Below are 53,149 nucleotides of genomic sequence, written 5' to 3' on the forward strand. Positions count from 1 at the left end.
CTGAGCAAGGCAGAGGCCGCCCTGGGCATGGGCTTCCAGGTGCCCACGGAGCAGCAACGCACTTCGCCCGCGCTGGACTTCGCCGGCATCGGGAGTGCCGTCATCATCCAGGGCGACGAAACCAGCTACCTGGGTACGCCCATCTTCCAGCCCATCCGCTTCCTGGCCGGTAATTATCAGCTGCTGGGCACCGGGGCGCGGCAGGGGCAGGTGGTGCTGGCCGACTACGATGAGTGGCGGCTGCCGGCCACGGCCACGGCCGAATTCCGTCGGGCGAAGATTCTGACCAAGAGCAGCCCCAACGCGGCCTTCGGCTCTGCCAAGGAGCTATGGGCCTTCGAGGACTGGGACATCACCATTCGCGGCATCATCCTGCACGAGAAGCCTAACGTGTTTCCCGCCGGTGAGCTGCGGGAGATGCTGCGCTGGGAACAGCTGGTGGATAGCATCGCCGTGGGCGGGCAGATGTTCGAGCTGCTGGGCATCAAGCGCCTGGTAGTGGAAAGCCTGAACATCGGCAAGGTGGCCGGAATGCCCAACGTGGTGCCCTTTCAAATGCAGTGCTGCTCCGATGAGCCGCTGGAAGTATCCATCCTGACTAATCAATCCTAACGTGCCGACTACAACGGAAGAGGCCATCGACCAGGGCATCAGCAAATACATGGTCAAGTATCAGGGACTCATCATTGCTGTGCTGCTCAGCGTCATCGGCTTCTTCCTGGTGCGTGTGCTCAGCACGGTAGAAGGTATCGCCGCCGACAATGTGCGCTTCAGCACCTACGTCATCACGAACGACCGCCGCATGAACGGGCTGGAAGAGCGGGTGTCGAAGGTGGAAGATGACCAGGCCAAAAGTGCCAAGGCCAACACGGAGCTGGAGAAGAAACAGGCCAACGACTGGGCCGAATTCTGGAAGGACTACGGCTTTCTCTTTACGGCCACGGGCCGCACCCGCTATGCAAAACCTCATTAAGCGCTTCCTGCTCATGGTCTTGGTTCTCGTGGCGCATGTTCTGTTTCCGGAAGCTGCCCGCCCCACCGGCAAGCCCCGGCCGGCCTTCGCCGTGCGCAAGGTGGTATCGGTGAAGGTGGAAGACTCCTGGCGCAACCTGACGGGCACGGCCACGGTGCAACTGCCCGGCCGCTGGCTGTTCAAGGAGCGCGACCTGGCCATTAAGGAATGGCTGCGGCGCGGCGACCCCATCGAAATCTGGCTGGGCTACAACCGGCAGCTGGAGCGCGAGTTCACGGGCTACGTGACGGACGTGAAGCCCGGCATCCCGGTCACCATCAGCTGCGAGGATGAGATGTACCGGCTGAAGCGCCACCCGGTGAAGTTCAGCTCGGGCGGGGTGCGGCTACCGGCCCTGCTCCGGGCCATCTGCCCGGCCGGCACCCGCATCGACGCTCTGGATACGGACCTGGGGCACTTCAAAGCCAGCAACGTAACGGTGGCCAAGGTGCTGGAGAAGCTGAAGGAGCAATACGGCTTCGTGAGCTACTTCCGCGACGGCGTGCTGTATTGCGGCAAAGTGTACCGCCAGGGCACGGCTGCCCCGAAAACCAACTTCAGCTTCCAGCGCACGGGCCTCACGGCCGTGCTCGATGACCGGCTGGAGTACCGCACCAACGACGACCTGCATGTAATCGTGAAGGCCACCAGCCACCAGCTGCACGGCCGCAACCTGGTGGTGAGTGTCGGCGACACCACGGCACTGGATGCGGAAGAGCGCACGCTGAACTATTTCAATCTGAAATCGGAAGCCGACCTGCGGGCTACCGCTACCCGCGACGTGCAGAAGTTGAAGGTGGAGGGCTACAAAGGCAGCTTCACCACCTACGGCCTGCCCTCGGTGCGGCACGGGGAGCTGGTCGCGCTCCGCTCCAATGAATATCCGGAGCGCGACGGCGACTTCTTCATCGACGCTACTTCCAAAACCTTCGAGGCGGGTGGCTACCGCCAGGAAATCACGCTGGGCTCGGCCTCTACGCTCTATGGACTACAAAGCTGAAATTCGTGCTGCCCTGCGCGACATGGTGCGCGACATGCTGACCGACCAATCGGTGCAGGCCACGGTCAAAAGCGTGGACAAGGCGGCGGGCACCCTCGTGGCCACGGGCGTGAAGGAAGGGGTTGACTACTTCGACGTGCGCCTGACGGCCGTGCTGGCCGATCAGGTCGGGGCCGGTGTTCTGGCCTACCCGGTGGTCGGCAGCCAGGTATCGGTCACCATCCTGGACGGCATCGACACGATGGCCTTCGTCAGCCAATACAGCGACATCGAGGAATTTGTGGTGAAGACGGCCGGGGGGGTGACGCTGGCGCTGAAGCAAAACGGCGAGCTGCACTTGAACGGCGAACAGTTCGAGGGGCTGGTGAAAGCGCCGGAACTGCAGAAGCAGCTGGAGAAGACCAACGCAGTAGTGGCGGCCATCCAGCGTGTGCTTACTGCCAGCCCCGGCTGGATGCCCGTGCAGGTAGATGGCATCGGGTTGAAGGCGGCCATGAACGTCGCGCTGGCCGGCAAGATGGTCGGCACCTTTTCAAATCTTCAAAACCCCAACGTGAAGCATGGCTAAGGATATTTTACTCGATGAGGAAGATGACCTGCTCATCGTCAACGGCGACCTGGTTATCGGCGATTCGGAAGAGCAGGAAGTGGGGCTCATCCTGCGCACCAACCAAGGCGACTGGCGGCAAAGCCCGCTCACGGGGTTCGGCGTAGCCCGCCGCACCCGCACCGAAATCAGCCGCACGCAGTTCGAGCGCGACCTGAGCACGCAGCTGCTCATGGATGGCTTCGATGACTGCGACGTGACACTGACGGAAGAGGGGCAGCTGTCTATCAAAGCCAAGCGACATGGATAGCAGCACGGTAGTAACCGAAGGCCAGACGCTGCTGGACATCGCGCTTCGCGAATACGGCGACGTGGCGGCGGTCTTCCGCCTGGCGGAAGACAACGGGCTGGCCATCACCGACGCGCTGCAGCCGGGCCAGGTGCTGGGGCTGAGCCTCACGCGCATAGCCCGGCCAGAGCTGGTGCAATACTTCGCCCAGCGCCAGCAGATGATCAATACAGGCAGCCTGCCCCCGACCGGCCCTGAGCCCACCACCGGCCTGATTGACCACGACGACAACGACCACGATCCAACAGATTTCCACTAAATGGGCATTCTCGCAAACGCGCTTCGGCAGTTTATCACCGACAACATCATTTCTGGCCGCAAGAACACGGCGGCCAACTACCGCACTGTGTTTGGCAACGCGGCCGATGCCATTGCCATCCTCGAAGGCCGGGCCAGGGGCTCCAAAATCCTGCACGGCTACGGCCCGCCGGACGTGGAAACCGGCGAAAACGACGACGCTTACTTCGACCTGGCCAGCAAGACGCTGGAGTTGAAGGTGGACGGCGAGTGGACGCTGATGCTCTCCTTGCTGGGCTCGCAGGGCAAAAGCGCCTACGAATCGTGGAAGAGCGCCGGCAACACGGGCTCGGAGGCCGACTTCGTGCGCAGCCTGCGGGGCCAGAGCGGCAGCAGCGCCTACGAGCTGTGGCGGGCGGCCGGTAACCAGGGCAGCGTAGCCGACTACTTGCTCAGTCTGAAGGGCCAGAACGGCACCAGCGCCTACCAGCAGTGGAAGGATGCCGGCAATGAGGGCTCCACGAAGGATTTTCTGGCCACGATGGAGGGCCAGAATGGCAAGGACGGCAATACGATGCGGTGGGAGTCCTACGTGCCCGAAAACGAGCCGGGCCAGGACGGGGATGCCTGGTTCCATACCATCAGCGCCACCAAAATCGCCATCTACCGCTACCGGGCCGGCGAGGAAGTGACTTCGGGGGGCATCGTGAGCAATAGCAGCCCCTGGCAGCTGCGCTTCACTTCGCCCGATGCCGGAGTGAGCAGCGGCGGGCCGGTGCCGGCGGCCGGCGTGAGCAGCTTCAACAGCCGCTCGGGCGTAGTGCTGCTGGAGGCGGAGGACCTGCTGGCCCATTTAGAGGCGGGGGCCAACGTCACCATCACCAAAAACCTAAGCAGCGGGAAGCTGACGGTTGCCTGCACGGCTGCTGGTGGCAATGGCGCTGGCACGGGCGATATGACCAAGGCGCAGTACGACCCCAACAACGATGGCAAGTTCGGGGCCGATATCATTGCCCAGGATGCTACGCATCGGTTTGTTACCGATAGCCAGATGCAGGGATGGGACACGAAAATAGATGCCGCCGGGCTGGAAGTAGTCCGCACCACGCTGGCCAGCAGTACGGAGAAATCCGGCAACTATTCCCTGGGCCTGAGTGATGCGGGCAACGTGGTGCCGGTGAATTCGGCCACGGCCGTGTCGGTGGTTGTGCCCCTGAATAGCAGCGTGCCCTTCCCCCTGGGCACGCTGATTACGATTCTGCAAACCGGAAACGCCCAGGTAACTATTGCCCCGGCCAATGGCACAGTGCTGATCCGGCAGGCGGATAACCAGTACAAAACAGCCAAGAAGTACGCCAGCGTCACCCTGTTTAAGATCGGGATGAATGAGTGGGTATTGAACGGCTACACCTTCGTGTAAGATGGCAGTACATCACCACTATCGGCGCAACCAGGAGGCCCCGCGGGCTACTGCCCCCCAGCCCCTGATCCGCTTCAATCTGGCCGGGCCGGGCCAGAGCACCATCACCAAAACTGGCCAGGCCGTCACGGGCATGGTTACGGCGCAGGGCCAGAGCTTCCTGGGCGAGTATGACGTAACCACGGTGCTGGCTCCCGAGTTGGGCAACGTGCCCGTGCTGCGGTGCGGCTACGGGGCTTCGCTCTTCCAGCCCGCTGGCGAGTACCTGCCCGACACGCTCTACGGGGACCATGCCCGTCACGTGATTTGCTACGCCAAGGTGCCGCTGGGCTTCAACCGGGAAGTGCTGGGCTGGGGTGATACCGGCACGCGCCAGGCATTTGATCTGGTATCGCTGCTGGCGGATGCGGCCAGCAGCAACTACGGCATCGGCATTCACCAGATTGCCAATGACGGCATTAAGCCCCAAGTGCCCCCACGGGCCACGGAGCGCTACGTCAAATACCATATCAAGTACCTGCCCCAAAGCAGCGGCACCCAGCCCCAGACCGGAATCCTGTCCACGCTCGATGGCCTGAACAGTGACAGCATTCCACTCAACCTGACAACTGGTGGTGGCCTAGAAAACCCCAATCGAAAAGGGCTGCGCATTGGCCTGGGTGTCAATACGGGCGGCCTGGGCGGGGCGGCCCCCATCTACATCGCGCATGTAGAAATCCATGACCGCATCCTGACTGCTGCGGAAGAACTCCTCCACGACAATGAATGGGACCCCGTTTATGGATACGCCAACTAATCTGATGCCGGATGCGTCGACGCCCGCGCCGGCCCTTGCCTCGGCGGCGGGCTGGTGGCAGATAGCGGGCCACGTCCACGCGCATTATTTCATGGCTCCGCACCCGGATGCCCTGTGTGGTGCCACTTCATTTCTGGCCATTGCCACGCACGGGGCCTACGTGCTAACGGTCGCTCACGTCCGTCCCTGCCCGGCTTGCCAAGCCCTTGTTCCTTCTTTCCAAAATTAGCCCTCTTCTAGTGGCCCGCTCCATCCCAGAAATTTCCCAGTCCATCCGCGCCGCCCTGGCCGCCCAGCCCGTGCTGGCGGGCCTGAACTCGCCCTCCGCCACGGCCATCTACAAGCTGCTGGCCGATGTCTTCGCCACCGCCGCCTGGGCGATAGAAAACCTGTTTGACCGGCTCACCGCCAGCGTGGATGCCAAGCTGGCTCAGGCCCGGCCCGGTACGCCGAAGTGGTACGCCAACCAGCTGAAGAAATTCCAGCTCGGTGACTTGCTCCGAGACGATGAGACGGGGATCCACTACGCACCTGGTTCGACCGGCCAGCGGCTGATCAGCCAGGCCACGGCCAAAGAAAACGAACTGGCCGGCAAGCTCTACCTGAAGGTAGCGGCCACCGATGCCGCCGCGCCCGGCGGGCTACGCTCGCTCACGGAGGCGGAGATGGTGCAGGCCCGCGCCTACCTGAAGGCCATCCAGTTTCCGGGGATGCGCATTGAAATGAGCAGCCTGGGCGCGGATCTGCTGCGGGTGGAGGGGGTAATCTACTACGATGCCCTGCTGGACCTACCCACGCTGAAGGCGGCCGTGCGGGCCGCCATGCGCGGCTACCTGGCTACGCTGGATTTCGACGGCCAGGTGTACGTGGCCCGGCTGGAGGATGCCATTCAGGCGGTGCCCGGCGTGACGGACCTGGCCCTGACGCGGGTAGCGGCCCGCAGCGGCCAGCTGGCGGCCACGGTGTTCACCCGCGTGTACGAGACGGCCGCCGGCTATATCACGGAAGATACGGCCCCCGGCGCGGGCTTTCTGGACACGCTAACCTTCATTCCGAATGGCACAGTCTAACCAACCCCAGCCGCTGTTCCGACTGCCGCCGGTGGGCTACCAGCTGCAGCTGCCCGTGCTGGTGCGGAACCTGCTGCCCACCCTGCTGCGCCGGCCCCGGCTGCTGGCCCTGCTGGCGGCGCTGACCACACCCCTGGAAGAAGTGTACCGCGCCTTTATCGTCTATTTCTTCCGCGTGCAGACGGAGCTGAGCTACTCGGGCCAGACGCTCTCGTTTGAGCGGGCGCTGAACGACCGGTTTGATGCGGCCTTCCGCCGCATCCGGATTGTGAACTCCGACGCGCAGACCGAGCCGCTGTACCTGTATTTCAGCGCCGAAAGCCGCCCGCCGGTGTATTTTACCTTCGAGCGCGAGGGGCCGCCTTGGCGCTACGCCTACACGGCGCAGGAGCTGGCCAGCCAGGTAGGCTTCGTGGTGCGGGTGCCCGCCACGCTACGCCCCCAGCAGCCTGCGCTCCGCGCCCGCATCGGCCAGTTCAAGCTGGCCACCATCCGCTACCGCATTCAGTACGTGTAACCTCAACCAACCATGAAAAACCTAATTTTTGAAACCGGTGGCCGCCCGTTCGTGCTCGACGACCTGGCCACGCTGCAGGAAGAATTCCAATATGCCCTGTATGCGCCCCTGCTGGCGCTGCCACCCTGCGTGGTGTCTGGCTGCGAGGTGGGCGCGGCCGGCGCCGGCGTATATGATGTGGGCCCCGGCCTGGTGTGGCTGAACGGGGCGCTGCACCGCTTCGCCGGGGCCAGCGCCGTGGCGCTGCCGGGTGAACTGTACGTGGGGCCGCTCGTCGTTGAAAACGGCCCCTACCAGACCGGCGGCCAGAAGCCCGTACGGTCGGAGGCTCTGGCGCTGCTGCGGGCTGCTGGCAACGTGCCGGGCCAGAAGGTGCTGGTGACCGAGCACGGCGTGCTGAGAGCGGAGAAAGCGCGGGAAGCGGGTCAGCGGATGTTGGGGGACACGAAATGGCTCACGAAGCTGGCGGCCGGGTATTTCCTGAACGGCCGGGGCCTGTATGGCACGGTAGCCTATGGGTGGGCGCTGGCCGATGGGCAGCACACGACAGAGCAGTTGGGCGGTGTATGGCCGGTCGGCTACAAAGCTGGCCATGCTGATTATGGCGTATTGGGCAAGCAAATAGGACTGGAAAAAGTGGCGCTGACGGTAGAAGAGGGGCCGGCCCACGGGCACGACATGGATCAGGCCGGCTCACACAGTCACAGCGTTAGCGTATACCAAGCTGTTACAGGACAGGGTGATAATGGTTCTACTCGCACAACTATAAACACCGGACTGCGGGATACTTTCACCACGTCTAATACTGGTGCTCACACTCACGGAATTCGATCATCAGGCGAAGGACTTCCCCACGAGAACCGCCCGCCGTCCAAGGCAATGGTGGTGCTGGAGTGGATTGGGTTTTAGCGGCTACTTCCTTCATAAATAAGGGTGAATAGCGCAAATGGTTAGCTTTGCCATTCACCCTTATTTCTTTTTATGAGAAAAGCCCTACTCGCCCTGGCCCTAATGACTAGCAGCATCGCCAGCGCCCAAATCACACTGGAGCGTAAGTATCCTATCCTAGTTGAGCCGTTCAAGCTGGCTAATGGCGACCTGAAGTACATCGGAGCCGTTGAAGCCACTCATCAAGTGAATATCTATAATGCGAACCATTCCCTGCTACGTCAAGTGGCAGTACCGGTAGCGGCTGGCCAGAGGGTAAGCTACGTAGAGTACGCCAGCGACCGGTTGTTTAATACCAACAACACGCTAGAATTTATAGTATATCTCAATACCACTTCCGTCAATACCACCCGCGTAATGGATGAAACTGGGGCAGTCCTGCTTAGTGTAGACTCCTGCTCTTACGTGTCAGTGCACAACACCGCTGTTGGCACCAAGATGATTGCTTATCCGCAGCTCGCGCAAGGCGACCTGTATAGTAAAGTATACTCCTTAGCCGGCACCTACACACCGCTACGCACCGCCAACAAAGCGGATGATCTCATCGCCGGCCCGTATCCCAACCCCACAACCCAATCCATACGCCTGCCTTACACGGTGAAGCCCGGCGAGGTGGCCACGCTGCAGGTGCTGGACATGAGCGGCCGGGTGGTGAAGTCCTACCAGGTGGATGCGGCCTTTGACCATCTGCTGCTCAATGCCCACGAGCTGCGCGGCGGGGCGTACGTGTACCGGGTCACTTCAGCCGCTGGTACAGGTCCGGGTAAGAAGTTCATCGTTCGGCATTGATTGCACTATTCCAAAACAAAGGAGCCCGGTCACATGGCCGGGCTCCTTTGTTTTATAGGCATTTAACACCCATTGAACGGGTGCTCAATCGGTACACGATTCGTTTTGATTTGATACACGATTGAATTTGCTGATTATACGCCCCTGGGCAGGGCGGACAGTTTCCGTAGCTGCATCCATCTGCCTGCCAGTGCCGGCACTACAAACGAAACGGCCCTACTTCCGCGCGGAAGTAGGGCCGTGTTCTTGGTGGGGGGAGCAACTACTCCGTCACCGTAATCTTCTCAAACTGGCGGGCCTTGCCGGGCAGCGTCTTGTGCTTCTCCTTGCCCAGGGCCGCGGCGGGCTCGGGCACCCAGTGGTGGCGGCCGCCGGCCTTTTCGTCGTTGAACTCGGTGGGAATGTCGTTGGCTTCGGTGCGCTCCTTCCAGGTGAGGTGGGCGGTGCCGTCGTCCTGGCGGTCCATGGTGATGCAGTCCTCGACGGGGCAGACCAGGGAGCACAGGTTGCAGCCCACGCAGTTGGCCTCGATGATTTCGGGGACGCGGGTGCCAGCGTTGAGCTTGATGGCCTGGTGGGCGCCGTCTTCGCAGGCGGTGTAGCAGAGCTGGCAGCCGATGCACTTCTCCTCGTGGATGTTGGCCGTCACCTTGTACTTCATGTTCAAGTCTTCCCAAGGTAGCACGTTGGGCAGGGCCTTGCCGACGAAGTCGTAGATGGTGTTGAAGCCCTTGTCGGTCATGTACTGCTCCAGGCCGCTGGTCATTTCGCGGATGATGCCGAAGCCGTAGTGCATGGCGGCGGTGCAGACCTGCACCGAGGAGGCCCCGAGCAGGATGTGCTCCACCGCGTCGCGCCAGGTTTCGATGCCGCCGATGCCGGAGATGGGCAGGCGCACGTCGGGGTGCTGGGCGCAGTTCTTGAGCATGTTCAGGGCAATGGGTTTCACGGCCGGGCCGCAGTAGCCGCCGTTGGAGCCCTTGCCGTCCACGATGGGGTAGGGGGCAAACAGGTCCAGGTCCACGCCGACGATGCTCTGGATGGTGTTGATCAGCGAAATGGCGTCGGCCCCGCCGCGGCGGGCGGCCATGGCGGGCTCGGTGATGTCACTGATGTTCGGCGTGAGCTTGACGATAACCGGAATCTTGGCCACTTCCATCACCCACTCCACGATGGTCTGGAGCACGTCGGGCTCCTGGCCGACGGCCGAGCCCATGCCCCGCTCGCACATGCCGTGGGGGCAGCCGAAGTTGAGCTCGATGCCGTCGGCACCGGCTTCCTGGCTCTGGCGCACGATGTCGTGCCACTCCTGCCGGCTCTGCACCATGAGGGAGGCAATGACGGCGTGGTTGGGGAAGCGCTTCTTGACTTCCTCGATTTCGCGCAGGTTGTCGGCCAGGGGGCGGTCCGAAATCAGCTCGATGTTGTTGAAGCCCATCATGCGCTTGTCGCGGTAGTTGACGCTGCCGTAGCGGCTCGACACGTTCACGACGGGCACGCCCAGGGTTTTCCACACCGCGCCGCCCCAGCCGGCGTCGAAGGCTTTCATCACCTGGTAGCCGGAGTTGGTCGGCGGCGCCGACGCCAGCCAGAAGGGGTTCGGGGACTTGATGCCGGCAAAATTTATGGAGAGGTCTGGCATGGGAGAGTAAGGTCTATGGCTAGAAAACTCCCCTCCTTTTTTCAAGGAGGGGTGCCCGAAGGGCGGGGTGGTAAGCTAGAGCTAGATAACTAGGGTTAGTTTCCCTCCTTTTTTCAAGGAGAGGCTAGGGGTGGTTCTATGGTTGAACGACTACTGGCTCTAGTTTTCTAGCTCTAGCAACCACCCCGCCCTTCGGGCACCCCTCCTTGAAAAAAGGAGGGGAACTAGCTCCTAACCCCTAACCCCTAGCTTCTTGCTTCTAATTCCTAGCTCCTGGTTTTCAAATATTCGTGGATGCCGCGGGCGGCGGCTTTGGCTTCGGCGGCGGCATTGACGACTTCCGCGCCGCCGTTGCGGGCGTCGCCGGAGGTGAAGTAGCGCGGGTTGGTGGTTTGGCCCGTGCGCTCGTCGGCCACGATGCGGCCTTTGCCATCTACTTCCAGGCCCGGAATCAGGCTTAGAAACTGGGTCTGCTTGGCCTGACCGGTAGCTTTGATCACCATGTCGCAGGGCTCGATGAACTCGGAGCCGGGCACGGGCTGCACCTGGCCCTCGTGCAGGGCGGTGCGGATAAACTTCACGCCTTCGACCTTGCCGTTGCCCACGATTTCGATGGGGGCCACGTGGAACAGGCCTTTCACGCCCACGCCCTTGGCCAGGTCATACTCGAACTCGTAGGCGCCCATGTCTTCCTTGCCGCGGCGGTAGGCCAGAATCACCGAGTCGGCCCCCATCCGCGACGATTCCGAAGCGGCGTCCATGGCGGTGTTGCCGCCGCCGAGCACGATGACCTTGCGGCCCACGGCGGTGGCGTGGTGGTTCATGCGCAGCTGCTCGATGAATTCGACCGCCCCCACGCAGTTTTCGCGCTCCTCGCCGGGCAGGCGCAGGGCGTTGGTGCGGCCCAGCCCGATGCCCAGGAAGATGGCGTCGTACTTCTCCTCCAGCTTTTGCAGGTCCGCGCGGGAGCTGATGGGCGCGTTGTAGGTCACCGAGTAGCCGAACTGCTGTTGCAGATAATTCATCTCGGCAATGACTTCCTCGTTGGTGATTTTGTAGGGCGCCACACCGTACACCGTCAGGCCCGAGGGCTGGGCTTTGGCCTCGAACACGTCCACCTCGTAGCCCAGGGCCCGCAGCTCGCAGGCGCAGCTGATGCCGGCCGGCCCCGCGCCGATGATGGCGACCTTGCGGCCGTTGGGGATACCGGGCGTAAACAGCGGCTTTTCCTCCTCGATGGCCTTACGGGTGGCAAAGCTCTGGAGGCGGCCGATTTCAATAGGCTTCACGTCCTGGAGGTTGTACACGCAGGCCCCCTCGCAGAGCACTTCCGTGGGGCAGACCTTGCCGCAGGCGTTGCCGAAGTAGTTGGCCTCGTAGATGGTGCGGGCCGCGCCGGTGTCGTTGCCGGAGTTGATCTGGCGGATGAACTGCGGGATGTCGATGCCAGAGGGGCAGGCCTGGATGCAGGGCGCATCGAAGCAGAACAGGCAGCGCGAGCTTTCAAACAGGGCCTCGGAGGAGTTCATCCGGGGCTTGAGCTGGGCAAAGTTCGCGTGGAATTCCTGCTCGGAAGTAGGAGTAGGGTATTCAGCCATTGGGGCGGGAATTTTCGGAAAGGAAGGGGGAAAAATCGTGTGTCATCCTGAGTGCAGCGAAGCGGAACGAAGAACCTGCCTCCGACAACTCAGGAGCTTTTTTTCAATAAGCCAAGTCCTTCGCCGCGGGGCAGAAATGAGCATTGAAATCAGCTTCTGCTGCGGTAGGAGGAAGGTCCTTCGCTTTGCTCAGGATGACAGACGACCAAGAAACGGCTTACAGCTCGACCAGCTTCTCGTAGGTTTCGGGGCGACGGTCGCGGAAGAACTGCCAGGTGTTGCGCACTTCCTCAATCATGTCGAGGTCGAACTCGGCGATGAGCAGCTCGTCGTTGTCTTCGGAGGCCTGGGCCAGGATCTGGCCGCGTGGGTCCACGAAGTAGCTGGTGCCGTAGAACTTGCCCAGGTTCCAGGGCTTTTCTACCCCGACGCGGTTGATGCAGCCCATGAAGTAGCCGTTGGCGGCCGCGTGGGCGGGCTGCTCCAGCTTCCAGAGGTACTGGGAGAGGCCGGCCACGGTGGCCGAGGGGTTGTACACGATTTCCGCGCCGTTCAGGCCCAGCACCCGGGCCCCGTCGGGGAAATGCCGGTCGTAGCAGATGTACACGCCCACCTTGGCGTACTTGGTCTGGAACACGGGGTAGCCCATGTTGCCGGGCTTGAAGAAAAACTTCTCCCAGAAGCCCGAAGTGTGCGGAATGTGGTTTTTGCGGTACTTGCCCAGGTAGGTGCCGTCGGCATCAATGACAGCGGCCGTGTTGTACAGAAAGCCCGCCGACTCCCGCTCGTACACGGGCACAATCATCACCATGTTGTACTTCTTGGCGTACTCCGCCATGCGGTCGGTGGTCGGGCCGGGTACCGACTCGGCCGAGGCATACCAGGCTTTGTCCTGGCCGGGGCAGAAGTAAGGTGTGTTGAAGATTTCCTGCAGGCACAGAATCTGCACGCCCTGGCGGCCGGCTTCCTCGATGAGCGGAATGTGCTTCTGCACCATGGCTTCCATGATTTCGGCAATCGTGCCTTCGCCTTCCGTCATGGGCAGGCTCATCTGGATCAGGCCGGATTTGATAATTCGTGGCATTGGGGGAATTTTGAGGGGTGAGTGTTGAATGTTGAGTTTTGAATGGCTGCGGGGCTAGAGCTAAAAGCTAGTTCCCCTCCTTCCTTCAAGGAGGGGCTAGGGGTGGTTCAATCGTTGAACGACCTGCTAGCTCTAGCTTTCTAGCTTACCACCCCGCCCTTCGGGCACCCCTCCTTGAAGGAAGGAGGGGAACTAGTTCCTTGCCCTAGCTCCTAAAAAGCCGTTTTTCCGCGCTTGATGAACTTGCCGTAGCCGCGGCCGACTTTGGCCTGGCCGGCATCCACGGCTACCTGGCCGCGAAGCAGCACGGTGTCGATTTTGCCGGTCAGCTCCCAGCCTTCGTAGGCCGAGTAGTCGACATTCATGTGGTGAGTAGCGGCCGAAATCGTGTGCTTCTTGGTAGGGTCGATGATAACCAGATCCGCGTCCGCACCGATGCTGATAGTGCCTTTGCGGGGGAACATGCCGAAGATCTTAGCGGCGTTGGTGCTGGTCACTGCCACGAACTTCTGCAGGCTGATGCGGCTCTTGCTCACGCCCTCGGAAAACAGCAGCTCCATGCGGTGCTCGATGGCCGGGTGGCCGTTCGGGATTTTGGAGAAGTCGTCCTTGCCCATCAGCTTCTGCTCCCACATAAAGGGGCAGTGGTCGGTGCCCACCACCTGCACCAGGCCCTGGTTGATGCCGGCCCAGAGGGTTTCCTGGTCCTTTTTCTGCCGCAGCGGCGGCGACATCACCACCTTGGCCCCGTTGGCCTCATCCTCGTAGAGCGAGGCGTCGAGCACCAGGTACTGAATGCAGGTTTCCACGAACACGCGCTGGTTGCGCTCCGTGGCCCGGCGCACCTGGTTCAGGGCGCCTTCGCACGTCAGATGCACGATGTAAGCATGCACGCCGGTGTAGTTGGCAATGTCGGCGAAGCGGCCGGAGGCTTCGGCCTCCGTCACTTCGGGCTGCGAGAGGTAGTGGTAGAGCGGCGAAAGTTTGCCCTGGGCGCGGTGCTGGGCAATGAGCGTGTCGATCATGTCGCCGTTGGTGGCGTGGGCCGTCACCAGGGCACCGTGCTTGCGCACCTCCTGCATCAGCCCCACCATCTGCGCGTCGTCGATCATCAGGGCACCCTTGTAGGCCATGAAGGTTTTGAAGGACGTAATCCCTTCCGCCACCATGTCCTTTATTTCCTCCTTGGTGCTGGGGTTGAAGTCCGTCACGGCCATGTGGAACGAGTAGTCGCCGACGGCGGTACCGGTGGCGCGGCCCTGCCACTCGGTAAGGGCTTCGCGCAGGCTGTGGCCCTGCTTCTGCAGCACGAAGTCGATGACGGTGGTGGTGCCGCCGTGCAGGGCGGCGCGGGTACCGGTTTCGTGGGTGTCGGAGCTGAAGGTGCCCATGAACGGCATGTCCAGGTGCACGTGCGGGTCGATGCCGCCGGGCACGATGAGCTTGCCGGTGCAGTCGATGACTTCCGCCCCGTCGGCCTTCAGGTTGCGGCCGATGGAGACGATGGTTTCGCCCTCGATGAGGATGTCGCAGATGGCGTCCGAGTCGGCGGTGACGACGCGGCCGTTGCGCAGGAGCAGGGACATGGGTTGAATCGTTAAGTGATTGGGCGGGTACCGGCCGGGGAGCGGCGGAGCCCGTAGAAATAAAACAGCAGCGAAATGAGCAGGCGCAGTGCCACGTTGCCCCAGATGCGGGCCGTCAGCCCTTGGGAAAATGCCAGCACCTCAACGGCCGCGGTGGCCAGGTGAAACCCGATAAACGTGCGCACCACTACCCGCAGCGCCCCCGCGTCCTGAATGCGGCGCGCCAGGTAGGATAAAGCTCCCAGCGCCAGCTCAGCCGCGCCCAGCAGATAGGCCAGCAGGCGGGCGTCGGGTGGCAGGGCGATACCCACCGTGGCCGGAATGCGGGCCGGACTCAGGATGAGCACCACGCCCGCTCCCAGGGTTACCAGCGCGTGAAGCAGCAGCAGGCGAGACAGGTTCATGAGCAGCTTCCTCCCAGGTTGCCGGCCCGGACCCCCGGGCGGCGTTCCATTCTAATGCACGTACTCGTCGGCGATGCTCAACGCTTCCGAGATAATGGCCAGACCTTCATCCAGCTCATCTTTGGTAATGTTCAGCGGGGGGGCAATGAAAATGTAGTTCCAGCGCACGAAGGTGTACATGCCCAGCTCCTTGATGCGGGCCGCCACCTTATTCATAATGTCCATCTGGCTGGGGGCCGCGTTCCAGGGAGCCATCGGCTCCTTGGTGGCGCGGTTTTTCACCAGCTCCAGGCAGCCGAACAGACCCGTATTGCGCCAGTCGCCGATGCTGGGGTGCTTTTCGATCAGCTCCGCTACGCGCTTATCGAGGTGCTTGCCCATCTGCACGGTGTTGTCGAGCAGGCCGTCCTCCTCGTAGATGTCGAGCACGGCCACGGCGGCGGCGCAGCTTACCGGGTGGGCCGAGTAGGTGAGGCCCAGCGGCAGGGGCCGGTCGTCGAAGTGGTGGGCGATGGTGTCGTCCACCATCACCGCGCCCAGGGGCAGGTAGCCGGCCGTGATGCCCTTGGCCATGCACATGATGTCGACTTTCACGCCGTGGTGGTCGGAGCCGAACCACTTGCCGGTGCGCCCGAAGCCCGACATCACCTCATCGGCAATGAGCAGGATGCCGTGCTTGTCGCAGATTTCGCGCACCCGCGTCCAGTACGTGGGCGGGTACTTAATGCAGCCCGATGTGCCCGACTCGCCTTCCATGATGATGGCCGCCACGCTGCCGGGGTTCTCGTAGCCTATTATGCGCTCCATAGCCGCCGCGGCCCGCTCGGCGCACTGCTCGGGCGTTTCGGAATACCAGGGGCAGCGGTAGAAGTAGGGGTTTTCGACGTGCACCGTGCCGGGCATGGCCTGGCTGTCCACGGCAAACTTGCGCGGGTCGCCGCCCACGCTCAGGGCCCCGTACGAAGCCCCGTGAAACGACTGGTACAACGACACGATCTTGTGGCGGCCGGTGTACACGCGGGCCAGCTTGATGGCGTTTTCAATGGCCTCGGCCCCGCCCAGGGTGAAAAAGGCCTTGGTCAGGTTGGGAGCAGTGATTTCGGCCAGCCGGCGGCCCAGGTCGCCGCGGGCCTTGGTAATCATGCCCGGGTACACGTAGCTCAGCTCCCGCATCTGCGCCGCCACGGCCTCGGTCACGCGCTGGTCGCCGTGGCCGATGTTCACGTTCATGAGTTGCGACGAGAAGTCGATGTAGCGCTTGCCGTCCCGGTCGTAGAGGTACACGCCCTCAGCCCGCTCGGCGCTGATCGGGTTCAGCCCGGTTTGCTTCGACCAGGAGAAGAGGGTATGCTCGAGGTTATCCTGCAGGATCTGATCCTTGTCGGTGTCGGTGTAGGTTTCCATGTAAAAAGAGGGTGGAAATTTTTTCTAGAAGCTAGTTCCCCTCCTCAGATGAGGAGGGGCTAGGGGTGGTTGAAATGGCAGAACGATGGCTAGAGCTAGTTTTAAAAGTCGTTCAATGCGTGAACCACCCCGCCCTTCGGACACCCCTCCTTGAAAAAAGGAGGGGACCTAGATTCTAGCTATAGCTCTAAAGTAGGCTAGCTCATCCAGTTCACCCGCGACTCCGGGTTCCACTTCGTCGTAGTCTTCTTCAGCTGGGTCCAGAACTCGATGCTGCTCTTGCCGGTAATGTCGCAGGCCCCGAACTTGGAGTCGTTCCAGCCGCCGAAGGAGAACGGCTCCCGGGGCACCGGCACGCCGATGTTGACGCCAATCATGCCCGCGTTGGCGTGGTCCATCACGTAGCGGGCCGAGCTGCCGCTGCTGGTAAACACGGCGGCGGCGTTGCCATACGGGTTGGCGTTTTCGATGTTCAGGGCCTCGTCCAGGGTGTTGGTGCGCATGATGGCCAGCACCGGGCCGAATACTTCCTCCTGGGCAATGCGCATATTGGGGGTCACGTAGTCGATGACGGTAGCGCCCACGTAGTAGCCGCCCTCGTGGTCGGGCACGGTGGTGTTGCGGCCGTCGAGCAGCACTTTGGCCCCGGCGGCTTCGGCTTCGGTGATGTGCTTTTCAATCCGCTCCTTGGCGGCCTTGCTGATGACGGAGCCCAGGTTCTGGCCGGGCACGATCTTGCGGGCTTCCTCCACAATCTTGGCTACGATGCCATCCACCGCGCCCACGCCCACCATCGTTGAGCCGGCCATGCAGCGCTGCCCGGCGCAGCCCGACATGGAGGCCGCCACGTTGGAGGCCGTCATTTCGGGGTGGGCGTCGGGCAGTACCATCAGGTGGTTTTTGGCCCCGCCCAGCGCCACGCAGCGCTTCAGGTGGGAGGTAGCCCGGATGTAGACCACCTTGGCAATGGCCGTGGAGCCCACGAACGACACGGCCTGAATGGCCGGATGGTCGCAGATGGCCTCCACGATTTCCCGGTCGCCATGCACGATGTTGAGCACACCGTCGGGCAGGCCGGCTTCCTTGAGCAGTTCGGCAATGCGGCCAGCACTCAGGGGCACGATTTCCGAGGGTTTCAGAATCATGGTATTGCCCAGCACCAGCGCGTTCGGGATGGTCCAGTGGGGCACCATGTTGGGGAAGTTGAAGGGGGCAATGCTGGCCACCACGCCCAGGGGCTTGCGCTCCACGCGGGCTTCCACTCCCTTGCTCACTTCCAGAAACTCGCCTTGGATCAGCTGGGGCATGGAGCAGGCAAATTCGGTCAGCTCAATGGCCTTCTCGACTTCGGCGCGGGCTTCGTCGTAGGTTTTGCCGTTTTCCTCGCGCACCAGGTCGGCCAGGGCTTTCATGTCGCGCTCCAGCAGGGCCTTATAGCGGTAGAAAATCTGCACCCGCTCCTTAATTGGAGTACTTGACCAAGCTGGATAGGCGGCTTTGGCAGCCTGTACAGCCTGGTCCAGTTCGGCGGTGCCGGAGAGGGGTAGGGTAGATATGACTTCGCCCGTGAGGGGGCTTTCCACGTCCAGCGTCCGGCTGGCCTGGTTGTCTGCAAACTGACCACCAATATAGTTGCGAACAACAGGGTATTTTACTGTTTGGACTTCCATGTTACGTTTGTGTTAAGTTTCGCAAGTAACGGGTTTCCGCAAAACAACCCAACGATGGCTATCTTTTTATTCTTGCTAGAAAGTGAGTGCTCACCCACCAATTTAAAAACTTAGTTCTGAAAAGGTAAGGTGATTATGGCTTTGCAAGTACTGTGGGTCACTATATGAGGATGAAGGAATGAGTTGTTCTGCTCCAGATCAACTGTTGTAGGCTCTTTATCTACAACCCAAATTTGATGGGCATCAAATAATGCTATTTATCTCATTTGGCATAATAGCCGCAGCGCGGCGGCAGGTTTGTAGAATCAGGGGCAGACGAAAGCAAAAGCCGCGTAGCGGTGACAGAGCCGCTCGGACGACTCTGCCACCGCTACGCGGCTTGGGTTTATTTAGCGCGTGAATTGCTACAAACCTGTCGCCACTAGATGACTTCTGGCTTATTCCTTCCTCCTTATTTATTGCTACAAGCCTGCTGCCGTGCTACGGCTGTTTCTGCCCTGGGTTTCTTGTAAGCCGCTGGCAGGAATGCGCGGTAGAAACGCCCGGATCTGCTGCTGCCAGGCGTCTGGGTGGCGGTGCCAATAAGGCTCGTGGCCAACGCCGCTAAAGTAATGGCGCTGCTTCGGCCCGCGCAGGGCGGCGAAAATACCGTCGGTTTCCTGCCGGGTGACGCGCTTATCGGCGAGGCCGTAGAGGAGCAGGGTAGGGGTGCTGATACGGGCAGCGTAGCGACGGGCATTGTGGTCGAAAGCCCAGAAGCTGTTCTGAATGCCGCCCCAGAATACGAGCAGGTTGGCCAGCGGAAAGGGCGGCACATGCATCGCGCGGAATCGGTTCTGTGCGGTTTCGAGCATGCTGCCGTAGGGGCACTCCACAATGGCGGCGGCGGGCCGCACGCCCAGCTCACTTTCGGCCCGCAGAATGGCTACAGCGCCCATGCTCACACCGTAGAGCACGACGGGCACGGCCGGTTGCTGCCGCGTCAGAAAGTGAAAAGCTGTGGCCACGTCCTCGGCTTCGCGGTAGCCCACGGTGCAGCGGTAGCCGGCCGAGCCGCCCGCCCCGCTCAAATCAACCAGCAGCACGGAATAGCCCAGGGAGCGGAAAAACGCGGCCTCAGTCAGCAACTTCGACTTATCGCTGGTGTAGCCGTGAAACAGGGCTACGCGGCCCCGGGGGGCAGGTACGGCCCCGTACCATATTTCCAGCCGGCCGTTGGGACTATCCAGGGCCAGCGTTTCATAAGGAAAATCCGGGACGCCGGAGTTGACGGGCTTGGGATTGGCAACGCCGGTGAGCAGCAGGCCCAGCTTAGCGGGCAGCGTCAGCTTTTCGGGGCTGGCCGTGCGCGGGCTGGCCTCGGCGCTGAAGTGCGTGAAGTGCCAGGCGTGATTGAACGCAATGAGATTAACGAGCAGCAACAGGACGAGCAGCATCAGCCCAACCCGCCGCCTCACCGGGGGCGCGCGGGCCGCCCGGCCCCGGCTTTGCCCCCCGCCCCGCCCGCCTTGCCCGCCGGGCCGGATTTGCCACCGGTTGGCTTACCGCCCACCGGTTTGCCCCCGGCCGGCCGGCTGCCCGCCGCTTTGCCGCCGGGCCCGGCTTTTGGGCCCGCACCACGGCTGCCATCGGGCTTGCTGAAGCCAAATTTGCCTCCACTCGGCTTGCTACCTGCAGCGGGCTTGCGCGAGTCGCCGGAGGGGCGGATGCCGCCGGGCCAGAAGCCCGTGGACTTGCCCGCGCCGGGCTGCCGCGCCCCGGATTTGAAGTCGTTCGGACCCAGCACCTGGCCGGCAGTCAGCTCCTTGAGGTCTTTGATTTCGGCGGCGGTGAGGTCGCGCCACTTGCCGGGGGGCAGGCCGGCAATGCGCAGGTCGGCAATCTGCACGCGGATGAGGCGCAGGGTGGGAAAGCCCACGGCGGCCGTCATTTTGCGCACCTGCCGGTTCATGCCCTGCGAGATGGTGATGCGCAGCCAGCTGGTGGGAATGTTGACGCGGAAGCGCACGGGCTTGCTGCGCTCGGCTACCGCTACGGGCTCGGGCAGCATCTCGGCCTCGGCCGGCGAGGTGAAGCCGGTCTTGATATCTACACCGCGGCGCAGCTGCTCCAGGGCTTCATCGGTCGGAATGCCTTCCACCTGCACCCAGTATGTTTTCGGGATCTTGAAGCGGGGCTCGGAAAGGCGGTGCTGCAAGGGCTTATCATCAGTCAGCAAAACCAGGCCCTCGCTGTCGTAGTCGAGGCGGCCAACGGGATAGACGTTGGGTACATCTACAAAGTCCTTGAGCGTGGCGCGGCCGTTTTCGTCGGTAAACTGGGTGAGGACTTCGTAGGGCTTGTGAACGAGAACGTAGCGCATGGCAAAAGGGGAAAAGTAGCGCGAAGCGGTGCTTCGCGGAGATAGTAAAAAGCAGTAGTGCAGCCTGGGCGCGAAGCAGCGGCTGGCGTTACTTGCGAGGCCGCATCACCAGCTCCACCACTTCGCGGTTCGGATACACCACAAAATCGCCACTGTCGCGGGTGACGCGGCCGGTTTTGGTTTGCTCCTGAAAGGCGTGATGCACAAAGGTGCCGATTCTGACCGAGTCAGGCTGCTTCACGGGCCTGGTGATAGAGGAAGAATCGGCGGTGCTGATGAGGGTGGCGGCGTAGGCCACCGAGTCGCGGCGGGTGTAGGGGCGCAGCACGAAGCGGCCGGCGCGGTAGTCGCGGGGCTCATCGAGCCGGTCGCTGGCGTATTCGGATACGGCTGACTTGGCCTCTTTTTCAAGGCCGGGCTGGCAGCCGGCGCAGAGCGTGAGCAGCAACAGGAAGCAGAGTGCGGGGAATTTCATCGAAACAAACACAGAGGCCGGAGTAGCCCGCAAAGGTAAGCGCTTCTGCCCCAGAACGGCCATGTGAAACCGAATCGTCTGTCATCCTGAGCTTGCGAAGGACTTTACCACGCCAGCGCGAGTCGTTTTTCGATTATTGTTCTTATCTCACAAGGTCCTTCGCAAGCTCAGGATGACAATTGTCAACTAACAGTCATCTAAATTCCGCCCGAATACTTCCGCGCGGCCCATTCGGCCGTTATCAGCGCCAGAATCAGGAAAAACAGCCACTTCAGATTGATGAGGTCTTTTAGATCTTCCTGGCTGTAGATAACGGGTTTGGCGTTGGCTCGCTCGATATCCTGGGTGAGTTGGGCGAACTGGCTGGGATAATATAGCCGGGAGCCGCTGCGGCGGCTGAGCTGGTGGAGCAGGTTATGGTCGGCGCGGGCGGTGAGGGTTTCGAGCTGCTGCTCCTGCACTAGCAGCTCGCCGCCATCCTGCTGGGGCTGGCCGCCGAGCGTGGCGCGGGCGGCGTAGCGGTAGAGGCCGCCGGGCAGCGCGCCGAGGTGGAGCGGGGCGCCGTCTTCGCTGTTGGTGAAGCTGAAGGTGCGGGTTTTCTGCTTTTCGTCGGTGAGCGTAAGGGTGATGGGCTGGTTGTAGATACGCTCGAAAATGGCGTTGTAGGTTTCCGCGCCGAAGGTCACGTCGTCCTGGGTGGTAAAGGCGTCCTGGGTGGGGTACACGTCGAGGCGCTTCTTATTGGCATTGGCCGTGAGCAGCTGCAGGGTGCGCACGATGAGGCGGTCGTAGGCGTCGGGGCGGTCCTGATGGTCGGCGGCTTCCTGCAGGCGCCACTGCCAGCTGCCATCCGTAAGCAATGTGGCCTGGCGCTGCTGCGGCGTGCCGCCAAATACTAGCAGCGGCTTGCGGGTTTTCAGGCGGCCCACCTGCTGATACAGTGCGGCTTCAGCCCCACCCGCCAGGCGCAGCTCCCCAAAGGGCACCGGCGCGGGCGGGTAGGCGGCGAAGCGGCGCAGGGCATCTTCCTCGAAAGTGAAGCGCGCGAAGGCCGGGTTCAGCACCGGCGTCACGTCGTCGGTCTGGCTGCCGCGGGGCGAGATAGTGAGGCCGGTGCCGAGGCTGTTGTAGGCGTTGAAATCGGACTGCGCCCCCATGATGTAGAGCGCCGGCACGCGGCGGGCGCGCACCTGGGCCAGCACCTCGGCCCCCACGCCGCCGCGGGTGGGCAGCTGGTGCAGAATGGCCACGTCGAAATCCTGGGACTTGAGCGGGGCAATGCCGGGCAGGTAGGTGGTCAGGTCGAAGTTGTCGTTTTGCCGGATGGCGGCCCGCAGCGCCTTCAGGTCGGGGTGGGGGGCCGCGCCGGCCAGCAGCACCCGCAGCCGGCCCTTCACAATGTCGAGGTAGGCGAACTTGCTGTTGTTGAGCGCCGTGAACTCGCCCGGCTGCTTTTCAATCACCACTTCGTAGCGGCGCTTGCCGGGGGCCGGGGCCGTAACAAGAAACGTCGTTTTCTGCCGACGGCGGCCGGCGGGCAGCTTCACGCGCTGGGTCTGGAGCACGCGGCCACCTTCGCGCAGCTGCACCACCGCCGTGCCACCCGCGAATCCCTCGTAGCTGATTTCGGCCTCAATGGGAAATTTATTGCCGCTGAAGGCCACCCGGTTATACGTGAGGGCAGGCAGACTCAGGTCCTTCTTGGGCACTGTGTCGCCCACGGCTACGCTATAAATCGGGAAGCTAAATTCCGAATAGACCGGCGAGCGGCCCTGGTTCACGATACCATCCGAGAGCAGCACCACGCCGGCGAGGTTGCGGCCGTCGTAGCCATCCTTAATGCCGGAAAGCATTCCATCCAGATCGGTAGCAGATGCCTGAAAGCGGAGCGAATCGGGCCGGGTCGGGCGGCTTAGAGCTGAGTTCAGCGTGCGAGTTTCCACCCGGAATCCCCGGCCGCGCAGGCTTGCGGCCAGCCGTTGCAGGCCGGTAGTGGCCTGACCCAGCACGTCCTTCGGCGTAAAGAGCCCCACCGACTGCGAGTCATCAACGGCCAGCACGATAGTGGGCTGTTCGGTAGTGGTGCTGGTGGTTTTGATAAAGGGCGAAAGCAGCAGAAAGCACAAAAAGCTCACTACCACGAAGCGCAGCGCGGCCAGCGCGTAGTTCAGGGCCTTGCTCCAGGGCGCTTTGGCCGAGTAAAGCAGGGCCGCATAGCCCGCGCCCGCGGCCAGACACAACAGAATAAACCAGGGAGAAGCGGCGACGGATATCAAATGAGGAAAATAGCGGGTGAGAATAGCAAGAACCCTGGGCAGCGGCTCAGGGTTGCGTGACGAAGGTACGCAACGGGGGGAGCACTGCTTAGTGCCTTCGCCCCGCAGTGAAAGCTACGGCACAAAGGGAAAGGCCGTCATTCCGAGCGCAGCCGAGGAATCTCGCGTAATAAGGGTGGATTACTACTCACATGTCAGCACGCGAGATTCCTCGGCTGCGCTCGGAATGACGTGCTACTCATATGCTTTATGACACTAGGGCCGCGCATTGCCGCGCAATTTCCAGCTCCTCATTAGTAGGCACCACTAGCACCCGCACCCGGCTGCCGGCCGCCGAAAGGTTACGAATACCAGGGGCGCGGCGGGCGTTTTCCGCTTCATCGAGCTGGATGCCCAGGAAATCCATATCCCGGCACACCAGATGGCGCACGAGGGCGTCGTTTTCGCCCACGCCGCCCATGAAGACTACGGCTTCGGCGCCGTTCAGAGCGGCCAGGAAGGCACCCAGGTACTTCTTGATGCGGTAGGCGTAGAGGTCATAGGCCAGTTGGGCGCGCGGGTCGCCAGCTTCCAGTTCGCGCGTGATGTCGCGCATGTCGCTGTGGCCGGTGAGGCCGAGCATGCCGCTTTCCTTGTTCAGGAGGTTTTTGACGTTTTCCAAGGAATAGCCGAGTTGCTCGACCAAGTGGAAAATGACGGCCTGGTCGGTGTCGCCGGCGCGGGTGCCCATCACCAGGCCGTTCATGGGGCCGAAGCCCATGCTGGTATCCACGGAGCGGCCGGCCACGGTGGCGGCCATGCTGCAGCCGTTCCCTAAGTGCACTGTGATGATGCGCGCCTCGGGCTGGCCTAAATAGCGCAGGGTTTCGTGGCTCACAAACTGGTGGCTGGTGCCGTGGAAGCCGTAGGCGCGCAGGCCGTGCTTGGTGTACAGCTCCTCGGGCAGGGCAAAGCGGTAGGCGTGGGGCGGCAGCGTGCTATGAAAAGCAGTGTCGAACACGGCCACTTGCCGGGCCTGCGGAAACAGCTGCTCGGCCACTTCCATGCCCAGCAGGTTGGCCGGGTTGTGCAGCGGCGCCAGCGGAAACAGCTCCCGGATGCGGGCCTTTACTTCCGGAGTCACCAGCGTGGGCGCCCGAAACTCTTCGCCGCCGTGCACGGCGCGGTGGCCTACCACCTGCACGTCGGCGGGGTCGGGGAGCACGCCGGTTTCGGGGTCGGTGAGGTGGCGCATGGCTTCCTGCAGGCCGGTGCAGTGGTCGGGAATGGGCAGGGTGCGGCGCACGGTGTGCTCCTGGCCGTCGGGCAGCAGAGAAGTGTGGGTGAGCTGGCCGTCGGGCAGGCCGATGCGCTCCACCAGCCCGCGGGCCAGCGGCTGCTCCTGCGGCCAGCGAAACAGCTGGTACTTCAGCGAGCTGCTGCCGGAGTTGATGACGAAGATGTGCATGAGAGATGACAAGGGTGAATCGGAGCTGCAGAGGATAAGAACGTCCTACTGAGCTTGCCGAAGCATCTTTACCGCTTCGTTGAAGTTACCACCACAACGAAGCGGTAGAGATGCTTCGGCAAGCTCAGTAGGACGTTCTATCAAAATGCGAGTAGCAAAATTATAGGGTGTGCGTGCTGCTATGCAGCCGTTTTCTTGCCCGGCACTGCCTTCTTCACCAGCCGCACTACTTGGTCAATCAAAAAGCCCAACACCAGCCCGCCAAGTCCGCAGGCCAGCGCCTTGGCCAGCCAGGCTACCGCCGGCATGGAGGCCAGGGCTTCTTCCAGGTCGTGCAATAAATGAGCAGTGAAGGGGATGCCGTGGGCAATGATTTCGGCCCCGACCCACAGCATGGCGGCAGTGCCCACGTAGCTGAGAATGTTCAGGAAGTGGGGCATGAACCGCACGAGGCCGCGACCGAATTTCTGAGTAGCGGCGCTGTTGTTGGCTTCCGCCAGATGCAGGCCGACATCATCAGCCTTCACAATCAGGCCCACAAAGCCGTACACGGCCACCGTGATAAACACTGCCACGGCCAGCATCACGACAATCTGATTCACAATTGGCTGGCCGGTTACCTGGCTGTAGGCAATGGCCATGATTTCGGCCGACAGGATAATATCAGTGCGTACGGCCCCGGCCACGCGCTCCTGCTCCAGCTCCTCCGGGGTGATGGTCTGCATCTGCGCACTGTCCGGCTGCACCTCGGGGTGCTTGTTGAAGAGGGAATGCACTTTTTCATACCCTTCAAAGCACAGATATGCCCCGCCCAGCATCAGAATCGGTGTGATGGCCCAGGGCGCAAAATATCCCAGCACCAGGGCCGCCGGCGTCAGAATCAGCAGCTTGTTGAAGAGGGACTTTTTGGCAATCTGGAAGATGATGGCCAGCTCCCGCGAGGGGTCCAGGCCCACCACGTATTTGGGCGTCACGGCCGTATCGTCTATCACGATGCCCGACACCTTGCCGGTGGTTTTGGCCACTTGCGCCGGCACATCGTCCAGGCTGGCGGCGCTGACTTTTACCAGGGCTGCAACGTCATCTAGCAACGCAAAAAGTCCGGAGGCCATAGAGGTTTTTTAGGTGATGTAGGTCGATTTGGAAGAGGATGTTAGTCGTTCTGTCAGGCTGTCGAAACAGTGTAGAGACGTGTATTCGCGTCTCGTCGTTGTTTATCAGGCACGGTTTCGCCCGTTAAACGACGAGACGCAATTATGCGTCTCTACCTCGTTCTGGCTGATTTCGCGCAGTCAAAATTTACTGCTGCGCCTGAATAGCCGTCAACAGCACCGTGTTGTAAATGTCATCCACCGTACACCCGCGGCTCAAGTCGTTGACGGGCTTGTTCAGGCCCTGTAGCATCGGGCCGATGGCGAGGGCGCCGGTTTCGCGCTGCACGGCTTTGTAGGTGTTGTTGCCGGTGTTCAGGTCGGGGAAGATGAGCACGCTGGCCTGGCCGGCTACCGGCGAGCCGGGCAGCTTCTGCTGGCCCACGGCGGGGTCCACGGCGGCATCGTACTGAATGGGGCCTTCCACGAGCAGGTCGGGGCGGAGCTGGCGCACGAGTTGGGTAGCCTCGCGCACCTTGTCCACGTCGGCGCCCTCGCCGGACGTGCCCGAGGAGTAGGAGAGCATGGCCACCCGCGGCTCGATGCCGAAGCGCCGGGAGCTGTCGGCCGAGGAAATGGCTATTTCGGCCAGCTGCGCGGCGGTGGGGTTGGGGTTCACGGCACAGTCGCCGAACACGGCCACCCGGTCGGGCAGGCACATGAAAAACACCGACGACACCACCGACACGCCCGGCTTGGTTTTGATGAACTGCAGCGCCGGCCGAATCGTGTGCTGCGTGGTGTGCACCGCCCCCGACACCATGCCGTCGGCCAGGCCCTTGTACACCAGCATCGAGCCAAAATACGACACGTCGGTCATCAGGTCGCGGGCCATTTCCAGGGTTACGCCCTTGGTTTTGCGCAGCTCAAACAGCGTTTCGGCGAAGTCCTGAAACAGCTCGGAGCGGGCCGGGTCCAGCAGCTGCACGCGCTGCGGGTCCAAGGGGCGGCCGAGGCGCTTGGCGGCGGCCAGAATCTGGGCCGGGTCGCCGAGGATGGTGAGGCTCACCACGTCCTGCTCCAGCAGGCGGGCCGCGGCGCGTAGGATCCGGTCGTCGTTGCCTTCGGGCAGCACAATGTGCTTGCGCTGGCTGCGCGCCCACTGCAGCAGTTGATATTGAAACATGTGCGGCGTGAGGCCGCGCGGGGCAAACGTGCTGAGCTGCTCCAGCAGCCGCGCCGTGTCGAGGTGGCGCTCAAACGTCTGGATGGCCAGCCGGATTTTCTTGGCCTGCCCCGGCCCAATGCGCGCCTGAATGCTGCCGATGCGCGTGGTGGTCTGGAACGTGCCGTTTTCTACCAGCATAATCGGCACGGCCACGGGCAGGCCCTCAATCAGGCGCAGCACCGAGTCTTCGGGGCGGTAGCCGCCCGTGAGCACCAGCCCCGCCACCCGCGGGTAGTTGGCCGACATATTGGCTTGCAACGCCGTGAGGATGAGGTCGGCCCGGTCGCCGGGCGTGATGATGAGCACGTTTTCCTGCAGGCGCGTCAGAAAGTTGGGCACCTGCATCGAGCCGTTGATGAAGTGGTCGACGGGGTTGGCCAGCTGGTCTTGCCCAAACAGCAGTTCGCCGCCCAGCTGATCGTAGATTTCCTGCATAGTAGGGCTGCGCAGGGCCTGGTTTTCCGGTATCACGGCCAGCTGGGTGTCAGGCGGCAGCTGGTCGCGGAGGCGGGCGCGCACGTCGTCGGCCTGCTCGGGGGCCACGCGGTTGAGCACCAGCGCCAGCACCTGCACCTCGCTGTCGAGGGCATCGCGGCGGATGGAGAGGGCCATGTTCACGACCTGCTCCACGGTTTTGTCGAGGCCCGAAATCAGCAGGATGGCCGGAATGCTGAGGTTGCGGGCCACTTGCCAATTGAGGTCCAGCTCCAAAGCCAGGCCGGTGCCCACGAAATCGGTGCCTTCCACCACAACGAAATCGTGGGCGGCTTCGAGCTGCTTGAAGCGGTGGATGATGGTGTCAAGCAGCTCCCCGACGCGGCCGGTTTCGGTGAGGTGCAGGGCTTCCTGACCGGTGGTGGCGTAGGTATCGGGGTAGGCTAGCGGCAGCTGGAAATGCTGCAGCACGGTTTCGATGTGGGCGTCGGGTTGGCCGGGGCTGAGCGGGGTGATGATGGGCTTGAAGTAACCAACTTTCTGGGCCTGGCTCAGCAGCAGGTGCACTAGCCCCAGCGTCAGCAACGATTTGCCGCTGTAGGGCTCGGCCGTGGCAATGAAAACCGCTTTGCTCATAAGGGTTTTGGGTAGTGGTTCAGCTGGGCTTACGGAGGAAGGGCAGGGCGAGTGGCCGGGTAACGAGTTTTCACGCGGTGTCTCGCGGTGGGTGGCGCAGTGGCTCGCAGTGAACGACCACCCCGATACTCTGCGCCACCCACCGCGAGACCCTGCGTGAAAATGCCCTACAATCAGCCCTACGTCAGCATGCCGCCATCTACCTGCAATACCTGCCCGGTGATGTAGCTCGAATCATCCGAAGCCAAAAAGGCAGTAGCCTTCGCCACGTCCTCAGGACTACCGCCGCGGCGTAGCGGAATGGCTTTGCGCCACTCGTCCACCTGCTTGGGGTCCAGCGCATCGGTCATTTCGGTTTCGATGAAGCCAGGCGCAATGGCGTTGCAGCGGATATTGCGCGAGCCCAGTTCCAGCGCCACCGACTTGGTGAAGCCGATAATGCCGGCCTTGGAGGCGGCGTAGTTGCTCTGCCCCGCGTTGCCCTTCACGCCCACCACCGACGACATATTAATGATGCTGCCGGCCTTGGCCCGCATCATGGGCTTGGTGGCGGCTTTGGTCAGGTTGAACACCGATTTCAGGTTCACATTCAGCACCTGGTCCCACTGGTTCTCGCTCATGCGCATCAGCAGCCCATCCTGGGTGATGCCGGCGTTATTGACCAGAATATCGAGCTTGCCGAAGGTGGCTACCACGTCTTCCACCAGCTTTTCGGCCTGGGCGTAGTCAGAGGCATCGGAGCGGAAGCCTTTCACTTTGGTGCCGTGGGCGGCCAGCTCCGTGGCCAGCGCCTCGCCCTTCTCCACGCTGGAGAGGTAGGTAAAAGCTACATCCGCGCCCAATTGGGCAAAATATACCGCAATGGCGCGGCCAATTCCTTTGGAAGCCCCCGTAATCAGGGCCACTTTTCCGTCGAGCAGTTTTGTCATTTGTTAGGGAGCTATAAGCTTTAAGCCGCAAGCTACAAGCTTTTTTTAGCTGCCGACAGCCAGCCAGGGGCTTTGTTTGCTACCGGCTGGCCACCAAATGCCGGCCTCATCTTATCCTGCCTGCAGCTCGTAGCGCACACCGGCTCACAACAGCTTATGGCTTGCGGCTTGTAGCTTGCAGCTGAAATGGAAACTGATATCTGTATTCTGGGGGCCGGGCCGGGCGGGGCCACGGCGGCGCTGCACCTGGCCAATGCCGGCTACCGCTGCCTGCTGCTCGACCGCGCCACTTTCCCCCGCGACAAAGTGTGCGGCGATGCCCTCAGCGGCAAAGTCATCAACGAGCTGCGCCGCATCGGCGAGGAGTTGCCGGCCCGCCTCACCGCCGCGCCCATGCAGGTGCCCAGCTGGGGCATCGATTTTTTCGCGCCCAACGGCCGCCGCCTCGGCATTCCCTTCCGGCCCGATTTCGACAAAACCCGCCACGCCGCCGCCGGCCACATCGCCAAGCGCCTCGACTTCGACAACTTTCTGGTGGAAGAAGTGCGCCGCCGCCCCGAAATCGACTTCCGCGAAAACGTGGACATCACCCAGCACGAGCGGCTGCCCGACGGTCGCTGGTGCCTGCGCACTGCCGACGGCACCGAAGTAGCTACTGTCAAACTGCTGCTGGTCGCCAACGGGGCCCAATCCAGCTTCGCCCGCCAGATTGCTGGCCACGCCCTGGAGCCCGACCACCACTGCGCTGGCCTGCGCGCTTACTACGAGGGCGTAACGGGCCTGAGCCCCGACAACTTCATTGAGCTGCACTTTATCAAAGATTTCCTGCCCGGCTACCTCTGGGTGTTTCCCTTGCCCAACGGCCAGGCCAACGTGGGTGTGGGTATGCTGACCAGCGCCGTATCGAAGAAAAAAGTGAACCTGCGGGCCCGGCTCGCCGAGATGCTCGAAACGCACCCGGCCCTGAAAGAGCGGTTTGCTAATGCCACTCGCCTCGGTCCCGTGCGCGGCTTCGGGCTGCCGCTGGGCTCGAAGCGCCGCAGCCTCTCTGGCGCGGCCTACCTGCTGCTCGGCGATGCCGGCTCCCTCATCGATCCGTTCAGCGGCGAGGGCATCAGCCACGCCATGGTTTCGGGCCGCCACGCCGCCGACTGGGCCGCGCAGGCCGTGCGGGCCCAGAATTTCTCGCCCGAATTTTTGCAGCAGTACGATGCTGCCGTGTACCGCCGCCTGGGCCAGGAGCTGCGCCTGAGCCGGGCCATGCAGCGCCTGCTCAACTTTCCCACGCTGTTCAACTTCATTGCCAACCGCGCCGCCAACAATCCCACGCTGGCCGAAACCCTCTCCAGCATGTTCATGGACCTGGACATGCGCGAGCGGCTGCGCCAGCCGGGTTTCTACGTGAAGCTGTTGTTTGGCAGCAAGTAAGCTGTGTTGCCCTCGTCTGTCATCCTGAGCTTGCGAAGGACCTTCCTCGGATAAGCTGCGAGCATGTTAAAATGAGCAAAGCCCTTTACCATTGTAGCAGTAAAGGGCTTTGGGCGTTGAAAGACGGTTGCAGTAGACCACGAGGAAGGTCCTTCGCAAGCTCAGGATGACAGGCGGCTCATGAGGCCAGATATTATCGATGCTAAGCAAAAAAACTAATCGTTGCCCGTGTAGCGGCGCAGGCTTTTGGCGGCTTCCGGGTTTAGCTGGGTGGCTTTTTCCAGATCCAGCTTGGCCTCTTTGGGCTTGTTGATGGAAGAGTAGCAGATGCCGCGGTACTCAAAGGCATCGGCATAGTTGGGGTCGAGGGCAATAGCTTTGGTGAAATCGGGGATGGCGCTGCCGAAGTTGAACATCTGCATTTTGGCCGCGCCGCGTCCGAAGAAGGCTTCTTTATCGGTCGGATTGTACTTCAGGGCCTTGGAAAAGTCGCTGATGGCGGCCGGATAGCCTTTCAGCTTCAGGCGCGTGAGGCCGCGGTTGTAGTAGGCCTCGGCGTTGGTGGGCTTTAGGCGCAGCAGCGTATTGTAGTCCAGAATGGCCTCTTTGTAGTCTTTGAGGTGGCTTTTGGCCTTGGCCCGCACCAGCAGCGCATCCGCATTGCGCGGCGCCGATTTCAGCATCGCATCCGCCGTCCGTATTTCGGCTTTGTAGTCGGCGTTGGTTTTGCGGGCAGCGGGTTCCACCACGGCTGGGGCCGCCGGGGCGGGGCTGGCGGCCGGGGCGCTGGCGGCGGCCGCGGCATCGGGCATTCCTGCAGTCGGGGCCGGAGCGGAAGTGGAAGCGGGAGCCGGGGCCGCGGTGGCCGTGGCTACGGCGGGCACACTGGCCACGGCCCGGCGCGAGTCCGGCTTATCTTTTTCTACGGTGGTGGCACATTGCGTAGTGAGCAGCACCAGCGCCGCCCCGGCAAAAAAACGAACGGTAGACAGGTTAATCATGGCGTAAGAAGCAGATTGTCAGGCAGAAAAGAAGGGAGGTGAGGCGCGGCCACGTGCGCGCGGGCCCCAGCCAGCGTGTAAGACGTGAAGCGGGCCGGGAGGTTGTGGTTTGGCGAAAAAAAAGCGTCTGAACCAGGAGCTCAGACGCGCAGTAACCGGATAATGGCTAATTACTTATGCGTGCGGTAGCGCTTCAGAGTTTTAGCAGCTTCTGGGTTCAGCTCGGCCGCTTTTTCCAGATCCGGAATGGCCAGCTTCTCCTGATACGAGTGCGAGTAGCAGATGCCGCGGTACTCGTAGGCTTCGGCGTTGTTGGGGTCGAGCTTAATGAGCTGGCTGAAATCAGGAATGGCTCCCTTGTAGTTGTCGAGCTTCATTTTGGCCACGCCCCGGTACAGCAGGCTGGCCTGGTGATTGGGGTCGAGCTTGAGGGCTTTGCTGAAATCGGCAATGGCCTGTGCCAGCTGGTCGGCGCGCAGCTGGGCGGTGCCGCGGGCGTAGTACAGCTCCACGTTGGCGGGCTGCATTTTGATGAGTGTGGCGTAGTCGGCCAGGGCTTCCTTGTAGTCTTTCAGGGCCACATGCGCCTCGGCCCGGCTCAGCAGGGCCTGCGCATCGCGCGGGCTGGTTTTGAGTGTTTCCTCGGCCAGCCGGATTTGGGCCTTATACTCGCTGTTCGACAGCTTCTTAGCCGACGCGGTAGTGGCGCTGCCTCCGGGAGAGGGCGAAACCAGGGTAGTGGCTGTGGGGGCGGCGAAGTTTTGCTGAGCCTGCGCGGCCGACAGCGTGAGCGCACCCAGAAAGAGTAGAGCGGAAAGGTGTTTCATAAGGAAAGAATATAGAAAGGAGAGTGTGAAAACAAAGAAAGAGAGGCAACTGGCCAGCTATGAAAAGGCAAAACGCCCCAACTTTATTGCAGAGGCCCGAAGATGGATTCGGTGCTTATCTTTACCACGCCATGCCCGAAATACCCGGATAGTGAGAAGTCAAAATCCGGGCTTAAACAAGAAATAATAGGCTGGTTGATTTCACAAAGGATAAAAAAAACCACACAAAACACAACTGAATATGGCATTGCAATTCGACCTGGTCGTGATTGGCAGCGGACCCGGCGGCTACGTAGCCGCCATCCGGGCTTCCCAACTCGGACTGAAAGTAGGCGTGGTAGAGCGCGAGTCGCTCGGCGGAATCTGCCTCAACTGGGGCTGCATCCCGACCAAAGCCCTGCTCAAAAGCGCCCAGGTGTACGAATACCTGCAGCACGCCCAGGACTACGGCTTGAAAGCCGGCGACACCGGCTTCGACTTCACGGCCGTGGTGCAGCGCAGCCGCGGTGTGGCCGATGGCATGAGCAAGGGCATCAACTTTTTATTTAAAAAGAACAAGATCGAACCTGTGCTGGGTACCGGCAAGCTGCTGGCTCCCGGCAAAGTGGAAGTGACCCGCGCCGACGGCACCAAGGAAACCGTGGAGGCCAAGCACATCATTCTGGCCACTGGGGCCCGCTCGCGCGAGCTGCCCAACCTGCCGATTGACGACCAGAAAATCATCGGCTACCGCAAGGCCATGACCATGGAGGCGCTGCCCAAGCGCATGGTGGTGGTGGGCTCGGGCGCTATCGGCGTCGAGTTTGCTTACTTCTACCGCACCATGGGCACCGAAGTGACCATCGTGGAGTTCCTGCCCCGCATCGTGCCGGTGGAGGACGAGGAAGTGTCGCGGCAGATGGAGAAGTCGTTCAAGAAAATCGGCATCAACATCCTCACCAGCGCCGAGGTAACCAAGGTAGATACCGCCGGCGCCGGCTGCACCGTGACCGTGAAAACCGCCAAAGGCGACCAGCAAATCGAGTGCGACGTGGTGCTGAGCGCCGTGGGCGTGAGCACCAACCTCGAAAACCTGGGCCTAGAAGAGTTGGGCATCAAGGTGGAGAAAGGCCGCGTGCTGGTCGATGATTTCTACCAGACCAACGTGCCCGGCATCTACGCCATCGGCGACATCGTGCCCGGCCCCGCGCTGGCCCACGTGGCCTCGGCCGAGGGCATCATCTGCGTGGAGCAGATTACCGGCCACCACCCCGAGCCGCTGAACTACCAGAACATCCCCGGCTGCACCTACGCCCAGCCCGAAATTGCCAGCGTGGGCCTCACCGAAGCCGAAGCCAAAAACCAGGGCTACGATGTGCTGGTGGGCAAATTCCCATTCTCAGCCTCCGGCAAAGCCTCGGCCGCCGGGGCCAAAGACGGTTTCGTGAAAGTCATCTTCGACAAGAAGTACGGCGAGTGGCTCGGCGCCCACATGATCGGGGCCAACGTGACGGAAATGATTGCCGAAGTAGTGGTAGCCCGTAAGCTCGAAACCACCGGCCACGAAATCATCAAGTCGGTCCACCCGCACCCCACGATGTCGGAAGCCGTGATGGAAGCCGCGGCGGCGGCATATGGCGAGGTGATTCACCTGTAAAAGACAATAAGTATTACCTTGACTCACAATCGAAAGCCCCAACCATGCAATTGGTTGGGGCTTTTGAATAACAGATGTGTATACTTACATCGCATTTACTCATCATACATACTTTCCCATGAAGTGGATTCCATCTTTTACTAAGCTGTTTCTTGTGTTCGTTATTGGTTTTATAATACAATTCGGAAGAACTTTCTGGGGAGGATTAAATTCGTCTGGTAATGTTACTCAAGACAGCATAGTATTGGTCTTGAGTATAATAGGGCTTGTGATGATGGTCGTGAGTCCTTTATTGATCTTGCTGAAGTTCTTTACTCGAATGGATAGTAAGGCGTAATAGCGCATACTCTTAATCCTGCACTACCTCCAGCGGCACCGCAGCCGCCGGAGCATCTTTCGGCTTGCGGCTCACCAGCCACACGCCCGCGAAAATCAGCAGGGCCTGGCCGGCGCGGGCCAGGGTAAAATGATCTTTGCCCAGGGCTACGGCGATGATGACGGCCAGCACCGGCTGCAAATAGATGTACACGCCCAGCAGGGCGGGGGAGGCGTATTTCAGCGCCCAATTGTTGAGCAGGTAGGCCAGAATGGTGAGGCAGACCACCATATACACGATTTCGGCCCAGATGTAGGTGGGGAAGTCGGCGTAATCTGTCGCCAGGGTTTCGCGCCAGCCGAAGGGCACGGCCACGAAGGCCCCCACCAGAAAGATGCGGGCCAGCACCGTGAATGGATGATACCGGCGCATCAGCGGCGTTACCAGCACCAAGTACACACCAAAAGCGGTGGCATTGAGCAGGATCAGAATGTTGCCCAGCGTGGCATTGGGGTAGGCGATGCTGCCCGCGTCGCGGCTCAGGATGATGGTAGCCGCGCCCACCGCGCCCACGCCGATGCCCAGCAGCCGCGTCAGCGTTATTTTCTCGCCCAGCAGCACCGCCGAGGCCAGCACCACCACAATGGGCGCAATGGTCTGCAGCAGCGAGGCATTGATGGGCGACGTATAATTCAGCCCCGAGAAAAACAGCAGTTGGTTCAGCCCGATGCCCAGTACGCCGCAGCCGATGGCCCGCAGGTTGTCGGCGCGGCCCAGCAGCCGGTCGTGAGGCACTACCAGCCGGCTGACGACGGCAAAAAACAGCGCCGCGCCCACGATGCGCAGCGTCACGATGCCGAAGGGGCCCATGTAGCGCGGCATCACATCCTTGGATAAGCTATAGTTGGCCGCGTAGATAAGCGCCACCAGAAACAGGGCGGCATGCACTTTAAAGGAATTTTTCATCGGGCGCAAAGGTAGTGTACGGGCTGCCGAGCGGCGTACCTTTACCACTCTGTTCCAACTTCCTGCTATGGCTACCGGCTCCCTTTTCGACGCTCCCGAACCTGCTTTCAACGCCCTGCTCACGGCCCGGCCCGGCGCGCCGCTGGCCGAGCGCCGCCGCCCCCGCACGCTCGACGAGTATTCCGGGCAGCAGCACCTGATTGGCCCCGAGGGCGTGCTGCGGCGCTACCTGAAGGCCGGCCGGCTGCCGTCTTTGATCTTGTGGGGGCCGCCGGGCGTGGGCAAAACCACTCTGGCCCACCTACTGGCCAACGAGTTGAAACAGCCCTTCGCGGCCCTGAGCGCCGTGAATGCGGGCGTGAAAGACGTGCGCGACGTGATTGAGAAAGCCCGACGGCAGCGCGGCACGGTGCTGTTTATTGATGAGATTCACCGTTTCAGCAAAAGCCAGCAGGACGCGCTGCTTGGGGCTGTGGAGCAGGGTATCGTCACGCTCATTGGGGCCACTACCGAAAATCCGTCGTTTGAGGTGATTCCGGCCGTGCTGAGCCGGGCGCAGGTGTACGTGCTCGAATCGCTGAGCAAGGATATTCTGACCGACATCGTAGATAAAGCCCTGGCCGAAGACGAGGTGCTGAAGCTGAAAAAAGTGCGAATGCAGGACTACCATGCCCTGCTCACCATCTCGGGCGGCGACGCCCGCAAGCTGCTCAACCTGCTCGAAATCGTAGTCGAATCGGCCCACCCGGACCCTAAAACCGGCGAAATCGTCATCACCGACGAAGTGGTGCAGCAGCTGGCCCAGCAGCACCTGGCCCGCTACGACAAAGGCGGCGAAATGCACTACGATGTCATTTCGGCCTTTATTAAGAGCATCCGCGGCTCCGACCCCAACGCGGCGCTCTACTACCTGGCCGTGATGCTGGAAGGCGGCGAAGACCCCAAGTTTATTGCCCGCCGCCTGCTCATTCTGGCTTCCGAAGATGTGGGCATGGCCAACCCCAACGCCCTGATCCTGGCCCAGAGCTGCTTCCAGGCCGTCACCGTCATTGGGATGCCCGAGGGCGACATTATTTTGGGGCAGGCGGTCGTTTATTTGGCCACTTCGCCCAAGAGCAACGCCAGCTACAAAGCCATTCGCGAGGCCCGCGCCCTGGTGCGCCAGCAGGGCGTGCAGCCGGTGCCCATTCCGCTGCGCAATGCCCCTACCAAGCTGATGAAGGAGCTGGGCTACGGCGACGAATACCAGTATTCGCACGATTACGCCGGCAACTTTGCTGCCCAGGAATTTATGCCCGCCGCCCTCAGCGGCCAGCGCTTCTACCACCCCGGCCACAACGCCCAGGAAGCCAAGATTCAGGAGCGGCTGCGGCAGTGGTGGGGCCAGAAGTATGGCTATTGAGTGGAGTGAAAAAAGAACGTCATGCTGAGCGAAGTCGAAGCATCTCTACCGCTTCGTCTGTCATCCTGAGCAGAGCGAAGGACCTTCCTCGGTTAAGCAAGAAGCCTTTTAAAATGAGCAAAGGCCTTTGTGCGCTGAAAGGTGTTTTGCGGTAAACTACGAGGAAGGTCCTTCGCAAGCTCAGGATGACAGGGAACATTGACTGCTCCCGCAAAGCATTCCAGTTCCTCAAACGTCTGCCGGAACTCAGGCAACTTTCGCCTGCTTTCCCGCTTCTATTCGAGAGTGCCAAAAGCCTTCTACATTTGCCCTGCTTCTTTTCAGATTCTTCTTTATCCTTTCCATGAGACAATTTTTTAAGTACGTGCTGGCCACCATGACCGGCATTTTTCTCCTCGGCGTGCTGGGCTTTGTGCTGCTGGTGGGCATCACGGCCGTGGCCATCAGCTCCGATAAAACGGCGGTGGTCGCTAAGAATTCGGTGCTGGAAATCAAGCTGAACAAGCCCGTGGCGGAGCGCGAAAGCCGCGAATCCATTGGGGCGCTGTTCAGCAACCAGGCCGATAACATTGGGCTGGAGCAGATCCGGGCCACCATCCGGCGGGCGAAAACCGACGACGACATTCGCGGAATTTTCCTGAATGTGGAGCTGGTGCAGGCCGGCCGCGCCTCGCTGGAAGAAATCCGCGACGCGCTGCTGGACTTCAAGAAGTCGGGCAAGTTCATCGTGTCGTATGCCGATGCGCAGTCGGAGGGGAGCTACTACCTGGCGTCGGTGGCCAACAAAATCTACCTCAATCCGCAGGGCACGCTGGAGTTCAACGGCGCCAGCTCGGAGACGATGTACTTCAAGGGCCTGTTTGAGAAGGCCGGCATCGAGCCCCAGATTTTCCGCGTCGGCTCGTTTAAGAGCGCCGTGGAGCCGTTTTTCCGCGACAGCATGTCCGATTCGGCCCGCCTGCAGACCAGCTCCTTTCTCAACTCGCTCAACGACTTCATGCTGGCCCACGTGGCCGAGTCGCGCGGCATTGCCCCGGCCCGTCTCAAAGTCATCAACGACTCTACACTGGTGCACAACGCCGACGACGCCAAGCGTCTCGGCCTCGTCACGGATCTGGGCTACTACGATCAGGCCCTCGACTACATGAAGGGCAAGCTGGGCGTGGATAAAAGTAAGAAGCTCAGCCTCATCGACCTCGACGACTACGAAAAGAGCGACGACGCGGAAGGCAGCACCAGCGGCAACCGCATTGCCGTGATCTACGCCGAGGGCGACATCGTGACGGGTAAGGGCGGCAACAGCAGCATCGGCAGCACCCGCTTCGCCGAGGCCCTGCGCCAGGCCCGCCTCGACGACAAGGTGAAGGCCGTAGTGCTGCGCGTGAACTCGCCCGGTGGCTCCTCTTTGGCCTCGGACATCATTTACCGCGAAGTGGCCCTCACCAAAAAGGTGAAGCCCATCATCTGCTCCATGTCGGATGTGGCGGCCTCGGGCGGCTACATGATTGCCATGGCCTGCGACACCATTGTGGCCCAGCCCAGCACCATCACCGGCAGTATTGGCGTATTTGGGGTGCTTCCCAACATTCAGCCCCTGCTGCGCGACAAACTCGGCATCACAACGGACCGCGTGAACACGGGCAAGTTCAGTGACTTCCCCACCATCACCCGGCCGCTGTCGGCGTTCGAGAAGCAGCAGTTTCAGAACGAGGTGAACCGCATCTACGCCGACTTCACTACCAAAGCCGCTCAGGGCCGGCACATGCCCGTGGAGCGCCTGCGCCGCTTTGCTTCCGGCCGCGTATGGTCGGGCACCGAGGCCAAGCAGCGCGGCCTGGTCGATGTGCTGGGCTCGTTTGATGACGCCATGCGCATTGCGGCCCGCCGCGCCAACCTGGAGCCCGACGACTACCGCATTCAGCGCCTGCCCCGCCAGAAAACGATGGTGGAAAACCTGTTCAGCGGCTTCAACGAGGAGCTGCGCTTGCGCCTGGTGCAGCAGGAAATGGGCCCGCTCTACCCCGTGTATGAGCAGTATAAGAAGCTCTCGACCATGCAAGGCGTGCAGGCCCGCCTGCCGTTTGAGATGATGATTCGGTAAGTAGAATGTGCTGATGTGCTAATGTGAAAATGTGCTGATGTGCCTGTGAAGCGGTGTAATCATGTCGGTTCATTCGATTACACGCTTTCATATTTTACCATCAGCACATTTCCACATTAGCACATCAACACATTCTACTTACCGCATTAGCACATTAAAAAATATGCAAGACCTTCACGAAGCCACCGCGCACATCCGCCAGCGCATCGGCGACTTCCAGCCCGAGTTCGGCATCATCCTCGGCACCGGCTTAGGCGCTTTGGTGCAGGATATTGCGGTAGAATTCACGGTGCCCTACGCCGATATTCCGCACTTCCCGGTTTCTACGGTAGAAAGCCACTCCGGCAACCTGCTGGCCGGTACGCTGGCCGGCCGTCGGGTGCTCGTGATGCAGGGCCGCTTCCACTACTACGAAGGCTATACCATGCCCCAGGTAGTGTTTCCGGTGCGGGTGATGAAGCTGCTGGGCATCCAAAAGCTATTCGTCAGCAACGCCAGCGGCGGCCTCAACCCCGACTACGACTACAGCGACCTGATGCTGATTGACGACCACATCAATCTGCAGCCCACCAATCCGCTGGTGGGGCCCAACCTCGATGCGCTGGGCCCGCGCTTTCCCGACATGCTGGAGCCCTACGACCACGCCCTGCTCGCCCTGGCCGAAGCGGCCGCTCAGGAGCTGGGCTTCGCCGACAAAGTGCGCCGCGGCGTATACGCCAGCCTGCCCGGCCCCATGCTCGAAACGCCCGCCGAATACCGCTACCTGCGCACCATCGGGGCCGATGCGGTGGGCATGAGCACCGTGCCCGAGGTTATTGCGGCCGTGCATCTGGGCCTGCCCGTGCTGGCCATTTCTGTTATCACCGACCTCTGCTCGCCGGGCAAAATCAAGCGCGTAGCCATCGCTGACATCCTGCGCGTAGCCGCCGCCGCTGAGCCCCGCCTCACGGCCTTGCTGAAAGCAGTGCTGGCCAAGGTGTAGCGGGACGGTCTGTTTATTTCAGAATCACCGTGCGCCGGTCGGCGCTCAGAATGGTGAACACGCCCACGCCGCCTTGCACCGTGGAACGGATGGCGGCGGGCTGCGCGAAGGGGTTGCCGTTGGCATTGCGGGCATCCTGCACCGATTCCAGGAAGTGATAATACGACTGGTCGATGTGGTAGAGCGTGACCAGCAGTGTATCGGCGGGAGAGTAGCGGTAGCTGGTGCCCAGCGTGATAAGCTGGCCGTTGGTGAGGCGGTCGTCGAGGCTGAAATCCCGGTCCGAATCCTTCGAAATGCTGTCTTTGTGAATCTGGAAGCGGTAGAAGTCGGCGGTGGCGGCCGGGTCCTGGAACTTGGCCAGCAGGTACGCCTTGCGCTGCTCGCCGGCTTTGTCGTTGAATTTCCACTCAACCGTATCCAGGGGCACCCGCGTGGGCATGGTGGCGGTGGCCGTTACGTGCCGGCCCTGGGTGTCGCGCACATCCAGGCTGAATGTGTCGCCGGGCCGGGCCACGAGCGGCGTTTTGCCGATGTGGGTATAGAGCTTCTGGTTGGTTTTGTCCTGACCAGGCTTGAAGGAAAGCCGTTCCTGCTGCCCGTTGGGCAGAGTCAGCACCACCGTTACGTCGGTGGGCACCGAGGGCTGGGGCGAGCTGAGGTAGGGCACCGACTCGGTGACGGTGAGGCGTGGCACCTCGCCGGGTACCAGATAGCACTCCGTCACGAGCTGCGACGGCACCACCGGCAGCTCCACGTCGATGTCCTTCTGCAGATTGCAGCCCGCCGCCCCGGCCAGCACGGCCAGCAGCAACGGTGCCTGGTAGATGAAACGCTTAAAAGAGACAACCAAAAGCATGAGAAAGAGCCGGAAGCCGGTTAGAATTTAAAGTTATACGTCACCGACGGGATAACCGGGAACAGCGACACCTGCCGCGCCCGGTAGCTGGTCACCAGGTTAGTTTGCTTGTCCTTCACCTGGTCGAAATACACGAAATACGGGTTGCGCCGGTTGTAAGCATTGTACACGCTGAAGGTGAGGTCCGACTCGCCGCGGCGGGGCTTCAGCTTATACACCAAACCCAGATCTAGGCGGTGGTAGGGGGCCATGCGGTAGGTGTTGCGGTCGGGGTAGATGGGCACCGCCGCCACATCGCCACCGAACAGATCCTGAAACGCGAACCGGCCCGAGGGCAGCGTAGTAGGCGCTCCGGACGTGTACACGAACGAGCCCGTCAGGTTGATGCGCGGCGTGAGCTGGTGCAGCACCACCACCGTCAGGTTGTTGCGCCGGTCGTAAGTGGGGAAGAAGTCGCGGCCGTTATTGATGCCGGTCGTGCCGCGCTGGGGCTGGAAGTTGCGCCGCGTCCAGGCCAGCGTGTAGCCCACCCAGCCGGTGGTGCGGCCCTGCTTTTTCTCCAGGTAGATTTCGTCGCCGTAGGCCCAGCCTTTGCCAAACAGAAACTCGGCATCAAGGTCGGAGTTAGCGAAAAGCTGCGCACCGTCCCGGAAATCAACTTGGTTGCGGGCCCACTTATAATACACTTCGTTGGTGAGCAGGTATTTGCCGTCGCCCAGCAGAAAGCTCACGCCGGTGGCCACCTGCTGCGAGCGTTGCGGCTTCACGTTCTGCCGCGACGGATACCACACATCCGTGGGCAGCGAAGCGCCCGAATTGGTGACTAGGTGTACATACTGGTACATCTGCGCGTAGCTGGCCTTGAGCGAAGTAGCCGGCGTGAGCGAGTAGCGGGCCGACGCACGGGGCTCGATGCCGCCGAACACGTCGGAACCGCTGCGGAAGCCCGTCAGGCGCAGGCCGTACTCCAGCTGCAGCTTGTCGGAGGCCCGAAAGTTGTCGGAGGCGTACAAGGAGGCTTCCTGGCCGTGGTAGGTCACGTCGGAGCCGATGTTCAGGGTGCCGTCGGCGCTGCCGGCCTGCAGGCGGCCCACGCCAAACCGGTGTGCGGTGGCCGTAGCACCGGCCTTCAGTGTGTGCCGGTCGTTGAGGGCATATTCCAGGTCGGAGCGCAGGGCATAGTCGCGGATGTCGGAGGAGAGGCCGAAGCTGAACTGGTCGAGCTTGTTGGTGATGCCGTACTGGTAGCGCGTGGTCGAAACGGTGGTGTTCAGAAACAGCCGGGGCGAGAAAACGTGGTTCCAGCGCAGCGCTCCCACGGTATTGCCCCAGGTGAAGTCGAAGTTGAAGCCGTTGGTGCTGTTGAAGCCGAAGATGTCGCGGCCGTAGTAGCCGGTCAGAAACAGCTGGTCTTTGCTGCCGAGCTTGTAGTTGGCCTTGGCGTTGAAATCGTAGAAATAATAGTCCGGAATCGGGTTGTAGTCCTCCGCATCCTTGTTGAGCTTGTTGATCTGGCGGGTGAAAACGTCGAAGTACGTGCGCCGGCCCGAGATGATAAAGGAGCCCTTTTCCTTCACAATGGGCCCTTCCAGCGTCAGCCGCGACGAAATCAAACCCAGCCCGCCGCTCACTGTGTACTTCTGCGGGTCGCCCTCGCGCAGCTTCACATCCACCACTGACGACAGCCGGCCACCAAACTGGGCCGGAAAGCCGCCCTTGTACAGATCCACGCTCTGCACGGCATCGGGGTTGAACACCGAAAACAGCCCAAACAAGTGCGACGGATTATATACTACCGCCTCATCCAGCAGAAACAGGTTCTGATCGGCCGAGCCGCCGCGCACGAACAGGCCGCTGGTGCCCTCGCCGCCGTTCTGCACGCCGGGCTTCAGCTGCAGCGTTTTGAGCAGATCAACTTCGCCGAACAGGGCCGGCAGCAGCTTAGCCTCCTTGGTCGTGAGGCGCTCCACGCTCATCTGCGGGGTCTGCAGCTTCTGTTCCAGCGTGCCGGTGCCCACCACCGTCACCTCGCCCAGCTCGTTGTTCGATTCGGGCAGGCTGAAGGAAAGGCGCTGATTGCGGTTCAGGTTCAGCTCCCGCGTCTGGGTCTGGTAGCCAATGAAGGAGACAACCAGCTGGTAGCGCCCCGCCGGCAACGACAGCGAATATTGCCCCGTCGAGTCGGCCGTGACGCCGGTGCCCAGCGCCGGCACCGCCAGTGAGGCGCCCGGCAGCACGCCCCTGTCGGCCCCCGACCGGATGAAGCCGCTCAACGTATAGCGGGCCTGCGCCGAAACCAGGCCGGGCAGCAGTATGAAGCAGAAAAACAGCGTGTAACGAACGAAGAAAAATAGAAAACGCATTGGCAGGGTACAGGATCCGAATAGCCGCAAAGGTAAGCTGCCGCGATGGCCTAACGCCCGGCCCGCGCGGATAGTTTAGCCGGTGCCGCCTAAAAAAGCCGGCCCGCGCCTCTCAGCTACGCCTTGCCCCACAGATACCCAAACCGCCGCTCGGGTTGCGTGGCCGCCCAAAACAGCCCCGTCTATTGTCGCCGCCGGCTAGCCCACGAACGACTGCAGCGCCTGCGTCAGCTGCGCCGCCGGCACCACGCCCGCCTGCCGCCACACGGGCTGGCCTTTGTGAAAGAGAATGAGCGTAGGAATGCTCTGCACCCGAAACTGCTGGGCCGCTGCCTGGTTGCGGTCCACATCTACTTTAATGACTTTGAGCTTGCCCTGGTGCTGGGCCGCCACCTGCTCCAGAATGGGGGCCATCGTTTTGCACGGGCCGCACCAGTCGGCGTAAAAATCGACCAGCACCGGCATTCCGGGGCTGCTGATAAGCTCGGAGAATGACTTTTTAGGCATGATAAGGCAGCAAAAGCAGAAGTTTCAGGCAGGCCGCCGGCCGGCGGGCCCCAGGGTTGGTATACGGCGGCCCGCCTAAAAAAGAGACGGTCCCAAAACCTCCAAACGCAAAAAAGCCCGGCGCTGCAACGCTGGGCTTTTTCGTAAAAAGTGGTGAAAAGGTGCGTTAAGGTAGTATTATTTCCGTTTGTCAATCACCGTCACGTCATTTCCGACCTCCGGAAACGTGAAGCGGCCACCCACTACTTTCTTGCCTCCCACCTGGCACTCCCACACGTAGCGGCCCGGCGTGCCGGATGCCGCCTCGCCCGCCACCGACTTAAAGTAGTCAGCATCAGAGGCCGGCGAAGGGAAAATGACATCAACGCCGTTCTGGCCTTTCTCGATTTCTTTTACCAGAATGTATTCTTTGCTCGTGTTCTGGTTCGTGACCACGAAGCGGGCGGTATACGTGCCAAGCTGGCCGAATTTGTCCATCACCCCGAGGCGAATGTAGGCATCAGTCGATACCAGCCACGTTTGGGCGTGAGAGGCAGTGGAGGTCAGCAGCAGCAGGCCCAGGGCCAGGCCGGCAGCCCGCATCAGCTGCATCGAACGAAGGAAAAAGGTAGGAGTAGCAACGCGCATGGTATGGGAGGTAAGAAGTTGAAGAAGGAAGGGGAAGGGCAGCGTGGGAGGTAAGGTTGAATAAAAGCAGGAACGATTGAATACAATGGCAGGAAAGAAGGCAGTAAAGAATGAGAAAGGTCTTAAAGAGAGCTGGTTGCCTCATTACCCAATCAAATATAGAATTAATTTGACTGCTGCTGCAACTAGATGATTATTTTTTTGTCGGTGGCTGACAGCGAAAAAAAGAAGGCTTTTTTCAGCCGCGCCGGCCGCCCGGTCCGTTTAAGGCCGCGCCGTAGCCCAGGCCCGCGGCTCGGCGCGCTCCGGCGGCCTGCCTGCGGCGACGACGAAGGAATGCCAACCTTTGCCCACCCGCCGCTTTTGTCAATCTGCCGTTGAAATTCTTCGTTCCCTTCGCCCGGCTCCGCCAGCAGCCCACCATCGTTGTCGATAGCACGGCCAACGGGGCGGCGCTGGTGCTGGCCCACTGGCGCGGGGCACCCACGCCCGCCGCCCTGCGCGACGATACCAGCGCCGGCTCGGTGCTGCGGGCCTTGCACGCCCCCGCCACGCCTGGGCTGGAAGCCAGCGCCGTCACGGCCAACCACTTTGATATTGATGGCTTTATTGGAGTCTGGAGCCTGCTGCACCCGGCGCAGGCGCTGCGGCACGAGCGGCTGCTGCGCCTCACGGCCACACTGGGCGACTTCCGGGAGCTGGACCGGAGCGACCCGCTGGCCGATGCGGCCCTGCAGCTGGTGGGCTGGCTCAATGCCAAGGAGCAGGAGTTGTTTTACCGGCCCTTCGGTGCGCCCGCGTTGCGCCGCCGCGAAGACGAGGCTTCGGCCGAAAAATTCGCCTGGTTTCTACCCAGCTTCGGCGCCGTGCTGGAAAACCCCGAAACCGGCCGCGCCGCCTGGGAGCCGGAATACCGGCGGGTGAAGCAGGCTACGGCGGTCATGGCCAGCGCTCATACGCGCATCCGCCGCTACCCCGAAATCGGGCTGGTGGTGATTGAAACGCCGGAGCCGCTGCCCTACTATGCCCTGTTTGGCCCCACCGCCGGCTTTGATATGGTATTGAGTCTGTACAGCGGCAACCGTTACGAATTCGAGTATAAGTACACCACCTGGATTGACCTGGAAAGCCAGCCTACGCTGCCGCGCCTGCCGCTGGCCGCGCTGGCTGCCCGCCTGAACGCGCTGGAAACCACCCCGCGCCGCTGGACCCACGACGGCATCACCGACACCGGCCCGCTGCTGCGCCTTGAGGGCAGCGGCCTTGCCAAAGCCCAGCGCTACGCCGACCCCGACCAACGGCCGATTTATGCCTCCAGCATTAGCCCCGAAAAGCTGGAGCAGGAAGTAGTGGCCTTCTTCCAGGCCGGCTATGCTGCTATTGAGCCCCGCCGCTACTGGAGCTGGGCCGACATCAGGGCGGCGGGGGAGCAACTGGTGGATTAGCCCGCCGACGGCGCGCTCACCACCGCGCGGGTGACGCAGGAATGGAGTTGCCCTTGCGCATCCAGAATGCGGATGGTGCTGTTGCCGGCGCGGGCCGGTATCACCTGCACCTGGGTGGTAATGCGGCTTTTTAGCTCCGCCACGTGCGAAATCACGCCAATCATTTTGCCGCTGTGCTGGAGCTTTTCCAGCGCATCGAGGGCCACGTTGAGCGTATCGGGGTCGAGGGTCCCGAAGCCTTCATCAATGAACAGAGACTCGATTTGCGCTTTGTGGCCGGCCAGTTCGGAAAGGCCCAGCGCCAGCGCCAGGCTCACCAGAAAACTCTCACCGCCCGAAAGCGAGTTCATCGTGCGTACGCTGTCGGCCTGGTCGTGGTCGATAATCTGCAGCGTGAGGTCCTGATGCGGGGTTTTGAGGATGGTATAGCGCGTGCTGAGCTGGTGCAGGCGCTCGTTGGCCAGTCCCACTAAGTGCGCCAGTGTGAGGCCCTGCGCAAATTTGCTGAAGGCGTCGCCCGTGGCCGAGCCGATCAGCTTGCTCAGATCATCCCAGCGCTGAAACTCCAGCTCCAGCTTTTCCAGCGCCAGCTGGTGGTCGGTTTGCCGTTGGCGGGCGTCATCATCTTGCCGGAGCTGCTGCACCAGCTGGCCGCGCTGCTGCTGGATGGCTTCGGACTGGGCTTTCAGGTCGAGCTGCCGGGTGAGCAGCTCGGCCTCGCTCAGGTCGGTGAGGGCGCGGGTGAGCAGCGCATCGTGCTGGCGGTGGGCCTCGGCGAGCTGCTTTTCGGCGTCGCGTCGCTCGTGCTGCTGCTGGTCGCGGCGGCGGCGCAGGTCGGCGGCCTCGGCCTCGGGCAGCAGCAGCGTCCGGGCCTGGTCGGCATCGGCGAGGCCCAGGCGACTTAGCTCAGCTTGTAGCTCCGTGGCGCGCTCCGCGTGGGCGGCCTGGTGCTTGGCCAATGCGTCGTGCTGCTGCCGGATGGCTTCCTGCAGGCCGTATTCCTGCTTTTGCAGCTCAACGAGGGCATTGTCGGCTTCCTCACGGGCGGCGGCGAGGCGGCGCATTTCGGCCTCCAGCGCGGCGCGCTCCGCTGCGGGGTCGGGGCCCACGGGCAACAGGCGGCGCTTTTCAAGCAACTCCTGCCAGCGCGTGCGGGCGGCGGCCAGCTGCGGGGCGTGCTGCGTTTGCAGGAGCTGGGTTTTGCTGTCGAGCTGCGTTTGGGCCTCAAAAACCAGCTTTTTCAGCGCTTCCAGTTCCTGCTCAAGCTTTTTGTGCGCGGTCTGCTGCTGTTCCAGCGCGTCGGCGCGCTCCTGCAGCTGGCTCAGAATGCCGGCGCTTTCGCGGCCGTCGTAGCGCAGCGCGTGGGGAAGCAGCAGAGAGTTGACCGTAGCCATATAATCCTGCACGGCTTCCTGCTCGGCCTGGCGCTTGGCGGGCAACTCACCCCGCAGCTGCTCCTGCGCGGCCGCGTACTGCTGGGTGGTAGCGGCCAGCTGGGCTTCCAGCGTGCTGAGCCGGGGTTTGGTGTCGTTCCACTTTTCCCGAAACTCCGCCAATTTCCGCTGCACTTCGCGCAGGCGGCTTAGCTGGTGTTGTGCGGCGGTGTAGTCCTGGGCGGCGGCCTCCAGCTGCGCTTGCCAGTCCGGCAGGGGAGTAGTGAGGGCGGGCACGGTATGGCCGGCGCTCCACTCCGCAAAAGTGTCGTGGGCCTGCTGCGCGTCGGTTTGGGCTTCCTGCTGGGCGGCCAGCCGGGCGGCTTGCGCGGCCTGGAGCCGGGCCACCTGAATATCGTGCTGCGCCAGCTCGGTTTCCAGCGCCTGCACCAGCTGCTGCTGCAGCTCCTCCTGGCGCTCATCGTCGCCCAGCTCGGCCCGAAAATCGGCGGGGTGGGTGTGATGAGCGGGGGCGGCGCCGCACAGCGGACAGTCGGCGTGGGGACTGAGGAGGTGGGCGCGCTGGGCGTTGAGGTCCACGATGAGGCGCTGCTGGCGGGCAATGCGCCGGCGCAGCTCCAGCTCCTGACGGGCGGGCAGTAGCTTGGTCGCCGTGGATTGCTGACTTACCAGCGCGGTTTCCAGCTCCTGGTTTCCGTCGGCATACGCCTGGGCCTGCTGCTGGCTTACGGCCGAGCGGGCCTGAAACTGGGCTGCCAGAATGTGCAGCTGCCCCAGCCGTTCCCGGTGCGCCTGCCGCGTGCTTACCACCTGCTCCAGCTCCGCCACCGACTGACCAGCCAGCAGCTGCTGCTCTTCTTCCCGCAGGGGCTTGCCTTCCGTGAGAATAGCCTGCTGCTCAGCTTCTAAAATCTGCTTCTCCTGCTGCAATCGGGTGGTTTCGCGGGTGGCCGCGTCGGCCTGGGCCTGATAGCGCGTCAGCTCGGTTTCCACCAGAAGCAGGCGGCTTTGGGCCTTGCCCAGGTCCTCTAAATCCCGCTGAATGGCAATAATCTGCTGGCTCAGCTCCCGCTCGTGCTGGTGCCGGATAAGCCAATCGGTAGCCGACTGCTCCCGCGCCTGCAGTTCGGCCAACTCCTGCGCCCGCCGCTGCCGGGCCTCGGTGAGCCGCTTTGCTTCTGCCTGCGCGTCATCGTGGGCCTTTTGGGTCAGGGTCAGCTGGTTGGCCGCTTCGCCGATAGCGTGGTCTTGTTGGTCAGCGGCGTTCAGCAGCTGCTCGCGGACGGGGCGCCGAACTTCGGCCTGCTGCCAGGCCTGGCGGTGGGTGGCGGCCGTTTCGGTGGCCTGCCGGAGGCGCAGGGCCGCGGCCGGCAGCTGCGTTTCGGTATGGTGCAGGGCAGCGGTGGCAGCTTCTACCAGCTGCCGGGCATCGGCGGCGCGGGCCAGGGGGGCGGCCAGCGGCTCGGCCCGCTCGTGGTCGGTGAGGCGGCGGAGCAGGGGCGCCAGCAATTCGGCCTGGACATCGGCCTGGGCGAGGCGCTGCTGGGTTTGGGCAATGGTTTCGGTGAGGCCCAGCAGCTGCCGCCGCCACGCCAGCTGCTCCTGCAGCCGGGCGGCGTGCATATCGTGCTGCTCACTTTGGCGCAGCAATTCGCTCAGCTCGGTATCCAGGGTAGCGCGGGCTTCGGCAGAAAGCAGCTGCACGAAATTCAGCTGGGCCCGCAGCTGCTTCATCTGGCTTTCGGCGGCGGCGGCCTGCCGGAAAGCCCGGATAGAGATTTCCTTGTACTGGCGCACGTCGGTTATTTTCTCCAGCAGGGCGCTCCGCTCACTTTCCCGGGCTTTCAGAAACTTGGCAAACGCACCCTGGGCCAGCAGCACCGACTGCTCGAACTGCCCGAATTCCAGGCCGCTCAGCTCCACCACTTTCTGCTGCACCCGGGTTTTGAGGGTTTCAATATCCTTGTGCTGGCGCAGGCAGGTGAGTACCATGCTGTCTTCGCCCAGCTCGCCTTTTTCCTTGCCCCGGCTTTTGCGCTTTATCTCCCAGCGGGAGCGGTAGCGCACCCGCGTGGCCTCCCGGGTCACCTCGTCGGTTTCCATCACCTCAAATTCGACGGCCGAATGGGCGCGGCTGGCGTGGCGGCTCACCAGCTCTTCCACCTGCTTGCCGTGCCGGGGCACGCGCCCGTACAGAGCCACCGCAATGGCATCGAGCAGCGTGCTTTTGCCGGCCCCGGTGGGACCGGTAATGGCAAAAAGGCCCGTATCGGCGAGCGGGGCTTCATCGAAGCGCACCGTGAAGTCGCCGAGCAGGGAGTTGAGGTTGGAAAAGCTGACGCTGATAATTTTCATAGCGGATAGAAAGCCGGCCCTGGTAAAAGCAGGAGCGCGGGTGGGGTCAGGAGGCGGTAACGCTAAAAGTCGGGGCGGCCGGGATTGGTTCGCCGGTGCTTTGCTCCATCAGCTGGCAAAGCTCCCGGAACGTGTCGGTGAGGGCGGTGCGCTGGGCCTCGGGCAAGGTGCTGATGCGGCGGGCAAACACTTCGGCCACCGTCAGATCCTGCAGGGTTTCGGTGGGGGCCGACTGCCGGGCCAGGTCCTGCTCGGGCATTTGCCGCCGCACGCGGGGCGTGCGGGGGGCCTCGATATGCCCCCGGCGCGTATCGAAAGCGGCGCTGATAGCCCGGTGAATTTCCGAAGGCAGCTCATCGGAAACTACCTCCACATCGGCCCAGGCCACCAGCGGGCGGTCCTGGTTGTCGAAGGCCATAATCTGATATTCTACCTCTTCGCGGCTGCCCCGGAAGCGCACCAGCTGCCGCTGCAGGGGCACGGGCAGGTATTCTAGCGTCACGGGCTGGCCGGCTGCATCCAGCGTGAGCAGCACTACCTGCTGCTGGTGCGCGGCCTCGGCAAACGAAAGCGGCACCGGCGAGCCCGAATATCGGATATGGGCCCGGCCGCCCACCTGCTGGGGCCGGTGCAGGTGCCCCAGCGCCACATAGTCGAATAGCTCTGGAAACTGGTCGGCACTCACGGAGCCCAGTCCGCCAATGTGCACGTCGCGCTCCGCGCCTTCCGATGCCTCGCCCCCAGCGGCATAGAGGTGACCGGTGGCCAGCACGGGCACTCCGTTTTCGTGGTGACGCAGGGCGGCGGCCAGCCCGGCCACGTGGGTATAGTGCCCCGCAATGGCCTGCCGCACCCGCTCGTGGCGCTCGTCGGCGGTTTCGCCGGCTACTGAGAGACGGATGTCCCGGTCGCGCAGAAACGGTACGGCGCACACCACCAGCCCCGGCCGGCCGGTTTCATTTTCCAGCACCAGCACCTGCTCCGCCGGCTCCTGCGGCACGCCCCCAATGACGTGCACCTGCAGGTGCCGCAGCAGCTGCCGCGAGGCGTTCAGCATGGTGGGCGAGTCGTGGTTGCCGCCCACAATGACGATGTGCCGGCAGCCGGTGCCCAGCATCTGCACCAGAAAATCGTAGTACAGGCCCTGGGCCGCGTGCGAAGGCGACTGGCTGTCGAAGATGTCGCCGGCCACTACCAGCACGTCCACGCCGTGGGCTTTCACCGTGCCGATGAGCCAGTCGAGGAAAGCCTTGTGTTCGTCGGTGCGTTCCTGGCCGGTGAGGAAATGCTGGCCCAGGTGCCAATCGGCAGTGTGTAGTACGCGCATAAGGTCAGAGTGAATCTCAAAGATACCTCAGCGGCGGCGGAAGCGAAAGTGGTGGGCAGAATTGAGGGAATGAGAAAAATTTTTCTGCCTACAATCAGGATGGTATCAGTCGAAAAATCGAAAGTATAATACTATTTATATATTTAGTCAAAATACCATGAGCAAACGGTTGATTTGTTTTCATGCCTGTTGGTCCAGAATATTAATAAATAGTAGCCATATATTTCGTTACCTGGATTTAGTTTTATGTCGTCTTCGGTAAACCAGTCTAGATTGAGTAGGTAGAAATTGTCAGCGTATTCATCTTCCTGAATAATTTTCCTTAGACCTGACCACACTTCTTTAAAATCAGCTCTGTCATCTCCCCATTCATCATTGTTGGAGTAGTCTTCAATGTACTGTATTAAGCCAGCTTTAGAGAAATATTTAAAATCCTGAAATTGTATTCGGGTGTGATTGAATGCAGGATTTAAGTAATTGATTGAAATGTCACAGTTGGTCTTTATAATCTCAGGTAGGCAGTCGTATGTGAAAAACTTTGAAGCAATAAATTTATTAATTGTGTTTTCATCAACATGGGAGCGAAGGTTGTCTATGTGAAAAGATGTTAAATATATCTGATGATAATTTAGTTGAATTGTGTCTTGTTTTATGAATCTAGTAATATAAGTCATGATTACCTGTGCTTCGTATTATATGTAAACAAATATAGCGTGAAGCATCCTCGGAATCCGGCTGCCCCACGCTACTCTGTCACTTCAGGAGCTAGTGCACCACCTGCTTCTGAAAATCGGTAATAGCTTCGCTCAGATCAATTACCTGCGCGCCCGGCAATGCCGCTTCCAGAATGCTGCTGCCTGCCGCCGAGCGGTAGCCACCGGCACAGTGCACCATAATCGGCTTATCGGTGGGCACCTCGTGGGCGCGCTCCCGCAGCTCGGGCAGCGGAATTACGAGGGCACCGGGGAAGATAGGCTGCTTGGCCTCGGTGCGGTTGCGGATATCGACGATGGTGAAATCTTCGGGCCGCTCGCGCAGGTGCTCCACGTTGGCGGTGGGGCTGGTGGCCGGCAGGTGTTCCGGGGTGAGTAAAGCGCCCTTAATCAGCCCTTCGTAGCCGATTTTGGCGGTTTTGCGAATTACGGTATCCAGGGCAATCTGCGTATCAGCGAGGAGGTAGAACTTCTCGTCAGGGCCGACCACGGAGCCCAGCCAGGTTTCAAACTTGCCGCCATCCTGCAGATTGATAGCGCCGGGCAGATGGCCTTTCTTGAACTCGGCCTGCGGGCGGGTGTCGATGACGAGCACGCCGGGTTCCAGCGCCGCATCGCCATACAGGCGCGGCACGGCCCGGATACTGTCCTCGAAGGGCAGCGCCCCGGCCTTGTTCAGCTGCACATCGTGGCCGAAATACTTGGGCATGAACGGCTGGTCTTCGAGCAGCACTTTAATAAAATCCTGCTCGCTCATGGGCTGCAGGGCGTAGTTGGTTTGCAGCTCCCGGCCGATGGTGCTGTCGAGGTCGGGGCTGGTGGTTTTGCCGCAGAGCGAGCCGGGGCCGTGGGCCGGATACACCTTGGTAGTGGCGGGCAGCGTCATCAGCTTGCGGCGGGTGCTGTCGTAGAGCATGGCGGCGAGGTCTTCGCGCTTGTGGCCGCCCACGTTGTCGTCTTCGCGCAGGTCGGGCCGGCCCACGTCGCCCACGAAAAGCGTGTCGCCGGTGAACACGGCGCGGGACTGGGCCAGCTCATCGAGCAGCAGCACCGAGATGCTGTCGGGGGAGTGGCCGGGGGTGTTGATGGCGTGCAGCTCCACGGGGCCCAGCACCAGCCGGTCGCCGTCGTCGAAGGGGTGGTGGGGGTAGCTGGCCCGCACCAGCTGGCTGCAGTAGATGGTGGCGCCGGTTTCCTCGGCTATTTCCAGGTGCGACGACACGAAATCGGCGTGCGGGTGGGTTTCAATCACGGCCACGATGCGGGCTTCGTGCTCGTCGGCAAAGTCGTAGTACGGCTGGGGGTCGCGCCCCGGATCAATAACGGCAATCTGCCGGCCGGCCCGAATGGCGTAGCTGGCGTGGGCCAGGCCCTTGTCATAAAATTGCTGAATCTGAACCGAGGCGGGACTACTGGGCAGGGGGCTCATGGAAGTTAGGTGTAGTGAAAACGTAGCCGCCTGACCGAGGCCAAGGCCGGAACGGCGGATTTCAAATATAAGCAACCCGTAGGCCTGTTATAACAGTGCTCCGCGAGTGTGGCTGCAGTGGGTAAGCTAACAAGTTAAAATTAAAAGCTTTAAAGTGTTAGTCAATTTATTGCTATACAACACTCGTAAGCCGCAAGCCAGGTCGCGAAAGACCAAGGTAGGCCGTAAGTAAGTGCAGCCGGAAAAAGCTCGGCCTGGGCCCGGAAGCAACCCGCCGCGTAAGTGTGACCCTGTACATTACGATAACAAAAAAGCCCCAACCACTGGGTTGGAGCTTTTCAGCAGTGCTGTAGAAAGTCGAGGCCAATCAGCGCTGACAAAAGCACAAGCTCTGGCTAGTTACGGCTAACGGCCCTGGCCATTCAGGAAAAAGCTGCGCTTAGGCAGATACACGTCGTTGTAAACGCTGGGGTTGAGCACGGCCTGCAGCGTGCCTTCAAACTGCTTCTGCGCATCAGC

The 53,149-nt window shown here is 61.7% G+C and carries 43 protein-coding genes (1 of these 43 running past the window's edge); 18 read left to right on the plus strand and 25 right to left on the minus strand.

Annotated features, from left to right (window positions below; all coding sequences use genetic code 11):
- The 12 genes from BUB62_RS17265 to BUB62_RS17320 form a co-directional block, all read left to right on the plus strand.
- Nucleotides 1–612 carry the 3' portion of a DUF6046 domain-containing protein gene (locus BUB62_RS17265; RefSeq protein ID WP_073112294.1) on the plus strand. The gene continues 102 nt to the left of window position 1, outside the view, so only the last 612 of its 714 coding nucleotides appear in the window; its start codon lies off the left edge, out of view; it ends in the stop codon at nucleotides 610–612.
- A gap of 1 nt (nucleotide 613) precedes the next feature.
- Nucleotides 614–973, plus strand: a complete 360-nt coding sequence (locus tag BUB62_RS17270; RefSeq protein ID WP_073112296.1) for a hypothetical protein — start codon at nucleotides 614–616, stop codon at nucleotides 971–973.
- Nucleotides 957–2,012, plus strand: coding sequence for a hypothetical protein (locus BUB62_RS17275; protein ID WP_073112298.1), 1,056 nt, complete (start codon nucleotides 957–959; stop codon nucleotides 2,010–2,012). Before BUB62_RS17270 ends, BUB62_RS17275 begins: the two co-directional genes overlap by 17 nt.
- Nucleotides 1,996–2,580 carry a hypothetical protein gene (locus BUB62_RS17280; protein ID WP_073112300.1) on the plus strand — a complete coding sequence of 195 codons (585 nt, stop codon included), beginning with the start codon at nucleotides 1,996–1,998 and terminating at the stop codon, nucleotides 2,578–2,580. Before BUB62_RS17275 ends, BUB62_RS17280 begins: the two co-directional genes overlap by 17 nt.
- On the plus strand, nucleotides 2,573–2,869 hold the full coding sequence (locus BUB62_RS17285) for a hypothetical protein (RefSeq protein ID WP_073112302.1): 297 nt from the start codon (nucleotides 2,573–2,575) through the stop codon (nucleotides 2,867–2,869). Before BUB62_RS17280 ends, BUB62_RS17285 begins: the two co-directional genes overlap by 8 nt.
- Nucleotides 2,862–3,167 (plus strand): LysM peptidoglycan-binding domain-containing protein, encoded by a 306-nt coding sequence (locus BUB62_RS17290; protein ID WP_073112304.1) that lies wholly within the window; start codon nucleotides 2,862–2,864, stop codon nucleotides 3,165–3,167. Before BUB62_RS17285 ends, BUB62_RS17290 begins: the two co-directional genes overlap by 8 nt.
- Nucleotides 3,168–4,565: a hypothetical protein gene (locus BUB62_RS17295; protein WP_073112306.1), complete on the plus strand. Its 1,398-nt coding sequence runs from the start codon at nucleotides 3,168–3,170 to the stop codon at nucleotides 4,563–4,565.
- Nucleotide 4,566: 1 nt separating this feature from the next.
- Nucleotides 4,567–5,361 carry a hypothetical protein gene (locus BUB62_RS17300; RefSeq protein ID WP_073112308.1) on the plus strand — a complete coding sequence of 265 codons (795 nt, stop codon included), beginning with the start codon at nucleotides 4,567–4,569 and terminating at the stop codon, nucleotides 5,359–5,361.
- Between the two features lie 239 nt (nucleotides 5,362–5,600).
- Entirely contained in the window at nucleotides 5,601–6,431 is an 831-nt protein-coding gene (locus BUB62_RS17305) for a hypothetical protein (protein ID WP_073112310.1), read from the plus strand.
- Nucleotides 6,418–6,948 (plus strand): hypothetical protein, encoded by a 531-nt coding sequence (locus tag BUB62_RS17310; protein ID WP_073112312.1) that lies wholly within the window; start codon nucleotides 6,418–6,420, stop codon nucleotides 6,946–6,948. The genes BUB62_RS17305 and BUB62_RS17310 overlap by 14 nt, the downstream gene beginning before the upstream one ends.
- Nucleotides 6,949–6,960: 12 nt before the next feature.
- Nucleotides 6,961–7,857, plus strand: coding sequence for a hypothetical protein (locus BUB62_RS17315; protein ID WP_073112314.1), 897 nt, complete (start codon nucleotides 6,961–6,963; stop codon nucleotides 7,855–7,857).
- Nucleotides 7,858–7,929: 72 nt separating this feature from the next.
- Nucleotides 7,930–8,685, plus strand: coding sequence for a T9SS type A sorting domain-containing protein (locus BUB62_RS17320; RefSeq protein ID WP_073112316.1), 756 nt, complete (start codon nucleotides 7,930–7,932; stop codon nucleotides 8,683–8,685).
- A 262-nt stretch (nucleotides 8,686–8,947) separates the two neighbouring features.
- Here BUB62_RS17320 and preA read toward each other — a convergent pair whose 3' ends face one another.
- The 15 genes from preA to fabG all read right to left on the minus strand — a co-directional run bounded on the left by preA (nucleotide 8,948) and on the right by fabG (nucleotide 28,952).
- Nucleotides 8,948–10,327, minus strand: a complete 1,380-nt coding sequence (gene preA / locus BUB62_RS17325) for an NAD-dependent dihydropyrimidine dehydrogenase subunit PreA (protein WP_073112318.1) — start codon at nucleotides 10,325–10,327, stop codon at nucleotides 8,948–8,950.
- 266 nt (nucleotides 10,328–10,593) lie between these two features.
- A complete protein-coding gene (locus BUB62_RS17330; RefSeq protein WP_073112320.1) occupies nucleotides 10,594–11,925 on the minus strand; it encodes an FAD-dependent oxidoreductase in 1,332 nt (443 codons plus the stop codon).
- A gap of 217 nt (nucleotides 11,926–12,142) precedes the next feature.
- The gene (locus tag BUB62_RS17335) at nucleotides 12,143–13,009 is read right to left on the minus strand and encodes a nitrilase-related carbon-nitrogen hydrolase (RefSeq protein ID WP_234988811.1); all 867 of its coding nucleotides are present in this window, start codon (nucleotides 13,007–13,009) and stop codon (nucleotides 12,143–12,145) included.
- Between the two features lie 212 nt (nucleotides 13,010–13,221).
- Nucleotides 13,222–14,595, minus strand: coding sequence for a dihydropyrimidinase (hydA, locus tag BUB62_RS17340; RefSeq protein ID WP_073112323.1), 1,374 nt, complete (start codon nucleotides 14,593–14,595; stop codon nucleotides 13,222–13,224).
- 11 nt (nucleotides 14,596–14,606) lie between these two features.
- Entirely contained in the window at nucleotides 14,607–14,999 is a 393-nt protein-coding gene (locus tag BUB62_RS17345; protein WP_073112325.1) for a hypothetical protein, read from the minus strand.
- 51 nt (nucleotides 15,000–15,050) lie between these two features.
- Entirely contained in the window at nucleotides 15,051–16,403 is a 1,353-nt protein-coding gene (locus tag BUB62_RS17350) for an aminotransferase class III-fold pyridoxal phosphate-dependent enzyme (RefSeq protein WP_073112327.1), read from the minus strand.
- Between the two features lie 197 nt (nucleotides 16,404–16,600).
- Nucleotides 16,601–18,073 (minus strand): CoA-acylating methylmalonate-semialdehyde dehydrogenase, encoded by a 1,473-nt coding sequence (locus BUB62_RS17355; RefSeq protein ID WP_073112329.1) that lies wholly within the window; start codon nucleotides 18,071–18,073, stop codon nucleotides 16,601–16,603.
- A gap of 461 nt (nucleotides 18,074–18,534) precedes the next feature.
- The gene (locus BUB62_RS17360) at nucleotides 18,535–19,509 is read right to left on the minus strand and encodes an alpha/beta hydrolase (protein WP_143164257.1); all 975 of its coding nucleotides are present in this window, start codon (nucleotides 19,507–19,509) and stop codon (nucleotides 18,535–18,537) included.
- Between the two features lie 17 nt (nucleotides 19,510–19,526).
- Nucleotides 19,527–20,435: a pseudouridine synthase gene (locus BUB62_RS18820; RefSeq protein WP_084539169.1), complete on the minus strand. Its 909-nt coding sequence runs from the start codon at nucleotides 20,433–20,435 to the stop codon at nucleotides 19,527–19,529.
- A gap of 88 nt (nucleotides 20,436–20,523) precedes the next feature.
- Complete coding sequence (locus tag BUB62_RS17370; protein WP_073112332.1) at nucleotides 20,524–20,910, minus strand: hypothetical protein; 387 nt, start codon at nucleotides 20,908–20,910, stop codon at nucleotides 20,524–20,526.
- Nucleotides 20,911–21,107: 197 nt separating this feature from the next.
- On the minus strand, nucleotides 21,108–23,186 hold the full coding sequence (locus BUB62_RS17375; RefSeq protein WP_234988812.1) for a VWA domain-containing protein: 2,079 nt from the start codon (nucleotides 23,184–23,186) through the stop codon (nucleotides 21,108–21,110).
- Between the two features lie 247 nt (nucleotides 23,187–23,433).
- On the minus strand, nucleotides 23,434–24,633 hold the full coding sequence (locus tag BUB62_RS17380; protein WP_073112336.1) for an acetate/propionate family kinase: 1,200 nt from the start codon (nucleotides 24,631–24,633) through the stop codon (nucleotides 23,434–23,436).
- Between the two features lie 179 nt (nucleotides 24,634–24,812).
- On the minus strand, nucleotides 24,813–25,745 hold the full coding sequence (locus tag BUB62_RS17385; protein ID WP_073112337.1) for a DUF808 domain-containing protein: 933 nt from the start codon (nucleotides 25,743–25,745) through the stop codon (nucleotides 24,813–24,815).
- A gap of 187 nt (nucleotides 25,746–25,932) precedes the next feature.
- Nucleotides 25,933–28,023 (minus strand): phosphate acetyltransferase, encoded by a 2,091-nt coding sequence (pta, locus tag BUB62_RS17390; RefSeq protein WP_073112339.1) that lies wholly within the window; start codon nucleotides 28,021–28,023, stop codon nucleotides 25,933–25,935.
- A gap of 179 nt (nucleotides 28,024–28,202) precedes the next feature.
- Nucleotides 28,203–28,952, minus strand: a complete 750-nt coding sequence (gene fabG, locus BUB62_RS17395; protein WP_073112341.1) for a 3-oxoacyl-[acyl-carrier-protein] reductase — start codon at nucleotides 28,950–28,952, stop codon at nucleotides 28,203–28,205.
- Nucleotides 28,953–29,138: 186 nt separating this feature from the next.
- On the opposite strand from fabG, the gene BUB62_RS17400 reads away from it, so the two are divergent.
- Nucleotides 29,139–30,380: an NAD(P)/FAD-dependent oxidoreductase gene (locus BUB62_RS17400; protein ID WP_073112342.1), complete on the plus strand. Its 1,242-nt coding sequence runs from the start codon at nucleotides 29,139–29,141 to the stop codon at nucleotides 30,378–30,380.
- A 215-nt stretch (nucleotides 30,381–30,595) separates the two neighbouring features.
- Here BUB62_RS17400 and BUB62_RS17405 read toward each other — a convergent pair whose 3' ends face one another.
- Nucleotides 30,596–31,381 (minus strand): tetratricopeptide repeat protein, encoded by a 786-nt coding sequence (locus BUB62_RS17405; RefSeq protein WP_073112344.1) that lies wholly within the window; start codon nucleotides 31,379–31,381, stop codon nucleotides 30,596–30,598.
- A gap of 170 nt (nucleotides 31,382–31,551) precedes the next feature.
- A complete protein-coding gene (locus BUB62_RS17410) occupies nucleotides 31,552–32,208 on the minus strand; it encodes a tetratricopeptide repeat protein (RefSeq protein ID WP_073112345.1) in 657 nt (218 codons plus the stop codon).
- Between the two features lie 241 nt (nucleotides 32,209–32,449).
- On the opposite strand from BUB62_RS17410, the gene lpdA reads away from it, so the two are divergent.
- A complete protein-coding gene (lpdA, locus tag BUB62_RS17415; protein WP_073112347.1) occupies nucleotides 32,450–33,844 on the plus strand; it encodes a dihydrolipoyl dehydrogenase in 1,395 nt (464 codons plus the stop codon).
- Between the two features lie 349 nt (nucleotides 33,845–34,193).
- On the opposite strand, the gene BUB62_RS17425 is transcribed toward lpdA, so the two are convergent.
- Nucleotides 34,194–35,126 carry a DMT family transporter gene (locus BUB62_RS17425; protein WP_073112351.1) on the minus strand — a complete coding sequence of 311 codons (933 nt, stop codon included), beginning with the start codon at nucleotides 35,124–35,126 and terminating at the stop codon, nucleotides 34,194–34,196.
- Between the two features lie 67 nt (nucleotides 35,127–35,193).
- On the opposite strand from BUB62_RS17425, the gene BUB62_RS17430 reads away from it, so the two are divergent.
- The 3 genes from BUB62_RS17430 to BUB62_RS17440 all read left to right on the plus strand — a co-directional run bounded on the left by BUB62_RS17430 (nucleotide 35,194) and on the right by BUB62_RS17440 (nucleotide 39,611).
- Nucleotides 35,194–36,528 carry a replication-associated recombination protein A gene (locus tag BUB62_RS17430; protein WP_084539170.1) on the plus strand — a complete coding sequence of 445 codons (1,335 nt, stop codon included), beginning with the start codon at nucleotides 35,194–35,196 and terminating at the stop codon, nucleotides 36,526–36,528.
- A 343-nt stretch (nucleotides 36,529–36,871) separates the two neighbouring features.
- Complete coding sequence (sppA, locus tag BUB62_RS17435) at nucleotides 36,872–38,629, plus strand: signal peptide peptidase SppA (protein ID WP_073112353.1); 1,758 nt, start codon at nucleotides 36,872–36,874, stop codon at nucleotides 38,627–38,629.
- 163 nt (nucleotides 38,630–38,792) lie between these two features.
- Nucleotides 38,793–39,611 (plus strand): purine-nucleoside phosphorylase, encoded by an 819-nt coding sequence (locus tag BUB62_RS17440; RefSeq protein WP_073112355.1) that lies wholly within the window; start codon nucleotides 38,793–38,795, stop codon nucleotides 39,609–39,611.
- Nucleotides 39,612–39,624: 13 nt separating this feature from the next.
- Here the strand turns inward: BUB62_RS17440 and BUB62_RS17445 are convergent, their stop codons facing one another.
- The 4 genes from BUB62_RS17445 to BUB62_RS17460 all read right to left on the minus strand — a co-directional run bounded on the left by BUB62_RS17445 (nucleotide 39,625) and on the right by BUB62_RS17460 (nucleotide 43,967).
- Complete coding sequence (locus BUB62_RS17445) at nucleotides 39,625–40,464, minus strand: DUF4249 domain-containing protein (RefSeq protein WP_159437487.1); 840 nt, start codon at nucleotides 40,462–40,464, stop codon at nucleotides 39,625–39,627.
- 26 nt (nucleotides 40,465–40,490) lie between these two features.
- Entirely contained in the window at nucleotides 40,491–42,833 is a 2,343-nt protein-coding gene (locus tag BUB62_RS17450; protein ID WP_073112359.1) for a TonB-dependent receptor, read from the minus strand.
- A gap of 198 nt (nucleotides 42,834–43,031) precedes the next feature.
- Nucleotides 43,032–43,340, minus strand: a complete 309-nt coding sequence (gene trxA, locus BUB62_RS17455) for a thioredoxin (protein WP_073112361.1) — start codon at nucleotides 43,338–43,340, stop codon at nucleotides 43,032–43,034.
- 177 nt (nucleotides 43,341–43,517) lie between these two features.
- Complete coding sequence (locus tag BUB62_RS17460; protein ID WP_143164258.1) at nucleotides 43,518–43,967, minus strand: hypothetical protein; 450 nt, start codon at nucleotides 43,965–43,967, stop codon at nucleotides 43,518–43,520.
- 377 nt (nucleotides 43,968–44,344) lie between these two features.
- On the opposite strand from BUB62_RS17460, the gene BUB62_RS17465 reads away from it, so the two are divergent.
- The gene (locus BUB62_RS17465; protein WP_084539172.1) at nucleotides 44,345–45,412 is read left to right on the plus strand and encodes a DUF6687 family protein; all 1,068 of its coding nucleotides are present in this window, start codon (nucleotides 44,345–44,347) and stop codon (nucleotides 45,410–45,412) included.
- Here BUB62_RS17465 and BUB62_RS17470 read toward each other — a convergent pair.
- The 3 genes from BUB62_RS17470 to BUB62_RS17485 form a co-directional block, all read right to left on the minus strand.
- Entirely contained in the window at nucleotides 45,409–49,161 is a 3,753-nt protein-coding gene (locus BUB62_RS17470) for an AAA family ATPase (protein WP_073112367.1), read from the minus strand. The two genes, BUB62_RS17465 and BUB62_RS17470, sit on opposite strands and share 4 nt — an antisense overlap.
- Before the next feature lie 46 nt (nucleotides 49,162–49,207).
- Nucleotides 49,208–50,488 (minus strand): exonuclease SbcCD subunit D C-terminal domain-containing protein, encoded by a 1,281-nt coding sequence (sbcD, locus tag BUB62_RS17475; RefSeq protein WP_073112369.1) that lies wholly within the window; start codon nucleotides 50,486–50,488, stop codon nucleotides 49,208–49,210.
- Between the two features lie 765 nt (nucleotides 50,489–51,253).
- Nucleotides 51,254–52,630, minus strand: a complete 1,377-nt coding sequence (locus tag BUB62_RS17485) for a rhodanese-like domain-containing protein (RefSeq protein WP_073112373.1) — start codon at nucleotides 52,628–52,630, stop codon at nucleotides 51,254–51,256.
- Between the last annotated feature and the right edge of the window lie 519 nt (nucleotides 52,631–53,149).

The organism is Hymenobacter daecheongensis DSM 21074 (genome assembly GCF_900141805.1).
Taxonomy (GTDB): Bacteria; Bacteroidota; Bacteroidia; order Cytophagales; family Hymenobacteraceae; genus Hymenobacter; species Hymenobacter daecheongensis.

What these genes read in the sequence shown, in the direction of transcription:
- BUB62_RS17275 (WP_073112298.1), top strand. Translation starts at nt 957, where the DNA reads ATGCAAAACCTCATTAAGCGCTTCCTGCTCATGGTCTTGGTTCTCGTG.
- BUB62_RS17280 (WP_073112300.1), top strand. Translation starts at nt 1,996, where the DNA reads ATGGACTACAAAGCTGAAATTCGTGCTGCCCTGCGCGACATGGTGCGC.
- BUB62_RS17285 (WP_073112302.1), top strand. Translation starts at nt 2,573, where the DNA reads ATGGCTAAGGATATTTTACTCGATGAGGAAGATGACCTGCTCATCGTC.
- BUB62_RS17290 (WP_073112304.1), top strand. Translation starts at nt 2,862, where the DNA reads ATGGATAGCAGCACGGTAGTAACCGAAGGCCAGACGCTGCTGGACATC.
- BUB62_RS17295 (WP_073112306.1), top strand. Translation starts at nt 3,168, where the DNA reads ATGGGCATTCTCGCAAACGCGCTTCGGCAGTTTATCACCGACAACATC.
- BUB62_RS17300 (WP_073112308.1), top strand. Translation starts at nt 4,567, where the DNA reads ATGGCAGTACATCACCACTATCGGCGCAACCAGGAGGCCCCGCGGGCT.
- BUB62_RS17310 (WP_073112312.1), top strand. Translation starts at nt 6,418, where the DNA reads ATGGCACAGTCTAACCAACCCCAGCCGCTGTTCCGACTGCCGCCGGTG.
- BUB62_RS17315 (WP_073112314.1), top strand. Translation starts at nt 6,961, where the DNA reads ATGAAAAACCTAATTTTTGAAACCGGTGGCCGCCCGTTCGTGCTCGAC.
- BUB62_RS17320 (WP_073112316.1), top strand. Translation starts at nt 7,930, where the DNA reads ATGAGAAAAGCCCTACTCGCCCTGGCCCTAATGACTAGCAGCATCGCC.
- preA (WP_073112318.1), bottom strand. Translation starts at nt 10,327, where the DNA reads ATGCCAGACCTCTCCATAAATTTTGCCGGCATCAAGTCCCCGAACCCC.
- BUB62_RS17330 (WP_073112320.1), bottom strand. Translation starts at nt 11,925, where the DNA reads ATGGCTGAATACCCTACTCCTACTTCCGAGCAGGAATTCCACGCGAAC.
- BUB62_RS17335 (WP_234988811.1), bottom strand. Translation starts at nt 13,009, where the DNA reads ATGCCACGAATTATCAAATCCGGCCTGATCCAGATGAGCCTGCCCATG.
- hydA (WP_073112323.1), bottom strand. Translation starts at nt 14,595, where the DNA reads ATGTCCCTGCTCCTGCGCAACGGCCGCGTCGTCACCGCCGACTCGGAC.
- BUB62_RS17345 (WP_073112325.1), bottom strand. Translation starts at nt 14,999, where the DNA reads ATGAACCTGTCTCGCCTGCTGCTGCTTCACGCGCTGGTAACCCTGGGA.
- BUB62_RS17350 (WP_073112327.1), bottom strand. Translation starts at nt 16,403, where the DNA reads ATGGAAACCTACACCGACACCGACAAGGATCAGATCCTGCAGGATAAC.
- BUB62_RS17355 (WP_073112329.1), bottom strand. Translation starts at nt 18,073, where the DNA reads ATGGAAGTCCAAACAGTAAAATACCCTGTTGTTCGCAACTATATTGGT.
- BUB62_RS17360 (WP_143164257.1), bottom strand. Translation starts at nt 19,509, where the DNA reads ATGCTGCTCGTCCTGTTGCTGCTCGTTAATCTCATTGCGTTCAATCAC.
- BUB62_RS18820 (WP_084539169.1), bottom strand. Translation starts at nt 20,435, where the DNA reads ATGCGCTACGTTCTCGTTCACAAGCCCTACGAAGTCCTCACCCAGTTT.
- BUB62_RS17370 (WP_073112332.1), bottom strand. Translation starts at nt 20,910, where the DNA reads ATGAAATTCCCCGCACTCTGCTTCCTGTTGCTGCTCACGCTCTGCGCC.
- BUB62_RS17380 (WP_073112336.1), bottom strand. Translation starts at nt 24,633, where the DNA reads ATGCACATCTTCGTCATCAACTCCGGCAGCAGCTCGCTGAAGTACCAG.
- BUB62_RS17385 (WP_073112337.1), bottom strand. Translation starts at nt 25,745, where the DNA reads ATGGCCTCCGGACTTTTTGCGTTGCTAGATGACGTTGCAGCCCTGGTA.
- pta (WP_073112339.1), bottom strand. Translation starts at nt 28,023, where the DNA reads ATGAGCAAAGCGGTTTTCATTGCCACGGCCGAGCCCTACAGCGGCAAA.
- fabG (WP_073112341.1), bottom strand. Translation starts at nt 28,952, where the DNA reads ATGACAAAACTGCTCGACGGAAAAGTGGCCCTGATTACGGGGGCTTCC.
- BUB62_RS17400 (WP_073112342.1), top strand. Translation starts at nt 29,139, where the DNA reads ATGGAAACTGATATCTGTATTCTGGGGGCCGGGCCGGGCGGGGCCACG.
- BUB62_RS17405 (WP_073112344.1), bottom strand. Translation starts at nt 31,381, where the DNA reads ATGATTAACCTGTCTACCGTTCGTTTTTTTGCCGGGGCGGCGCTGGTG.
- BUB62_RS17410 (WP_073112345.1), bottom strand. Translation starts at nt 32,208, where the DNA reads ATGAAACACCTTTCCGCTCTACTCTTTCTGGGTGCGCTCACGCTGTCG.
- lpdA (WP_073112347.1), top strand. Translation starts at nt 32,450, where the DNA reads ATGGCATTGCAATTCGACCTGGTCGTGATTGGCAGCGGACCCGGCGGC.
- BUB62_RS17425 (WP_073112351.1), bottom strand. Translation starts at nt 35,126, where the DNA reads ATGAAAAATTCCTTTAAAGTGCATGCCGCCCTGTTTCTGGTGGCGCTT.
- BUB62_RS17430 (WP_084539170.1), top strand. Translation starts at nt 35,194, where the DNA reads ATGGCTACCGGCTCCCTTTTCGACGCTCCCGAACCTGCTTTCAACGCC.
- sppA (WP_073112353.1), top strand. Translation starts at nt 36,872, where the DNA reads ATGAGACAATTTTTTAAGTACGTGCTGGCCACCATGACCGGCATTTTT.
- BUB62_RS17440 (WP_073112355.1), top strand. Translation starts at nt 38,793, where the DNA reads ATGCAAGACCTTCACGAAGCCACCGCGCACATCCGCCAGCGCATCGGC.
- BUB62_RS17450 (WP_073112359.1), bottom strand. Translation starts at nt 42,833, where the DNA reads ATGCGTTTTCTATTTTTCTTCGTTCGTTACACGCTGTTTTTCTGCTTC.
- trxA (WP_073112361.1), bottom strand. Translation starts at nt 43,340, where the DNA reads ATGCCTAAAAAGTCATTCTCCGAGCTTATCAGCAGCCCCGGAATGCCG.
- BUB62_RS17460 (WP_143164258.1), bottom strand. Translation starts at nt 43,967, where the DNA reads ATGCGCGTTGCTACTCCTACCTTTTTCCTTCGTTCGATGCAGCTGATG.
- BUB62_RS17470 (WP_073112367.1), bottom strand. Translation starts at nt 49,161, where the DNA reads ATGAAAATTATCAGCGTCAGCTTTTCCAACCTCAACTCCCTGCTCGGC.
- sbcD (WP_073112369.1), bottom strand. Translation starts at nt 50,488, where the DNA reads ATGCGCGTACTACACACTGCCGATTGGCACCTGGGCCAGCATTTCCTC.
- BUB62_RS17485 (WP_073112373.1), bottom strand. Translation starts at nt 52,630, where the DNA reads ATGAGCCCCCTGCCCAGTAGTCCCGCCTCGGTTCAGATTCAGCAATTT.